Raw genomic sequence first — 57,671 nt, forward strand, 5'->3', positions numbered from 1 at the left:
TGAAGTCATGATGTCCGCCTGTGCTGCAAACGCTGCTGGCAGGTCGTCATCTTCCAAAGCTCACGCTAGAGTCGCTAAGAACCCCCTGAATGTAAGCATAGAATTGAGCAACAGAACGCACATCGAGAATAGCACTGCGCTTCAGGCAGAACGCCCACATTCACCCTGCTATTCTAAGCCAGACTCCTGGTTCAGTCTGCTAACCTTCTTTAAAACTTGCCCAAATTGAACATCGATCGCACCCCTTAACAAAATTAAACCGAGTGTGATAGAACCTGGCAACGGCAGCGCGCTGTCAATGTCAGCCAGCGACAACATACTGAGTTAAGCCCTAAGCAGAGACTTAATCAGAGAGCTAAAGCTGGTTCGATCGCGGCTTCTTACCTGATGCTGATCGCGTCCGCGCTCAGACCACGCTGGCTGAGACACTTCAATCGGTTTGGCATTTGCTGGATTCTAATCTAGCACTGCTGTAAGCAATGACGTAAAGAAATGTAAAGCGATTCGCATGCGTGCGGCGTGGTTGTCAAGCCAGGTTGCTTTTGTACCATTGTGTAGGAAACCTACGCCGCCACGAGAGGCTGCCCTAAACCTTTAAGCGCGATCGTGCAGGAAGAGATTTCAACCACAGAATAAACTGAGAGATTCTATTGATAAACGTGTCAGGGGGAGTATAAAAGTTGTATCAGCCAGCGCATACTGGCACATCAGAAAAGGCTGGCACATCAGAAATTCTTTGCCAAGCAACCACTGCTTTATAGAAGATGCCTGAAGCGAGACGGGTTTTCAAGCGTTTGAGGAGAAGGCTGGAGTTTCATGCAGGGTAAGTTGAATGAAATTGACATTCGCAGCATTCTGCAACTCATTGAGTTGGGGCAGCGGACGGGTGAACTTTTTGTCGAAGCCTACCCGTCGCAGCCGAGTGGAATGGGAAACCCTGGTGTCGTGTATGTGCAGGATGTCCGCACGTCCAAAGCCCTGGCAGAACAATATTGGTTTGTCTTTTTTCTCAATGGGCAGATTGTCTATGCGACCGATCGCTCGACCAGCCTGTCGCGGCTGTCAGATTACCTGCGCCGTTACAAAGCAGAGGCAACGCTCAACAACCTGGTAGTGCCGTCTGCTAATACAAATGCGTTGGAGTATGGCTACTTGTGGGCACTGCTTGAAAAGCATACGCTGACCCCCGCTCAAGGGCGCAACATCATTCAGAACATGGTGCATGAAACGCTGTTTGACCTGCTGAGCTTGCATCAAGGGTCGTTTATTTTTGAACTGGGACCAGCTTTGTCACCGCAGCTAACGACGCTAGAAATCACGCCGCAGTTGGCAAAGATCATGACGCAGGTGCAGGAATGGAAACAGTTTCATCCGCACATTCAGTCCCCTGACCAATGCCCCGCGATCGCAGACGTTAGCACCCTTCAGGAAGCCCTTTCTAAGCGCACTCTGGCAACCTTAGATCGCTATGCAGACGGTAAAACATCCATTCGCCAAATTGCGCGCTATCTCAATCGAGATAGTTTGACTGTCGCACGGGCAATCTATCCTTATGTGCAGAAAGGCGTGATTCAACTGATTTATGCTGCTGCCAACGAAAACGAGGCTAGTGGCTTTAAGCTAGTGCGTTCCAAGGAGTTTAGTGTGCCTGCGTCACCTAGACCGTTGCGGGTGGTTTGCATTGACGATGGTGTGACCGTCCGTGAGACTGTAGAGCACATTCTGCAACATCATGGCTACGAAGCAACGGTGATCGGCAACCCCTTAGATGCTTTGAGTCTCGTCTTCCAACTCAAACCAGACTTGATTCTTTGCGATATTGCCATGCCAGAGCTAGATGGCTATGAGATCTGCGCCATGCTGCGGCAATCGACCGCCTTTCGCCAACTGCCGATCGTCATGTTAACGGGGAAAGATGGATTTATCGATCGTGTCAAAGCCAAAATGGTTGGTGCTACAGACTACTTAACCAAGCCCTTTGGTGAAAGTGAGCTTTTGATGTTAGTCGAAAAATATATTGGTGTTGGTATGCCGCAAGGTGACTCACTCCATCCTCCACAAGCGAGTCGGGCACTGGCGAAGACAGGAGAGGATGGGTTAAAAAATGAGATGACTGATGCCGATTCGACTTCATCCGCATCCATTTAGTGACAGATTGACGATACTTTAGCAGCAGATCGGGGATACTTTATGGATTACACGTTTTAGGGTGAATACTAAAGGTGAGTGGCGTTGGGTCTTCCCGTGAACGGTTCAGTCGGCAAGCAGGGAAAGGAATATGAGTACAGTCTTGGTCGTAGAAGATAGTGTGACTCAACGAGAGATGATTACCGATCTCTTAAAGGGGAGTGGCTTGAGTGTAACCGTCGCGGGTGATGGCGTTGAAGCTCTAGAGCAAATTCAGGGACATCGCCCTGATTTAGTTGTGTTAGACATTGTGATGCCACGAATGAATGGGTATGAAGTGTGCCGCCGTCTCAAAGCCGATCCAAAGACTCAGGATGTACCCGTGGTGATGTGCTCGTCAAAAGGGGAAGAATTTGATCGCTACTGGGGCATGAAACAAGGAGCGGATGCTTACATCGCCAAACCATTTCAGCCAACAGAATTAGTGGGAACGGTCAAGCAATTGTTACGGGGTTGAAGCAAGGGACTATGGTAGGTAATCCAGATTTCTTAACTGGCAGAGGGCAAGATCAAGCGCCCGAATTTCAAGAGCTAGAAAGCCCTGAAGGTGAGCTGCACTTACGGTTCTATATCACCTCAGGCAATGAATTCGCGCTGCCTGCCACGGGAATTCGGGAAGTCCTATCGCCATCGCCCGATCGAATCACACCTGTGCCTAACGTTTCACCGCTGCTTTTGGGTACGCTTAATGTACGAGGGCGTGTGGTTTGGGTCGCGGATTTGGGTCAATTTCTCGGTGATCCAACGCCGTTGAACACTGATAAGCCAGAAGTCCAGGTCATTGCCGTGGAAGATCAGGACATTATGTTAGGGCTGGCGGTCGATCGCATCGTGGGGATGGATTGGCTGGATATTGAGGAGGTGCAGATGTCTACGAATGTTCCTGATAGCGTCGCTCCCTTCCTGCGGGGTGAGTGGGTTCTAGATGCTCAGTCGAATAAATTTCTGCGACTGCTGGATCAGATTGCGATTCTGCGATCCGCTCGATGGGCAGCTTAGGAGAGAAATTGACGTGAAAAAAATGAGAACTCGCAGTAAAACTGAGGAACACGTTACGCGGATTGAATGCGGTGTCGGTTGCAACCGTTCCGAACGTCGCAACCCCTCCGCTCTGCCTAAGCTACAGCACTCAATACGCAACTGGGAGGAGGCAAATGGCATCCGGTACTGAATACGCACAGGAATATCAACAGGCGCAGAAAGCCTACGTGCAGGGCAACTATGAGGAGGCTGCCGAGATTGTCGATCGCCTCGTCAAAGAATTCCCTGAAGACCCCAGCGCCTCCTTGCTGCGCGGTCACGTTTACTGCTATGGGCTACAGCAGTTCGCGGTCGCTAGAGAGCAGTACCAGTCAGTGTTGGGGCTGACTGCCGATCAAGAATTTATCAACTACGCCAACGATGGCTTGGCTTATATCACCAGCCAGTCTGGCAGTGTTGGTGACGGTAGTGGAGAACACTTTGGTGCGGCCAGCGAGCCTGAGGCATTCGCGCCAGCGGACGCTGACTATGCCTCGGCAAACAATTGGCAGAATGGCGATGTGTTGGGATTAGACAACGAATTTGACAATGCCTTCGGCTCTGACCCGCTTGATTTTGACTCCAACTTTGATCCCAACTTCAATGCGGTGGCGAATGAGTACGGAGACCCTAACTTCAGCGCGGTGGCGAATGAGTATGGAACCGCCAGCGAGTTTGACGAAGTGAATGCTTTCGAGCAAAGCTTTACAGCGCCCGACGATTTCGCACCTTCCGGCTCTGAGTCATTTGCTAGCCCGTTTGATCACGGCACTCATCTGCAAGAAGCCTCTGATCTAAACTCCGAGCCTTCAGAGTTGGTAGACAGCCTCGACGCTTTCTCTGACCCCTTCTCAGTGGATGCGGCAGAACTGTCTTCTCTCCCAGAAGACTCCTTTTTACAGGAGCCTCTAGCAGAACCCTTACTGTCTCCGGAAGAAGCTATCCAACCCTTTGACTATGGAACAGTGGAGGCTGGTACGAGCGCGAATCCGAATGATCAGTTTGCCTCGGCCTTGGATGATTTTGACGATGCCTTTGCGCCTCTCGATTTGCCGGAAGTCTCACCTCTGGAGCAAGCACCGTACACCCTGGAAAGCGATAGTCTGATGAGCGATCGCTTCACCGAGCCGCCTTCGGCCCGCCACAGTTCTCCTCGCATTAGTGAAGATGAAACTCTGTTCATGGGTAACACTGGCGTTTATGAGGGTGACCAAACGTTCGGAGCGGCCAATTTCACTCAAGAGCCAGTAGACAGTGCGTATAGCGATCGGGCTTACAGCGAAACTGGAACCCCCGGGCAGGCCAGTGCCGATTTCCTGGATGAGTTTGATGAATTTGACGATCTGGGTAACCTGGCTGATTTTGATCTTTCCGAAAATTCGGCAGGCTTTACCAGTCCTGCGGTGGGCACGGGCTTTGACATGCCTGGTGGAGCCGCTGTGGTGGGAGGTGCGGCCTTAGCTGGTGGAGCCGCTTTCGCCGGGAGGCCAACCACGCGTGACTTCGATTCGATGGATTTCAGCAATGGCGGTACTCATTCCACCATTTCGGATGATGAAGTCTTCAGCATCTCCAGCACGTCAGATCAGGTGCCGACGTTTACTCAGGGGGATCAGCAGACGCTGGAACCCACTCCCAGCGTGGAGCAAGGAGCGCTGGCGTTTCTAGAGAATGCTCCGATCGAGCGAAAGCAATTTTACACGGCGATTACAGCAGGCATCTTCTCAGCGGTCGCTGTCGCGGTCGTCAACCTTATCTCCACCAGCACCCTTCCGGGCACGTCTGCCAATGCGACCCCGCAAGAAAAAGAACTCTCCAGTGCTGTCATCTCGCGGCTACAAGGCACGGGTTGGGCAATGGCGCTAGTTGGGGGCCTGTCTGGCGGTATGGCGGCCTTCGCGGTGGGGCAATTTACCGCTAAGAAAATTCGACAGTCTACGGATGACCTGCAAGCTCAGTTCACGTCGGTTTCGCAAGGTAACCTGAACGCTCGTGCAACGGTCTACACCGAAGATGAATTTGGTCACTTGTCCACTGGCTTCAACCAGATGGCGCGTGTCATTCTCACCACCACCAGCGAAGCACAGCGCAAGGCAGAAGAGCAAGAGCAGGCTAAGGAAGACCTCCAGCGTCAGGTGATCCGTCTGCTAGATGATGTGGAAGGTGCGGCTCGTGGTGACTTGACGGTGCAAGCGGAAGTGACTGCCGACGTGCTGGGCGCGGTTGCTGACTCGTTTAACCTGACCATTCAAAACCTGCGTGAAATTGTGCAGCAGGTAAAAGTCGCTGCACGGCAGGTCAGCAAAGGCTCCACTGACAACGAAATGTTTGCCCGCAGCTTGTCATCGGATGCACTCCGTCAGGCAGAAGAGCTTGCCGTCACGCTGAACTCGGTGCAGGTGATGACCGACTCGATTCAACGGGTGGCAGAAAGTGCGCGTGAAGCAGAGGAAGTGGCACGATCGGCATCGGCAACTGCCCTTAAAGGGGGCGAAGCGGTAGAGCGCACCGTAGCAGGGATTCTCGAAATCCGCGAAACGGTGGCAGAAACCACTCGCAAGGTGAAGCGTCTGGCAGAATCGTCGCAAGAGATTTCCAAGATTGTGGCATTGATTTCGCAGATCGCTTCCCGTACCAACTTGCTGGCACTCAACGCCAGTATTGAGGCGGCACGGGCAGGAGAAGCGGGTCGTGGGTTCGCGATCGTGGCAGACGAGGTGCGACAGTTGGCGGATCGTGCCGCAAAAGCATCGAAGGAAATCGAGCAAATCGTACTGCAAATTCAGGGTGAAACGGGTTCTGTGATGACCGCAATGGAAGAAGGTACCCAGCAGGTCATTGAGGGGACACGACTAGCGGAGCAAGCGAAGCGATCGCTGGAAGACATCATTCAGGTATCCAACCGGATTGATGTGCTGGTGCGATCGATTACGGCAGATACCGTCGAGCAAACCGAAACGTCACGTGCCGTCGCGCAGGTGATGCAATCGGTTGAGTTAACCGCTCAAGAAACCTCCCAGGAAGCGCAACGAGTGTCTGGCTCACTGCAAAATCTGGTGGGTGTTGCCCGTGATCTACTCACCTCTGTAGAACGGTTCCGGGTCGAAACGATCGAACGCAAATAGCCGCGCACAGAGGATGCTGAGCCGTAGGTGTCAAATTTAAGTGTATCAGGTACAGTAGAGCAATCCACAATACTGGTATGCCATCAGGCGGAATCGACCCACGCTGCTTCGCCGCTGATACTTGAATTGAGGGCTTGCAGCGTCCGGTACTGATGCTGCTACTGAAACGTTCTTCTCACCGCCTCTGAGCGATCGACTGGCTAACGCACGATGCGTCTCAGTAGCAATCATACTTTCCAAAGGAATGGGACACTGCCATGCAGCCTGAACAGCAACAGCGAATCATGGGCTACTTCATTGAGGAGGCGAAAGACCACCTCAACACGATCGAGCAAGGGTTGCTCAATCTGCAAAGTACCATTGAAGACCAGGAAATGGTCAACGAACTGTTTCGGGCAGCCCACTCCGTGAAAGGGGGCGCAGCCATGCTGGGGTTAAACAGCATTCAACAAGTCTCGCATCGGCTAGAAGACTATTTTAAGATTCTTAAAGAGTCGCCTGTTAAAGTGGATCAAAAGCTGGAAAGTCTGTTTTTACAGGTTTTTGATGCGCTGCAAGAGCTGGTAGGTCAGCTACAAGGGCCATTTGGGCTGACGGATGAAACTGCAAACACGACGGTTGCTGGTGTAGAACCTGTCTTTGGAGAGCTAGAGAACCATTTGAATGTGCTGGCGAGTGGTGCGGCTCCAGCCTCGTCTCTCGCCGATCGCCCGATCGCGGCTACTCAACTGGCAGCCTCTGCTGCGCAGCAGGACAGTGCTTTTATTTCACTCTTTCAAAACGAGATTCCGCTGCGGCTGCGTGAGATGCTCCAACTGTTTAAGCAGTCTGAGTTGGATGCAGCCAATCGTCAACAGCTTCAAGACCTCTGCCGTCAGTTGATTGGGATTGGCGAGCAGTTCAATCTGTCAAACTGGTGTCAGTTGCTTGAGCAGGCACACGCGGCGATCGGTCATCCCGAAAATGCGTATCGAGCGCTGGCTCCGATTGTGATTCGAGATATTAAGCGTGCTCAAGAACAGGTGCTCTCTGGCCGCGCTGCCGACATTGAACCCTGTCCTCAACTGCAAGCCCTGCAACCACCCGCGCCACCGCTTGAAATGACCGAAGACGCGTTTGCTGATTTGCTGGCGACCGATGACGGCGGCTGGCTCATAGAACCGCAGGCTGCTACCTCTGACGAGGCTTTGTTCGCTGAGTTAGAAACTTCCGAACTCGCGATCGACTTTGGCAGTAGTCTGGATGCCGCATCGGTCGAGGCTGCGATCGACTTTGGCGATGATTTAGAAGCTGCGCCAGTGGCGGCTGAGGCTGATGATCAGCAAGGTCCAGAGGTTGGGATGGCAGAACTCAACAGCCTCGCCGACTTATTTGAGGGCGAAGTGCCCGATTTAGGGTCTACCTGGCAAGAAGAAGAAATTCTGACAGAGACCCCAATACATGCCGCTAGCTCCGTAGAGGCTGGTGGGCGAGACGAATCAGCCGATTTTTCGGATCTTCTCTTTGATGAAACTGAAATGGGGCAGGAGGAAGCATCAACCTCTTCTCAGGATGCACTAACCGATCTCTTCAGCGACGATGTGTTGGCGTCAGAGACCCTTGCCAGCGAAGATAGCTCTGATCTGGACGCTCTCTTTGCAGAGTCTGGCATGGCTGATTTAACTGCTACAACTGCCGCTGGAACAGAGCGCACCTTTTCCATCGAAACGTTTGATGAAGCTGCGTTTGATGACGTGTTTGGCGAGTCGGGTTTGGATACACCTTCCCAGGCTGGATCGACCGCATCGGATTTTGAACTTACCTCAACCTCTGATTCACCCTTAAATAACTTGGGTGAACTCTTTGCAGGAATGGAAGGCGAGCATGATCTGGCCTTTTCATCGCTCCAAGACGGCGCTGAAAGTACGCCTGTTGAACTGAGGCTAGACGACCTGGATGCTTCTTTGCTAGATGATTCTTTGGCCAAGGGGCTAGAGGAGCAAAGCACGATGCCATTTACAGCCCCTGACGCGAGTGCTACACCGATCGCCGATCCGTGGGAAGAGTTGAATCAGCCTTCTAGCGCGGAAACTCCGGTTTCTGCTGATCAGCCCTCTTCCTCCTGGATGGATAAGTCCCTTGCGCCAACGCCAGTCAGCCAGCCTGACTTTGAGGCTGGTGATTTCTTTGGCGATCACTCGTTGCCCGATGCCATTGAGGAGCTGTCTGATCAAGGTGATTTAGACGACCTGGACTTTAGTAGCCTGCTTGACCCTACCTCTGAACAACCGCCGACGGATGCCTTTTCGGAGGCAGACCCGCTACTAGAAGAGCTTTCTGATGACGGTTTTGACCCGTCGATTGCGTCGCTGCTGGCAGATGACGCAATACCAAGCGAGGACGTTGACCTGACAGCGTTCGATCAGCTTGCTGAAGAGAATGAATTTCCTGACGTGTTAGCTACGACCATTCAAAGCGATGTCTCTGATCCCTGGGCAACCTCGGAACCCCCTCAAAGCCAGTCGCTCGATCTAGAGATGCCCAATTTGGAGACACCTGATGCCTCACAGGGGCTAAACCTTGATTTCAATGACTTTGATTTTGGTCAGTCTGAGAACGCAAGCTCGTCAACAGCCGCTTTAGACGATAGTCTAGACATTGAGTTTAACGGCCTGGATACAGACGATGCGCTGGACACCAATCTGTTAGATACCTCTGAAGATTGGTTGGCGTTAGACCCACTAGAGCGATCGCCCGATCTAGCGGCAGCGCTAGAAGAGCCATTGGTGAGTGAATCGGTGCTTAACGAAGCCACTCCGATCGCGGGTACTGACGACCTACTCAGTGAATCTTTGGAAACGTTACCCGACTTTGACGCCTTTGACTTTGATGCGGCTTCCGCGTCTTTGGATGATTTATCAGGGGCCGAGCCTTCCAGCATGACCGATGCCCTGGGCGATTTCTTTGATGAACCCGCTCAATCCGTCGATAGCCTGGAATTACCCGACGACTTGCTGACGATCGGCGTTGAGCCAGACGCACATTTGGGCGACAGGCCTTCAGAAGCATTGAGCGATGATCGACTGGGACTCAGTGCCTTGGACAGCCTGGATGAGTCAGCGAATGCGCTCAATGAATCGTCGGACTTGGAGTTTGGCGGCGACCTGGATCTCGGTGAGATGTTCTCTGCTGACATACCAGCGGCAGAAGCCGTGAGCGATGCGTCTTTAGAGTCTTGGGATCGATCACCTGCTACAGAGAACGCAGCCACTCTATCCAATGTGACAGAAGCCAGCGCAGACGAAGAGAGCTTAAGCTTTGACGATGATCTGCTTGACTTTGGCGGCTTGGCTGAGGTCTCTCCTGCCCTAACCAGTGCTGACACCAACCTTGACTTTGGCAACGCTCTAGAGACTGACAGTAGCCTTGACTTTGATACTGCTTCAGATACGGGAGCCGCGTTAGACTTTGATGACGAACTCTTTGCGCTGCAAACGCCTGAGGGTAACGAATCGAATGCAGCGCTGACAGAGGAAGGCATAGAGTTTGACGACGCTCTCCTCGATTTTGACCCACTCAATGAGCGTAATGGTACGGCGACAGAGAATGTTGAAGGTGATGTCTTCTCATTAGAGTTCGATCGCTCTGCGTTTGATGCGGTAGGGTTCGATGCAATGGCGGAAGAACCATCAACGGCCTCTGCTGACCTGCTCTTTGATGACGCTGGTGGTGATGACGCTTCGTTTCTGTTGGATCAGGCTACACCGGATGCTAATGCTGCGATCGATGCACCGGAGAGCCGTTCGCTTTTAGATGCTGTTTCCGCAACTCCAGAAATGGCTGATTTTGATTGGGAAACAGCTATTGGTGAGCCTCCTTCAGATGAGCGAGTGTCCAGGGATGACCTGCCTGATCTAGATCAATTACTAGATGAATCGGCTACCCCATCGGCTACCGACGCGCTTGGGGAGCTTGATGACTTTCTGGATGAAAGGAACACATCAGAAGACATTGACGACCTCGCGTTTAATGATCTTCTCGGTCAAGAGACGGATGAGCTTGCCGATTTGAATCGCTTGCTGGTCTCTGACAGCGTCACAGACAGCGATGAATTTTCTGGTTTAGAGGCGCTTCTTGATCAAGAGACTCCGAGTGCAGATGCTCTGGCCGATTTGGATAATCTGCTTTCTGACACGCCCGATGCAGATGCCCCTATCTCAGACATCAATGCATTGGGAGGGATGGCTGGTGGCATGATGGCCTTTGGCGCAACCACCTCATCCCAGCTCGACGACTTTTCTGATCTGGAATCGCTCTTGCAGGGCGAATCACTTGAGCCTGCCGACCCATCGGCATCGTCTTTTGATGTTGCCGCGCGCGCCTCTGAGTTTGACGAGCTGGATGATTTGCTGAAGGATGCTGAAGAGAAAATGGGCGGTTCACCAACGGTGAAGATTGCCCGCAGCAGCGTTTCGGCACAAAATCGCCGCCCGACTCGTCCCGGTAGGGTTTTCAGCGAGCAGACGATGCGGGTGCCCGTCAAGCATTTAGACAACCTCAGCAACCTGGTTGGGGAACTGGTGGTTAACCGCAACAGCCTGGAGGAAGACCAGGAGCGTCTCCGTCAGTCGCTCGATAATTTGCTCTACCAGGTGCAACAACTGAGCGATGTGGGTCAACGCATGCAGGACTTGTATGAGCGATCGCTCCTGGAAAGCTCCCTCCTTGCCAGCCGTCAGAGCCACCGCAGCGCCTTCAGTCTACCGAGTTCGTCCCGCGATAGTGGTACTGTTGTCCAGGCAGACACCGGGACAGGCATTGAGTACGATCCGCTGGAAATGGATCGCTTCACCGGGTTCCACAGCCTTTCGCAGGAAATGATTGAGTTGATTGTACGAGTGCGGGAATCTGCGTCTGACATCGAGTTCATCGTGGATGAAACCGATCAGGTCACGCGCATGTTCCGTCAGGTGACGACGCAGTTGCAGGAAGGACTGACCCGATCGCGCATGGTGCCATTTGCCCAAACCGCCGATCGTTTGCCCCGCGCTGTACGCGACATTGCCATGAAAGTTGGCAAGCAGGCAGAACTGAATGTAGAAGGCCGTGAGACGCTCATCGACAAGATGATTCTGGAGCAGTTGTATGACCCCATGACTCATTTGGTGAATAACGCCATCACTCACGGCATTGAGTCGCCGGAGGTCCGGCGTGCGGCAGGCAAATCTCCGGCTGGGCGTATCACGATTCGAGCCTTTCACCAGGGGAACCAAACCATCATCTCGGTATCGGATGACGGTGCAGGTATTGATATCGATCGTGTAAAAACCAAGGCGATCGAGAAGGGATTGATTACGTCTGCCGAAGCCCAAAGTATGTCGCGGCTAGATGTGTATGATTTGCTGTTCCACGCTGGCTTTAGCACCAAAGATCAGGCAGATGACTTTTCCGGTCGAGGGGTTGGCATGGATGTGGTGCGTACCAGCCTGAGCGAAATTCGAGGTGCTATCAATACAGACTCGACCTACGGCAAGGGCACCACGTTCACCATCCGTCTACCGTTAACGCTCAGTATCTCCAAAGCGCTGTGCTGCATCAGCGATCGCGCCCGCATTGCCTTTCCAATGGATGGGGTGGAGGACATGCTGGATGTGCCCAAAGAGCGGATTCAAGTCAACGCTGAAGGGCAAGCGTGCATTCCCTGGCGTGACTCACTCCTGCCGTTACGTCCGCTCAATGACTTGCTGTCTTACAGCCGCCATCTCAGCCGAGGCAACGTTTATGGTGGCAACCAGGAAGACGACATTGTGTCGATCGTCGTGCTGCGCAGTGCGGGTAATTTCCTGGCGCTCCAGGTGGATCAGGTGCTGGGCGAACAGGAGATTGTGATCAAACAGTTGGAAGGACCCATTCCCAAACCTGTTGGCGTTGCAGGCGCTACCGTGCTGGGGGATGGTCGCATCATGCCGATCGCGGATGTGCTGGAACTGATCGATCTCTCAATGGGTCGCATCCGCAAAGATGTGGGTGGTTCTCTGTGGGAGCAGGGCGGCATCAGCATCGTTCAGGAAGCGCCGATTGCCAAGACAGAGCCAACGGTACTCATTGTGGACGACTCCATCACGGTACGCGAACTGCTGTCGATGACCTTCAACAAGGTCGGCTATCGGGTGGAGCAGGCAAGAGACGGGCAAGAAGCCTGGGAAAAACTCCGTGCTGGCTTGCCCTGCGACATTGTGTTCTGCGACATCGAAATGCCCCGTATGGATGGTCTGGAATTGCTCTCCCGCATCCAGAAAGACCCCAACCTCAGCCACCTGCCGATCGCTATGCTGACCTCTCGCGGTGCCGATCGTCACCGTCAAATGGCTGTTTCCCTCGGTGCCAGTGGCTACTTCACCAAGCCCTACCTGGAAGAAGCGCTGTTGGATGCCGCTCAACGGATGCTCAAAGGCGAAGTCCTCATCTCCAACAGCAATGCCTAGCTTAAACAAGTAGAGAGAAATAAGGGGCTTACCTCAAGATTGTTTTGTACAACATTTTTTGGCGCTGGTCTCTTCGCACTCACACTTGTAACAGAATATTACCGGAGAAAATCTTGGCACCGCGCTTTGAAATTAGCTTTCGTCAATGCGTTTGCTGTTATTAAGGTCGGATTTAGGATGGATTTTTGGTTAGCTTCTTAAGGGCTACGACGATTCATGCAGGAAACTTAACGGACGTACAATGAGCAAGCATGACTTTGAAGCTATGAGGCAGAAAGAGCTACATACTTACGTGTTGACGCATCGAGATGATCCAAGTGGCACTCTACGCCTATGTGGATAAGCTACGCGCAGAAGCGACTTGAATAGAGATGCCAGCGTTGGCATCGCCAGATGATTTAGAGCAGCATCCCGAATTTCTTGAGCACGTTCTTAGGCTGTAGTTCTTAGAATGGAGTCAGAGGCAGCGGTCTCATGTCCACTACAAAGTAGCTCATGCTAAATCACCTTCGTTGGATTACGATCGCCCCCCAACCCCTTTCCGAAGCGATTGTGACCTATGCATTGACCCGCGATTTTTACCGTGAAGTGGAATATCGCGCTGAATTCGAGGCACACTGTGATTGGTATCATCGTACTGCTGCCGCCAATCGAGCAGAACTACAGCGAATGCAGGGCGATCTTAATCTCTTGGGCTGGTTTAATCGACGACGCTAGGGGCTTCGCTACTGTCAGCGTTTGAACAAGGCTCGGAGGCCGCTACGCGATCGTTAAACCGACTCCAGCTCGTTTTGGTGAAAGTGCGCACGAAATTTTTTGTCAAACTTGACGAGATACGGCAAGTTGGCACTCACAGGTTTACCGTGTAGTTCCCGAATCACCTGAATGACCTCCCCTTCTTGCCCCTTTAAATCAAAGGCTTGATTGCGGTGTTCTGGGTGATGATAAACAATGACGGATTCTGCCACACGGACACGACTTCCAACCGGGAACGTTTCACCAACTTGCATAACTAGGCTTCCTGGATAACAGCCGCTTCCTGAATAAGTAGATAGACAAAATTATTTGTAGGATGAGTTAGGCATAGCCGTAACGCATCGAACCCTTGACCAGCATGGGTCACGCTGTCGTTAACCCATTCCACCAGTGGTTCCATACTTAACTTGTTCTAGCTACTTAACAGCTATCGCCGCTGTCAGTACGACTCGATATTTGAACAATTCCTTATCTTTGCATAAGACTGTACCCTTCCTACGATCGTGGTAACACTCGCTCACGGAATTGGTGAAAACCCGTTGGGTTCAGTTGTGACCAGACCGCTAACCCAATGCCACTGCCAATGAGCAAGAAGGCAAGTAGCCCTCCCAGTAAGAGGAGTTGGCGCGATCGCGGACTTCTGGCTGAACCGCTTGATGGGGCGGCAACTGGTTCATCTTGTTGCAACGCTCTGGACGCTGCTGACCACTCGGATTCGCCTCTCCGGTTAGTAGGTCTTGGTAGCGAAGGTTCGGGTAAGGCTGAGGAGACATTGCAGCGGAGCAAAACAACCGACGTATTGTCATGACCGTTTTTCTGGTTTGCTAGATCAATCCAGTTTTTGGCGGCTAGTTCCAGAGAATGCTTGCCCTTGAGAATGGCATCTGTATGCTCTGCCCAGGATGCTTCGATCAGACCGCGATCGCTCAACCCATCCGAACACAGCAGCAGCACGCCATCTTCCTCTAAGATAAAGCGCTGAATCGTTGGGTGTAGAAATTCAGCATCGCGAGTGCCGATCGCTTGCGTCAGCGCACCTGCATCGGGTCGTTGTAAGGCTTCTCGATAGAGCGATCGACCGAGCCGTACTTCTCGTGTTGTGACATCATCATCAACGGTCAACAAATGGCAGTAACGGGCGGTCATCCAGTAAGCGCGGCTATCTCCCACGTTGACGAGGTAAAGTTCATGACCGTTTCCCGTCGCTTCGTCTATCGTTGAAAGGCGTTGAGGGACTTGAAGTGCCATGACTAATGTGGTGCCCATACGGCGACGATCTTCCCGTCCCTGGGTGTCATTTTGGCCCGCAATCAGGTTGTTGACCACACGCACCGAGGCTTCTAGCTGTTGCATCAACAGTTCGGGCGAGACTAGCTCGGTTTGTGCTTCTACTTCTGCTAAAAGCGCTTGAGCTTGTAGCGTCAGCGAGCGCACGGCGGTTTGGCTGGCAACTTCGCCCCCTTCATGCCCACCAATGCCATCACACACGATCGCCAACCGAGATGCCAGTGCTTCCGAGTGAGCCTTGTCAGTCGGCGTCACGGGAAAGCAAGCATCCTCGTTGTGTGATCGCTGGGGGCCTGTATCGGTTGCGCCCACAATCTGCACTCGCAGCGGTCGCTGGGCAGCTTGTTGCAAAAGCAATTGATTCAGTTGTGTGGCGATCGTACTCAGTTCGACGCTGGTATCGCGCATCTGATAGCAAAGGGCTTGTAGTGGCTCCGCCATGTCTGACTTGGCTGTGGCGATCCACTCTAACCAGCGATTAGCTAAATCTGCCAGCGTGGGAGCCAATACAGCAGCTTCTGAGGATACCGCGAGTACGTCATTATCGTTAAAGAGTTGGCAGAGCCGCACGCGCCACCCCTCTACTCGAATGTTTTCGGTTGCCAGTAAACTCGACGCAACGCCCTGCTCCAAGAGCGGTGTCCACAGTTGCAGCAGTTGCCACAGCCAGTAGACTTGACGCAGGATGGTTGCTTGCGTCCAAGCGTGGGCGATCGCAGGCAACAGATTTCCCTTGGCATCAAGCGGCACATTCTCCAGCAGAAAAAGCGTTCCTTCTTGAAGGGTGTCTGTCGGCGGACAAAAGCCATACACTTCTGGAAGATGCAGCCGCTGCGGGTAAAGATGTAGATAGGGCAACACGTCATCTGACCACTCAACAGGCACATCAGGCATCAAACCTGGTTGAGTATCCAGCCAAATCTGCGAGGCTGTTACGTAGTATCTGCCTGCAACCTGCGACCCTACAGACGGAAGCTCCAGGCGTTGCCCTACGGCCCACAGGTAGCGGTAGACCAGCGGTGTTTGACATGAGACGCAGGCAAGCGTTCCCAGCGGATTAAGAGGCGCGGCACAGCTTGGATTGGGGCAGCAAAGCTGCGGCTTAGAATCACTCATGCGTTTAAGGGTTTAAATAAAGGCTTTTAACTGACGACTTTCACGGCCCACCCGACGTTACGTTCGTTGTATCGATCGCCCAGACCATACGTGCGGAGATTAGACTGGTGACATCGGTTACAGTGCCAAGCGTTTGCTCGTGTGTGCGATCGTGGATGATCGAAAGAACACTCCAATCAAACGTCAAATGTCTTGAGTTTTCAGGGAACTCTAAGGCATAGCGTGTTTCTTGCTGATTGAGACTAATGCCTATCAACTATAGGAGCGAAAGCTGCAATCAGGCTCAATCATTTTCTTAAGAAATTTATCGCTGTGACTATCCGAAATGCAATTGGTACAGGCTGGATCTACCAGTAGCGATTACATCTGCTTTCATTCACACGTTCAGAGCATAGCTATATATGGCGCTGACCCCTACGATGATCTGGCTCATAGTCGGAACCGTTCTTTGTCTCGTCGAATTTATCGTACCGACGGCCTTTGTTGCCTGTGTTATGGGCATTAGTGCGCTTGTTGTCGCAGCAGTCTCTTCGGTTATTCCCTTGGGCTTACAGGTCGTCTTGTGGATGGCACTGTCGCTGGGACTCGTCTTCTATTCCCGCCGCTTCATACGACAAACGGCAGCTCGCAAGTTTGACGCAACCGAAGCCGAAACCCTGACCGAAATTGCACCCGGAAAGCTTGGGCGTGTCCGGTATGAAGGTAACTCTTGGGCCGCTCGCTGTGAGGATCATGAGGTGACGATCGCCCCCAATCAAAAGGTTTATGTCATCGCGCGCAAAGGCACGACGCTCATCGTCATGCCTTTGCATCTGCTGCATTCCTGAGCAGTTGCTGCGCTTATACGATCGCTATGCTTGCAAAGCAACAACTCACAAAGCAATTATTTACGAAGGGAGATACCCGGCATGTTTGGTTGGTTTTTAGCGCTATTAATTGGTGGTGGTGGTGTAGCTCTTTCGTCTGCCAAGGTGATTCAGCAGGGCAATGAAGCACTGGTAGAACGATTGGGTGTCTACGATCGCAAGTTGGAACCCGGTCTAAAATTTGTTGTACCCGTCTTAGAGCGGGTTGCGTTTCAGGGCACTATTCGGGAGCGCGTGCTGGATATTCCGCCCCAGCCGTCTATTACCCGTGACAACGTCTCGATCACGGTAGATGCGGTGGTGTATTGGCGCATCATAGATATGGCGAAAGCATACTATAAAGTGCAGGATCTTCAGTCCGCTATGGTCAATCTAGTCCTTACTCAAATCCGGGCTGAAATGGGTAAATTGGAGCTGGATGAGACGTTTACCGCTCGATCGCAGATTAACGATCTCCTCTTGCAAGAACTCGACGAAGCCACCGATCCCTGGGGCGTTAAAGTGACGCGGGTGGAACTACGAGACATCATCCCATCGCAGGCTGTGCAAGAATCGATGGAACTGCAAATGTCCGCAGAGCGGCGTAAACGGGCTGCAATCCTCACCTCGGAAGGCGAACGCGAAGCCGCTGTAAACTCGGCTAGAGGTAAAGCAGAGGCGCAAGTGTTGGATGCCGAAGCTCGCCAGAAGTCCGTCATCTTACAAGCTGAAGCCGAGCAAAAGGCGATCGTTCTCCGCGCTCAGGCAGAACGCCAAAACCAGGTCTTGAAAGCACAGGCAACGGCTGAAGCAATCCAGATTGTGAACCAATCCCTCAAAGCTGACCCCAAAGCGCCCGAAGCCGGAAAAATGCTGTTGGCTCTGAACTACCTCGACATGGGTGCCACGATCGGTAAGAGCGACAGCAGCAAAGTGATGTTTATGGACCCCCGTAGCATTCCTGCTACTTTGCAAGGCATGCTGTCGATCGTCGAAAATGGCAAAGAGAGTTAAGGATTGCTGTCGGGGATGGGCGATTGCCAGGAGTGGCGTGCTTCTGGGGATGGTCATGCGCTGTACAACATGCTCTTGAGTCCGCTTTTGCACTCACGCAAGGGTCATCTTTGTATAATGCTTCATCAACGCAAGCATCAAGCGATCGTTCTGAACACTGGAAGCCCAGCAACTTCAGACCTATAATGAGGGATACCCTACATTCCTACAGGCTTGTGACCACTACGCCCATCCCCTCCAGCTTCCTGCAACCCACACGCACGTTGCCGCAGAACCGCCCCGATGCGCTCGGTCGTTTTGGCAAATTTGGCGGTAAGTACGTCCCCGAAACGTTGATGCCTGCCCTGGTTGAGTTAGAGGCCGCATTTCAACAGTATCGCGCTGATCCCGACTTTCAGCAGGAACTCCAGGGTCTTTTGCGGGATTACGTAGGACGGCCTAGTCCGCTATATTTCGCTGAGCGGCTAACTGCTCACTATGCACGGCCAGACGGCACAGGTCCGCAACTTTATTTGAAGCGCGAAGACCTCAATCATACGGGTGCGCACAAGATTAACAATGCTCTGGCGCAGGTATTGCTGGCAAAACGCATGGGCAAGCAGCGCGTCATCGCTGAAACGGGTGCAGGGCAGCATGGTGTAGCAACCGCAACCGTGTGCGCTCGCTTCGGTCTCAAGTGCGTCATCTACATGGGTGTGCATGATATGGAGCGGCAGGCACTGAACGTGTTTCGGATGCGGCTCATGGGTGCTGAGGTTTCGCCCGTTGAAGCAGGCACAGGCACGCTTAAAGATGCGACGTCTGAGGCGATTCGTGACTGGGTGACGAATGTAGAAGATACGCATTACATTCTAGGTTCGGTAGCAGGGCCGCACCCGTACCCCATGATCGTGCGTGATTTTCATACGGTGATTGGTCAAGAAACTCGCGTGCAATGTCAGGAGAAGTGGGGTGGATTGCCCGACATTCTGCTGGCGTGTGTGGGCGGCGGTTCCAACGCGATCGGGTTGTTTCATGAGTTCGTTGATGAAGCCAGCATTCGCTTGATTGGTATTGAGGCAGCAGGTGAAGGCGTTGATACCGAAAAACATGCGGCGACGCTCACCCAGGGACGAGTCGGCGTGCTACACGGTGCCATGAGCTATCTGCTGCAAGACGACGATGGTCAGGTGACAGAAGCGCACTCCATCAGTGCTGGACTGGATTACCCCGGTGTAGGGCCTGAACACAGCTACCTTAAAGACCTGGGTCGAGCAGAGTACTACAGCATCACAGATGCAGAAGCACTTGCCGCGTTCCAGCGCTTGTCACAGCTAGAAGGGATTATTCCAGCGTTGGAAACGGCTCACGCGATCGCTTACCTCGAAGCGCTCTGCCCTCAACTCACTGGTAGTCCTCGCATCGTCATCAACTGCTCTGGTCGAGGCGATAAAGACGTTCAAACCGTTGCAAAGGTCTTAAATTTCACCTGAAGGCAAAGGCAAAGAACAGCAGTGGTTACGAGCGGATTTGTTCAAGACTGATGCGTTTGTAGCCAGTTCATCAAATCGTTTGAATCAGAGAAATCCAGCAGGGCTTCTCCCAGATCTTCTAGAAGTGGTAACGGTAAGGTCGTGATCTGAGATTGAATGGTTTCGTCAACTGTGCCTAACCGTCGCTTGAGTAGCCGCAAAATGAGCGTTACTCCTTCTTCTTGTCGTCCTTCTTGCCGTCCTTCTTGCCGTCCTTCTTGTCGTCCTTCTTGTCGTCCTTCTTGGAGGATCTCTTGATAAATGACCGACTCTCGCATCATGCCCTCCTGAAACAATTGCTGCACTAATGCTTTCTTAAAGCGTAGTCCTGCTAATAGCTGTGCGTAAGCGGAAACTTGCTGTCGCTCCTGCGTTGATTCTATTCTATTTACCTGTTGAGCGACTCGATCGAGAAGTTGCTCAGGAGCGGTTGTCGCCGCTAGTGATGCCAGCGGCAATAAGGCCACGTCATCTAAAAAAATGGCTGGATCTTCTTCCCAAAGGCGAATGACTCTGTACTCATGGCGTGTTGATTCAAGTACAAAGGCTGTTTCAATGATGGTGCTTTTTGATGGAGGGAGAAGCAGGACTAAAACCTGGGTAACAGGCAAGCGGTAAAGGCGGTGTAGTCGTATCCAATAGTCCAGCATCCGCAGCGGCAGTGGGGGATCGGACTCGATCTTTACCTGAAATTCCAGATGGAGGATGCGCTCTTGCGTTTGCAACAGCGTGACAGAATCGGCTCGAATCGGTTCGATACTTAGTTCAGTTTTCAACACCATGATTGGGTTCGGTGTTGTCCCTAAAATCCAGGTCGCAAATCGATCGGGGTACTTCTCTGAGAGAAGCTTGCAAAGATTATCAAACGCCATGACGGGGGCTACTGCAAACGATGTCGCTTGTCCTTACACGACTAAAGGGCACCCCATAACAAATGGATGCCCTTTAGACGATCATGCGCTTCGACAGAATTAGGCTTCCGTTGTGAAGGCTGTTGCTTCATCGGCGGCTTCATCGGCGGCTACTGTACTCGCTGGGGAGAGCACCGTAACTACCACGCGATCGGGTTCACCCAACGCTGCCACCCCATCAGGCAGCACAATCTGATGAACGTGAAGTGCCTCACCGACATCCAGCCCTGTAACGTTGATTTCAATGGTTTCTGGGATGCGATCGGGCGAACAACGCACATGGAGTTCGGTCAGTTCTTGATCGATCGAACCACCCCCATTCTTGACACCGACCGCGTCACCTACTAGATGGATCGGCACATCCACATCCAGTGATTCTTGAGCACCGACCGAGAAAAAGCTCAGGTGATAAAGAAACCCACGCCAGGGATGCGAATGTACCTCGCGCAATAGTGCTTTCCCCTTCCAGGGCAGATCTGGCACATCAATCTGAATCAGCGTGTTGTTGACTGAGGCATCACGCACCAGCAGTTCAGCGGTTTTGGCTTTGACCGTCAGAGAAACGGATTCTGCCCCCTTATGACCGTAGAGCACGGCGGGTATTAAGCCTTCGCGTCGGAGGGCGTTTGCCTTGCTGCCAGCAGGGCGTGTTTGACATTCAAGCGTGAGTTCCATAATGAGTTCGGGGAGTAAGGGAAAGGCTAAAGGCTAAAGGCTGAAGGCTAAGTGACATTTTTATCCTTTAGCCTTCAAACTTTAGCCCTTCAAACTTTAGACTTCTAGTGTGTGCGCTTCAGTTGGCACGATTCCGTTGGTATACAAAAGAGCACGTTTTGGACCATGAATTGGATCTTCGACAATGATGGTCTGATCGCGGCTGGCACCCAGGGAGACGATCGCAATCGGCACTTCCATGAGTTCTGCCAGCACTTTGAGGTAATCGAGAGCCGCTTTGGGCAAATCGCTGAGCGATCGACAATGAGCTGTAGACTGCTGCCAACCCGGAACAGTTTTGTAAATCGGTTCACAACGGGCAAACTTACGCGAGTTGCTAGGAAAGTCGTAACAGGTTGTGCCATCGACTTCATAGGCGACACAAATGTTGATTTCCTCCAACTCATCAAGTACGTCTAGCTTCGTAATGGCTAGACAATCCAGACCATTAATGCGTACCGCGTAGCGACCAATAACGGCATCAAACCAGCCACAGCGACGCTTCCGTCCGGTTGTCGTACCGAATTCTGCGCCCCGATCGCACAGCAACTCCCCCATTGTGCCATGAAGTTCTGTAGGAAAGGGGCCTTCGCCGACGCGAGTGGTGTAGGCTTTGGCAACGCCAATCACTCGATCGATCATGGTGGGGCCCACACCCGTACCGATGCAAGCACCGCCAGCAACCGGGTTAGAAGAGGTCACGTAAGGATACGTCCCATGATCCAGGTCGAGTAGCGTGCCCTGTGCGCCCTCAAATAAAATGTTACGCTTTCGCTGAATGGCATCATAGATGCGAAGTGAACTATCAACCACGTGTGGACGCAAGCGATCAGCGTATGCCAGATACTCGCCAATCACAGCGTCTGCATCCAGAGGCGGCAACTCGTAGAGCTTTTCTAAAATGACATTCTTGTATTCCACCGTCCAACGGAGCTTTTTGCGGAGGGAATCAGTGTCCATCAGGTCAATCACCCGGATGCCTGTCCGCTCAGATTTGTCTGCATAGGTTGGCCCAATGCCGCGCCCCGTTGTCCCAATCTTGTGATCGCCGCGTCGTTCTTCCGAAGCCTGGTCAATCAGACGATGGTACGGCATCGTGACATGTGCCGTTTCGGAAATGAGGAGATTGTGCGTCGATACGTTCAGCGTCTCTAGCTGATCAAGCTCAGCAATCAGCACCTTTGGATCAATCACGGTACCAGAGCCAATGATGCACTCTGTATCGGGATAGAGAATACCAGATGGGATCAGATGCAGCTTAAAGATCTGATCGTCAACCACGACGGTATGCCCCGCGTTGACCCCACCCTGATAGCGGACAACGACATCTGCTGACTTACTGAGCAGATCCGTAATTTTTCCTTTTCCTTCATCGCCCCACTGGGCACCGATGACAACAACGTTAGCCAAGAGTTTTGATCAGCGCTAGAGTTTGCACAAACATTCATTATCGACAGCGGATGACACTCATGTCAATGCTGCTGAATAAATAAAGTAATCCACAGCACTCAGCAATGTAGCTGAATTTAAGGTGGGAGTGTTTTGAGCGTCCTACCAAGATTCGGGAGTTCGCTAGGATATCACAAATGATCTGAATCATCTTGCCATTGAATTCCCATCGCCTTCTCTAAATGCTTGTTTTTGTCGTTCATCAAAGCAGCATTTTTTGAGACTGAATTCCTTATTACCCTGAAGAGGTGCTTGTGGCTTTATATGCTGAACTACACCGTCACCTTGGAGGATCTGTTGTCCCCCGAATTCTGTGGCGGTATTTGCAACGGAATGGCTCTGACTTAGCGCAGCAGTTTCCCGAATACGCGGTGTTTGAGGATTTTTACACGCGCCCTCGTAGCACCTTAGACGAGTACCTTGAACTGCATACGCTGGTGGAATCAGTACAAACGGCGGCAGCGCTACCGTACTTTATTTACCGCTTGATGCGTGGGGCTTATATCTTTGAGAATCTGGCGTATTTGGAGTTGCGCTATACGCCCTTTTTACGGACGCCTGAGCATTTGCCGCAGTCGCAGCGCATTGACCTGATGGCAGAGATTGTGTCGATCGTGGGTCAAGCGAGCCGTCTCAATGAATACCCGATCGTCACAAGCCAAATTTTGTGTATGCACTCGCGCTTACCCTACGGGGTTAATCGGGCGATCGTAGACTTGGCAGCACAATCGCGAGATTACGTCTGCGCGATCGATGTGGCAGGTGGAGACAATCACTACGGCGAGCGGCTCAATGAATTTGTTGAACTGTATGCCTACGCGCGATCGCTGGGGCTAAACACAACCGGACACCTCTACGAAACGAAAGAGGGCTGCCACCCTGATCTCCTACCTTATCTGATGCGAATTGGGCATGGGATTCAGATTCCTTTGCAGCATCCTCATTTGCTTAAAGCAGTGGCAGAGCGTGGTCAGTGTCTGGAAGTTTGCCCAACGACATACCTGCAAACCGGAACGTTAGAAGAGCTTTCTCAACTTAAGGTTGTCTTTGATCGCTGCTTTGACGCTGGGGTAGATATTGCCATCTGTACTGATAATGCCGGACTGCATAACGTGCGCTTACCTTTTGAGTATGAAAGCTTGTTGACGCATGACATCATTGGATTTGAGCAGTTGCAGGCGTGTCAGGATGCGGCGTTTCGTCATGCTTTTGCATGGCCCTATCAGCAACGTCCAGCATCGTTGTTAACTGGCTTGCTTAAAGTTGAGCCCGATCGAGACAGCATTTACGAAACTGCTCAGCGTTAAGCCCCTCTTCTGCTCATCTTGAGCCTACAAAAAGCTGCCTGAGAGAAGTTGTATCAATTTCTCCCAGGCAGCTTTAATCTAGAAAGCAAGGGTTTTACTAGGAACCCCGGCTCAAGGAAAGCTCAATCTGCTTAAACTCTTGCTCCAGTCGATCGCGCAACTTTTGAGGCACAGGACGATTAGGGTAAGAACTGTAGTGTCCTGCCAACGAATTCAACGCTGTCCGCATCGTCGTGTACGAACTCAGCTTGGCAACAGAGCCATCGCGTCGATAGCGCGCAGTAAAGTCATTAATAAGTTGCCGCGCTGCGGCTTGATCGGCACTACGATCAGGAGAATCATCTGGTAATTGGATTGATTCTCGCAGGCTGCTCACGACGGTTGCTGTATCTTGGCGATAGTCACCCGAAAGCGCTACGGTTGCCATTGCTGATGGTACAAAGCTGACCAAACCTACAACGACAGCCAGAACAACTGAAAAAAAGCTAGCGAGATAGCGCTTCATAAGCATGCATGGAAAGGGTTAAGAGCGAGTCAGCCTTCTAGTCGGTTACGAATCGCCCTTTTATCCTACCGCGATTAGGAGACGGGATCATGTGTCCTCCGGTAGGCATTCATTCCCTTTCCTCAATCAGTTCCGCTTAGCCGAAGCGACCGCTGACATACTCCTGCGTTGCTTGATGCTGAGGCGTTTGGAAGATGACTTCTGTGCGATCGTATTCCACGATGTAGCCCGTCCGCTGCCCCTTTGCATTGGCTTCTACATTGTAGAAAGCCGTAAAGTCAGATGCCCGCGATGCCTGCTGCATGTTGTGAGTCACGATGACGATCGTGTAACGCTCTTTCAACTCTTGCAGCAGATCTTCAACTTTCAGTGTCGAAATGGGGTCAAGTGCCGCACAGGGTTCATCCATCAAGATGACATCTGGCTGAACAGCGACTGCGCGTGCAATGCACAACCGTTGCTGCTGGCCGCCGGACAGATCTGTTCCCATTGCATTCAGCTTGTCTTTCACATCATCCCAAAGCGCTGCTTGCTTGAGGGACCGCTCGACCAATTCATCCATATCGCCTTTGTACCCAACCAACCGAGGCCCAAAGGCGATATTTTCGTAAATCGACTTTGGAAACGGGTTGGGCTTCTGAAACACCATCCCAATCTGTCGCCGCACTTCCACTGGATCAATTTCTGGAGCGTAAAGATCTTGATCACGGTAAAAGATTTTGCCATCAATATGAAAGGTTTTAATCAGATCATTCAGTCGGTTAAAACAGCGTAAGACGGTACTTTTGCCACAACCAGAGGGGCCAATAAACGCAGTAATACTGTTCTTTTTGATCTCGATCGAGACATCCTTCACAGCCAGGAAATTGCCGTAATAAATGTTAAGGTCTTGAGTGCGAAAGATGGTTTCAGTCTGACGAGCTGTACTCTGGATGTTCGTTGTCATAGGTCTAAAGGGGTGAGTGATTGCCGTTTCAATAAGACTTAAAGTCACTAAAATTAAAGGCTTGCAGGATAGAAAAAATCAGTTGAGGTTGAGGACAGCTTAACAAGGCAATCATGTCTTCTTACCATGCTAACAACTGCTTAAAGACACCTGCAGAAAGCTGCCAGTGTCCCTTCTGATCCAAACTATTACCTGCGTCGCCGCGTCAGCCATCGAGACAGAATACTTGTCACCAAAACCAGCGCCACCAAAACTAGCGAACCTGCCCAAGCTAACTCTTGCTGGTTTTTGTAAGGAGCTGTCGCAAAGTCAAAGACCAATCTTGACATTGTAGCGGTTGGTTCCCAGATGCCGTAGGTAAAGTAGGTGATAGGATTGACATTTGGCGGATTCAGGGCCAACCCCGAATTCCAGTAGCGGCTGAAAGAGGCCGTAAAAAGCACAGGTGCCGTTTCACCCGCCGCACGCGCGATCGCCAGCATCACTCCGGTCAAAATGGCTGGAATCGCCGCAGGCAAAACAATCTTTAACGTCGTTTGAATGCGCGTAGCACCCAACCCAACAGCGGCCTGTCGGTAATCATTCGGTACAGCCTCCAGAGCTTCTGCTGCGGTGCGGACGATCGTTGGCAACATCAGCACCGATAGCGCAATCCCACCCGCTACGGCTGAAAAGCGACCTGTTGTGAGTACAACCAGCGAATACGCAAACGCCCCCACAACGATCGACGGAACACCACTCAAGACATTGGTGAAAAAATCAATCACATCTGCCAGTTTCGTTCCCTTGGCAAACTCTGAGAGGTAAATGGCTGCCATCACGCCAAATGGAATACTCAGAGCCGCCGAAATCCCTACCGTCGTCAACGTGCCCAGAAAGGCGTTGCCAAAACCACCACCCGCAAGGCCAGGAGCTGGCGGTAGCTGCACGAAGAGCGCTGGCCCTAAACGGGCAAACCCATTGATCAGCACATAAGATAACACCGCCACCAACGGAATGAGCGCAATAGCAGCACAAACATACGCAACGCCAGTCATGATGGACGAGAACAACGTCCGAGGTGACGTTGGGGCGCGCTTCATACTGCGCTCTACAAATGGCGCAGCCGCAAAGTCTTGATTCGTCATCTTAACCCTTTCTTCATTCCAAAGTTCTAAATGGCTGCGGTCAGCCTGTGTGCCCTATGCCAACGCGAATCATACCAACACAGCTCTCAATTGCCTTTTCCAGTTAAAACTAGAGCTTCAAGCTGAAGCGACGAACGATAACCTCAGCCAAAACGTTAACCACCAATGTCAAGGCAAATAGTACGAGTGCGGCATACATCAAGGAAGCGACCTGTAAGCCACCAGCCTCCGCAAACTGATTTGCCAGCAGTGAAGCAACCGTCGAACCTTGAGATAAAATCGATGCTGATTTGATCGTGTCAGAATTACCAATCACCATTGTGACAGCCATTGTCTCACCCATAGCCCGCCCTAGCGCCAACATGATGCCGCCAACAATGCCTGAAAAAGCGGCAGGCAGCATAATTTGAAAAATGGTTTCCCAGCGAGTTGCCCCCAATCCATAGGCTGCCTGCCGAAGTTCCGCAGGCACGGCTGTCAACGCATCGCGTGAAATGGCCGCAATAATCGGCAAAATCATAATCGACAGGATGATACCAGCAACGTAAATGCCTGGGCCAGATGGTGCTGTGCTAAAGATGGGGAGCCATCCCAGAGTACTGTTCAAGAAATCGCCGATCGGCTTCAAAATAGGGATCAGCACAAAAATCGCCCATAGCCCGTAGACCACACTTGGAATCGCCGCCAGCAACTCAACCAAAAAGACGATCGGCTGCTGCACCCGGGGCGGTAAAAAGTCTTCGCTGAGGAAGAGGGCAACTCCAATGCCGATCGGTACCGCAAGCAGCAGCGCAATAAACGAGGTCACCAGCGTTCCATAAATCTGGGTTAGCGCACCGAAAACCTCGTCGTTAACACTCCAGCGGCTCGTCACCAGAAAACCAGCGCCAAACTTCTGGATTGCAGGCAGCGCATCATGTGCAACCTGAACCGCGATGAAGAGAAGCACTGCCGCCACACCAAAGCCAAAGACAGCAGTAAGCCAAACAAAACCTTGATCAACCCAGCGCGATGTTTGGGAACGCTGCCAGGACATGGGCGAAGGCTGATTTGTTGAAGCCATAGGTACTCAATTGCAAAGACGTTAAACTGCAAAAACGCTAAACGGATGTGTAAGAAGGAACCTTAAACCAGTGACTGCGGTATTAAGAGTGCTGATGTCTATGCCCCCAAGATCGCACAACCCAAACATCAGCACTTCTGATTTAGCCCAGTAGACCAGCAACCCGATCGCTATGGTTAACTTAAATCTTGCACCATGCTCAAGAAGAGGTATTTGAGATCTTTCGAGACTTGCGCTACCCCGCCTTGCACTCAAGTGTTTCCTTCGGAAACGCGAGGCGAGCGGGCTGATGGCGGAAAGTCCACTGTAGGCTTTGCCTTCCCAAAGGGCAGTGGACTAGGAGCCAGGGAAGTGGCGCTTCAGTCCGTTAAAACGGACTTCCTTTGATTAGCCCGCAATTTATTGCAGGGCGGGCTGATGCGACTAGTGCAAGACTAAATTAACCCATCTTTGCTTAGTGCAAGATGCGTTGGCTACTTAGCAGAGCTAACTTTGATGGTGTCCACAGCCGTTGAAACCTTGGTAGAAAGATCCTCTGGTAAAGGAATATAGCCAAGCTCAGTAGCATACTGCTTGCCATCTTTCAGCGACCACTTCAAGAACTCATTAAAGGCTTTTGCCTTTGCCGGATCTTTGGGATTTTCATATAAGAGTACCCAGGTCAAGCTGACGATCGGATAGGCTTCTTTTTGCTCTGGATCGGGTACCTTCAGCGCAAAATCTTCAGGGATTTTTGCTCCTTCTAGGGCTTTAGCCGCTGCTTCTGGGGTGGGTGCCACGAACGTACCCGCCTTGTTTTGTACCGATGCCATCGCCAATTTGTTTTCTTTAGCGTAGGAATACTCGGTATACCCAATCGCGCCTTTCGTTTGTTGAATCTGAGCGGTTACACCCTCATTTCCCTTAGCACCTGTTCCTACAGGCCACTCAACCGTTTTGCCTGAACCAGCTTTCCACTCTGGACAAGCTTTTGCAATATGGCTGGTGAAAATAGACGTTGTGCCACTGCCATCCGAACGATGGACAAACGTTACGGGAGTAGCAGGCAGTTGAGCGCCCGCATTGTCTTTCGCAATTTTGGGATCGTTCCAGGTCTTAATCGAACCATCGACAATGCCGCAGAAGGTTGGGCGAGATAGCTTCAGGTTTTCAACCCCATCAAGGTTGTAAGCAAACACCACAAATAGACCTGTCGTTGGCACCTGAACTGGCTTGCCTCGATCGGCCGCAAGCTTGCTCTTCTCATCGGCTTTCAGCGCCGAATCCGTTGCACCAAAATCAACGGTTTGGTCAAGATAGCGCTTAACACCCGCACCACTACCTACGGAGTCGTAGCTGATCTGAACGTTAGGATTCGTCTTGTTGTATTCCTGGAACCAGCGCTGGTAGAGAGGGTTAGGGGCTGTTGCACCAGCACCACTAATCGAAACAGTACCACCCGCAGCAGCAGTAGAAGCAGCAGGGCTAGCGCCGCCTCCGACAGGACTGCTGCTCGTTTGAGGAGGGGGTGCACAGGCTGACAAACCTGCTACCAAGGCAATTGCCGAAGCCGAGAATGCCCAACGGGTTGCTCTTAAGGTGGAAATCATAAATCCTGCAACTTAACACATCTGCACTAACGCTACCGCGCGTCAGTAAAGAAAAGGTTAAGTAATTAAAATTACATTTTCCCCTTCTCGCTTGGAAACTGTGTGCTTCAGTAAACTTCAGGCGCACTGGTATTACGGGTACCGTTTTCATGCATCACTCGATCGCTTAGCAGGCACGACAAAGCACTTGACGCATGGTGCGCAGGTTGTCTGGTAGGTCCATCTGAATTGCCTGCTGAATTAACACCGAAGGTACGGGAATTGTAGGTGTTGCCTGCACAGAATAGGTCAGAAGCGTGCCATCGCCATAGTCTTGCAGCGTCAGATCAGCGGCAAAATCATGGAAGCTTCCGGACTCCAACCGAAATTGGATTTGCTGATGAGTCGTTTCAATCACCTTTAAATAGATGTCAACCTGTGCGGTGAGAAACAAGAATGCTTTGCTTGCCACCTGATATAACCGCTTATAGCCGTCTACAGAGCTTCGATGGCTTAGCTCGGAATTGTTGCGGTGAAGGATTTCGCTTCGGGTCAGTGCTGGAAAGTATTGAACCCACCGTGAATAGTCGGTCAACTGCCTCCACGCAGTTGTACGTGAGATGGGCAGATACATCTGGGCCGTAACTGCACCACCCCAGGCGGAGTGAGGTCGAGTTTTCAACAAGATCTCACCGTCTAAAAGTGGCTTGGCATACAGGTCGCCGTGCTGCTGAGGGATAAGGTGAGGCAGGCTAGTTGTAGCGCGAGTAAGGGCGGGTGCAGTAGAGATGGTCATTCCAGTCCAGCAACTCCTAGTTGATAGAGTGTGTACGGAATGATGGCTCCTTCAGCACCGATCAAGCAGAGCGGAAGAAGGGATGTGCTCCGTACTACCCGTCAGCATAACGCCATAACTGCAAAGAAAGATTACGGAGATGCATAAAGATTCGGCTAAGCTGCGGCTAGATGCATTGGGTCAGTCGTTTGCATAAAAAAGCTGGCATTAAAGTCCTGTTTGACTCAATGTCCAGCTTTTGGGGATTAGGTTGGCTAGATGGGTAAGGCTTACATCTTTGTGCCCAAGCTTGCTAAATGGTACGTGCTAGCAAAACGGGACAGTTAGCGTGAACCCGCACGTAGTCAGAGAGCGAGGAGCCTAATAAGCGATCGAGGTCGGGCAAGCCTTTGGCAATGGAGGGACGGCGATCGGGTGACCCCAGCAGCAACAGACCTACATTCAACTCATCAGCTAATCGACAGAGTTCTTCAGCAGGCTTACCTGCACACGACAAACATCGGTAGGCAATGCCTAGCTTTTTCGCTTCTGATACAGCCGTTGTAAAGACTGGGTCATGCTCAGACACTTCGCCACTGGCACAATAAGACTTACCAGTGAGGTCAGGGTCAATGTGTGTCAGGATGAGTTCTCCCCCTTTCAGGTCGCGGAGTAGAAACAGCGCCAGCTTGAGGCTTTGGCTGGCGGCTTCCGATCGATCTAACGCGACCATGATGCGGTTGATCCTTTTAATATAGATGTCGTCCCGCACCAATAGCATTGGGTGAGATGAGAGTTGAAACACGTACTGACTGACCGAATTCTCCAGAATGGAGACGAGACGCTTCAACCCTCTAGAACCCATGATGATCAAGTCGGCATCCATCTCGTCCGCGACTTTGCACACCACATCCTTGGGATCGCCTTCGCGCAACATACCAGAAACGCGCTTGGGATCAAGATTTAGCGCTTGAATGGCGTTGGCTAAGATTTTGCCCCCTTTTTCACGCTGCTCGAACATTTCGGCGGCGGTAATCTGGGGGGGAATGACATGCAGAACTGTCACTAGAGCTCTTTGCATTGAAGGAATGTCTGCCAGAGCTTTGAACATTTCCTCAGACTGTCCAGTGCCAGAGTCAGCCAGAAGAATCTTTTCGATCATGGATTTGCCTCACGATTTCTGTTAAACATGATTTGCGATTAAGCCATTGCAGCGTTTCTAACCCTTAGATTTGGGGGGGACGCCTTCAAAGCCAGACATCATTCTCTTGTCGCTTGCTTTCTAAAAGACCTTTGGTTCTATTGCTATTCCGAGAGCTTTTGCTATCGGTTATGCCGCTTAGTATGACGAGCTAAGATGTCTCAAACAATCTCCAAACATCTATACGGAGTGCAATACTACAGAGCGCAGTGCTGCCACCGATGCATAAAGGTTAGACGATCGAAGAACCTAATCAAAGTGCTGATTAAGTGCTCCTTTATGCCAAAATTCTACCTTTAACATTCGATCAATTGCTGCGCTTCGTTACTCATTGTTGCGTTTACATGTATGAAGAGCGCTCACACAAAGTTGGAACATTTCGCAGCTTTTTATCGATCGCTTTGAGGACACATTTTGTAATACTCAACTAGGTGTGAGGGACAGGAGTTCTAGGAAGCAAATTTCAAAACTACGGGTCTTTTATCTCGTAAAACAGCTAGTGGAGAACGATTGCTAAGGCTTAAAGGTACAAAGAAAGACTGCGTTAACCAACGTAAACAGGTGACAGAACGATTGAGATAAAATCATACAAAAGCCTCGATCGCTATAGTGCCTGACGTTATGACGCATGACCAACCAGATCAACGTAAATTGCCGCCTACTGAGGCGATTCAAAATTCACTGCAACCGCCTGGTAATTGGTTTGAGTATCTGGTCAAGGCTCAGCCTCACCACACTGACTATGCGGGTATTGTCTGGCATGGCTCTTACCTAACCTGGATGGAAGAAGCCAGGGTGGAGTGCTTACGTTCGATCGGCATTGAGTTTGCTGATCTAGTGGCAATGGGTTGCGATCTGCCTGTAGTGGAGTTGTCCATCCGCTACCATCAGCCCATCCAAATGGGAATGTCTGCCGTTGTGCGAACACGCATGGCAGATATGGAGGGGGTTCGGGTCAATTGGGACTATCAAATTCAATCGACTGATGGGCAGGATCTTTTTGTGACGGCTCGTGTGGCGCTGGTAGCAGTCGATCGTGACAAGGGAAAAATCATGCGCCAACTACCGCCTGCTGTGAAAGAAGCACTCGTGAAGCTGTCAGGCTTTTGAACTGGGCCGCTAACGACTGGAAATCATAAGCGTTGGTGCTTGACTTGCTGCCAGCACTTCTTGTCGTGCCCAATGGTCAGCGGCAATGATGTCGTCCAAGCTGGGATCGAGACGGTTATGGCTCTGGTAGCGATCACACACCCGTTCAATCAAGCGTGGCAGATCGAGAAAATGAATTTTTTCGTCTAGAAACAGTGCCACGGCCTGTTCGTTTGCGGCATTCAGCACCGCAGGCATACAGCCACCGACACGACCAGCCTCATACGCTAACTGCATGCAAGGGTATTTTTGATGATCAGGTTCCCGGAAGGTCAGCGTTCCGGCTTTCACCAAATCAAGCGGTTCCCAACTAGTTGCAATGCGCTCTGGATAGGACAGTGCGTAGAGCAATGGTAACCGCATGTCGGCCCAGCCCAGTTGTGCCAGTACTGAGGTATCTTGCAGTTCGATGAGTGAATGGATAATGCTTTGGGGATGGATGACGATCTCAATCTGATCGTAATCGACTCCAAACAAGTAATGGGCTTCGATGACTTCCAGTCCTTTGTTCATCAAGGTGGCGGAGTCGATCGTGATCTTGCGGCCCATAGACCAGTTGGGGTGTTTTAACGCGTCGGCGATCGTGACATGGGCTAGTTGTTCGACCGGGAGATCGCGGAATGCACCACCAGAAGCCGTAAGCAGAATACGACGCAAGCCGCCGTCGGGTACACCTTGGAGACACTGAAAGATTGCCGAGTGCTCTGAATCCGCAGGCAGTAGTTTGACACCATGCTTTTGCACAAGCGGTAACACGACAGGCGCACCCGCAATCAGCGTTTCTTTGTTTGCCAGTGCAATATCTTTCCCTGCTTCGATCGCTGCGATGGTGGGTAATAGCCCTGCACAGCCGACAATACCTGTTACAACGACATCGGCTGCATCCCAGCGGGCCACCTCAATGACTCCCGCTTCGCCTACCACCAAGGTCGGCTGCGGGTCAAGATCGGCGATCGCGGCTTTAAGTTCGGGCAGTAAATCTGCTTCACAGAGCGCGACGATCGCGGGACGAAACTGGCGAATTTGCTGTGCTAGAAGGGTAACGTTGCGTCCTGCTGCCAACCCAACAATGCGAAATTCGTCTGGCTGCTGGGCAACAATGTCGAGCGTTTGAGTGCCAATAGAACCAGTGGAGCCAAGAAGGGAAATTGCTTTCACGATCGCCGAAGTCCAGTCACGCCTCCACTATTTTACGCTTGCCACGTGTCCAACTTTGAAGAAATTCTTAAGCAACAATTGTGAAGATGGGAGCAGGAGTTGAATTTTGATGCGACTTGAATAGAAAAAGCGATCGCCTTTATCAAGCACGATCGCCTTTTAATGCTTTATGAAGCAATGCTATTCGTTGAAAACATACAGCATCAGGCTGCACCACCTGCGGCTTGGAGTCTTGTACGGGCACGCTTGTATGCCTGAGTTGCCTGAATACGGGCAGAACGATCGTCGCTTTGCAGTGACTGATTGTATTTTATCTCTGCTTCACTGAAGGCCGTTTGAGCGGTTGCTTTGTCGATCGTGTCGCCACGTTCAGCGGCGTTTACCAGAACGATAACTTCGTTATTTTCGACTTCTGCGAACCCACCCAGCAGGGCGATTGGCACCCAGTTTTTGTCGGCGCGAACTCTCATTACACCAATATCCAATGCTGTGAGCAGAGGTGCATGCCCTGTCAAAATCCCCAGTTGCCCGGTGGTACTGGGAAGAATGACTTCTTCTGCCTCAGCATCCCAGATGGTTTTGTCTGGTGCCACTACCCGAACGGTCAATGCCATAAAATGCTCCGTTAGTTTTGAGTTCTAAGTTTTGAGTTTTGAGTTTTGAGCGGTTCGTAACTTAAAACTCAAAACTCAAAACTCATCACTCTCTACTTACCTTCTGATTTCAGCTTCTCGCCTTTTGCGATCGCTTCGTCAATATCGCCAACCAGATAAAACGCCTGCTCAGGTAGATCATCCAATTCGCCTGCGAGGATCTTCTTGAACCCGCCGATCGTCTTTTCGAGGGTGACGTATTTGCCAGGAGAGCCTGTAAACACTTCAGCAACAAAGAAGGGCTGGGAGAGGAAGCGCTCAATCTTGCGTGCACGTGCCACCACCAGGCGATCGTCTTCAGACAATTCATCTAGACCCAAGATGGCAATGATGTCTTGCAGTTCTTTGTAGCGCTGCAAGGTGGATTGCACAGCACGTGCGGTGTCGTAGTGGTCGCTACCGACGATCGCAGGCTGAAGCATTGTTGAGGTCGAATCCAACGGGTCAACTGCTGGATAGATGCCCTTCGAGGCCAAACCACGAGACAGCACGGTCGTACCATCCAGATGAGCAAAGGTGGTTGCAGGTGCCGGATCGGTCAAGTCATCCGCAGGCACGTAAACCGCTTGCACTGACGTGATTGATCCTTCGGTGGTGGAGGTAATGCGCTCTTGCAGATCGCCTACGTCTGTACCCAGAGTGGGCTGATACCCCACCGCAGAAGGCATCCGACCCAGTAGAGCTGATACTTCAGAACCAGCCTGGACGAACCGGAAGATGTTGTCGATAAACAGCAGCACGTCTTGCTTGTTCACATCCCGGAAGTACTCTGCCATCGTGAGAGCAGACAAACCGACCCGCATTCTGGCTCCGGGTGGCTCGTTCATCTGACCGTAAACCAGGGCAATCTTTGAATCGCTCAGATTGTCCTTATTAATGACGCCCGATTCCATCATTTCGTTGTAAAGGTCATTGCCTTCACGGGTGCGCTCACCCACGCCACCAAACACCGACACACCACCGTGATTGGTGGCAATGTTGTTGATCAACTCCATCATGATGACGGTTTTGCCCACGCCAGCACCACCAAACAGTCCAATCTTGCCACCACGACGGTAGGGGGTCAGCAGGTCAATCACCTTAATGCCTGTCTCAAACACGGAAGGGGTCGTCTCCAAATCGGTCAGCTTTGGTGCCGATCGATGAATCGGTGATGTTTCCTTAGAGTCTACAGGCCCCTTATTGTCTACAGGTTCGCCTAAGACATTAAAGATGCGACCCAGAGTGGCTGCACCCACAGGTACGCTAATGGGTGCACCTGTATCAATCACTTCCATGCCACGAACGAGTCCGTCAGTGGAACTCATCGCCACTGCACGCACTTGACCATCGCCAAGTAGCTGCTGCACTTCGCCTGTCACAGCGACTTCCTGCCCAGCGGCGTTGGTGCCTTTGATGGTTAAGGCGTTATAAATAGCTGGCAGTTTGCCACTCGGAAATTTAACGTCCAGAACGGGACCAATGATCTGCGTAATGTAGCCAGTGTTTGTCTTCTCTTTCGTGGTGACCATGCTCGCGCCCTACTCTGTAATTTAGCCTCAGTAACTGAGAAATCTGCTTCAGCGATCGCACCCCGGGAACGATTTCATACCGAAATGCAGTCTTGAACTTAAATTGCCACTATTAAATTGCCACTGCTTAGCTTATCACTGAATGGTTACGGATAATGAAGACAGCATTGAAGTTGATGTCGGAGCGAAATGAGAATAAAGTTAAGCTTAAGTTAAGTTCACTCCACTCTCTGCTTCCTGCTCTCGTTCTTTCACAGGTTGCCTTCTCATGTCATCTGGCTAACAATTGACCGTTAGCAACTAATCTTAGGATTGAAGAATAATCGCAGGTAGAAGTCTGTAGCCATGCAGGTATTTGTTTTACTCTTTAACGCGGGCACGGAAAACGAAGGCATTCATACGATTCAAATTGGCGATCGCAACCTGGTGCTGCTTTTTGAGCAGGAAGACGATGCGACTCGCTACTCACTGTTATTGGAGGCGCAGGATTTTCCAGTGCCGACGGTGGAAGCGATGGACAAGGCTGAGGTTGAAGAGTTTTGTGAGAGTGCTGGCTATGAAGGACAGTTTGTGCCTGCTGGCTTTGTACCTAAGACGGACACCGAGCGTCTCTTGTTAGCACCCCCTGAAGCGAATCTGGAAGAAACCGACTGGCGAATCGACTCTACATCTGAGGCGCAGACAGAAGCAGATTCAGAGGCTTCAAGCGTAAGGGCAGAGGAGGAATTGGAACGCATTCGTCGCAAGCTTGAAGGTCTCTTATAAAAGCATGAAGGATCAATCGGATGTTCTTTGATCCTTATATTCTTGTATCTTACATAGTTTCTAAGTGCTCATGCCCAACGTAGACGAGCGTGGACATCTGCTGACGGAGCAGGCTAATCCCAACAGTCAGAAGCTTGACCAGCTCACAACGCTGGAATTGGTTGATCTGTTTAACCAGGAAGATGCTCGAACGATCGCGGCAATCGCCCAGGCACGGCAGCCTTTAGCGAGGGCGATTGATCTTACGGCGACTGCCCTACAGCAGGGTGGTCGGTTGTTTTACATTGGGGCTGGGACGAGTGGACGATTGGGCGTGCTGGATGCAGCGGAATGTCCGCCTACCTTTTGTTCTGATCCAGAGCAAGTGCAGGGCATTCTGGCTGGCGGTGCCGCAGCGCTAGTCCGCAGTTCGGAAGGGCTGGAGGATCGGTCGGGTGATGGGGCTGCGGCGATCGATGACCATCACATCACCAGTCTGGATGTTGTGGTTGGCATCACCGCAGGCGGTACCACCCCCTATGTGCACGGTGCTTTGGAGGCAGCGCGGCAACGAGGAGCTACTACCATTTTCATCGCGTGCGTCCCTGCCGAGCAGGTGGGTGCAGTGGTTGATGTTGATCTTCGCCTGTTAGTTGGCCCCGAAGTTTTGGCAGGCTCAACACGGCTCAAGGCAGGCACCGTAACGAAGCTTGCCCTCAACATTCTGTCTACCGGCGTCATGGTGCAGTTGGGTAAGGTGTACGGCAATCGCATGGTGGATGTGGCTGTAACCAACCAGAAGCTACACGATCGTGCCCTCCGCATTCTGCAAGACCTGACTGATTTGAGCCGGGAAGATGCAGGATATCTCCTGGAGCAAAGTGGACGCAACGTGAAGCTAGCGCTGTTCATGCACTGGACGGGGTTGGGGAAAGAGGAGGGGAGTCAGCTTTTAAGCCAGCATCAGGGGCAGTTGAGAAAGGCTGTGGGTGACTGGACGGGTGAGGGGTAAGGGGTGAAGGCAAAAGGTAGCAGGAGAAAGGGAACTGGGAGTTGAGAGTCGGGAGTCGGAGGGAGCAAGGGAAGCGGAGGAAGCAAGGGAGCAAGCTTCTGAACTCTCTAGCACAGCGGCGCAAAGCGCTACTCAAAACTTCTTATCCTTCATCCTGATATACTCCTTCCAACTCAAAGCTCAAAACTTCTACACTGACGGCTGACCGCTGATAGCTGATGGTAAAAGGCAGAAGTGAAATGATTGAGATGAGGTTCTGTCATCGGCACATGGCGCGATCGAGGTTGCTAACATTTGGATTGGTGGTGAGGTAGTTGTGTAGCCAGGTGCAGCCGCGTTTCATCAGGTCGTCAAGGTTGAGGTTCCACAGAATGATGGTACCGTCCTGGCTAGCGGAGGCAAGCGTTTTACCATCGGGGCTAAAGCTAACGCTTCTGACCCAGTTAGTGTGATCAGTAAAGGCGTCTAGCTGCTGTCCGTTGAGGCTCCATAGCCGAACCGTTTTGTCGGCACTAGCGGTGGCGATCGTGGAACCTTCGGGGCTAAACGCCACGCTCATCACAAACCCGCCATGACCTCTGAGGGTAAACAGTCGATCGCCTCCGCGATTCCAGAGTTTCACGGTGCCATCATCGCTACCTGTTGCCAGAATTTGACTATCGGGGCTAAAGGCTACAGTGCCAATAGGCCCACCCTGCCCTTGCAGGGTTCTGAGCAAGTCTCCATTGACCTGCCAGAGTTGGGCTGTAGCATCGTCGTTGCCCGTCAGCACAAAGCGACCATCTGGACTAAAAGTGACGCTCAGTATTGCTCCACTATGCCCTTGTAGCGTTTTAAGGAGTTGACCGTCCTGATTCCAAAATTTAATCGTGCCATCCTGGCTAGCAGAGGCCAGGGTTTGACCATTCGGACTAAAGGCAACGCTCCAGACGGTTCCTTGATGGCCTTGTAAGGTTCTCAGGAGTTGCCCTGTTTGGCTGCTCCAGAGTTTCACGGTGCGATCTTCGCTGGCAGAGGCGATGGTTTGGCTCGTAGGACTGAAGGCCACGCTCAAAATCCTTTGCTGATGACCCTTTAAGGTGAGGCGTTCGGTACCATTGCGGTTCCAAAGCTTGATGGTGTTATCACTGCCTCCAGTTGCCAGCGTTTTGCCATCGGGGCTGAATCGAACGCTGTTTACCATGTCCTGATGTGCGTTTAGCACAACGAGCGGCGGCGGTGCGATCGCCCAGAGCTTGATGGTGCGATCGCCACTAGCAGAAATCAGCGTTTTGCCATCGGGGCTAAAGCTTACACTGTTGACCCAGTTGCTGTGTCCTCGAAAGGTATTGGTCGTGTCGCCGTTAAGGTGCCATAGATTAATGGTGCTATCTAGGCTGGCAGACGCAAGCAGTGTGCCATCGGGGCTAAAACTCAGGCTTTTAACCGCATCACTATGACCTGTTAGCGTTCTGAGTTCCTGCCCAAGTCGCTGTGGTGCTGCACGATCAACTGACCACAACTTCACCGTCTCGTCCTCGCTGGCAGAGGCAAGGGTTTTACCATCGGGGCTAAAACGGACGCTGATCACTGGCGCATGATGTCCAGTTAGGGTTTTAAGCGGTTGTCCGTTGAGGCTCCAGAGGCGCACTGTGAAATCACCATCGGCTGTGGCGATCGTTTGACCATCTGGACTGAATTGAACACTCACAACAGCAAACCCTTCCGTGCTGAAGGTTGTCTTAAGCTTGCCACTCATGTCCCACAATTTGATGATGCCGTCCTGGTCAGACGAGGCGATGAGCTTACCATTGGGGCTGAAGCTGGCACTTAGCACCCTGGCACTATGCCCTTTGAAGGTTTGCCATAACGTTCCATCCCGGTTCCATATTTTGACGGTTTGGTCATCGCTGGCAGAGACCAGGGTTTGACCATTGGGACTAAAGCTGACGCTATTGACGGGATCACGGTGCCCCGTTAAGGTTTTCAGCAGCTTGCCGTCTTGACTCCATAGCTTGATCGTTTTGTCAGCACTGGCAGAGGCGATCGTTTGACCGTCAGGGCTGAACGTGGCACTCATGACGTACCCCTGGTGCCCCTGTAAGGTGTTTTGAGCCTTAATGCCGTAAACAACTTGCCGTAAAGCGGCAATGGCGCGTAGTTGAGTACTCGGTTCAAGAAACCAGCCCGTTTGCTTGAGTTGCCGTCCTGTCTGCAACCCTTCAACGAGTGCCTCTAGCTCCAGTCCTGAAGCCATGAGCTTTTGAGCACCGGAACTTTGGGCCACGACTTCTGCTTTGATCTTCTGCTTAAACGCAAAGCCAGCCATGCTCAGCGCCACGATCGAAAAGGCACTCACAGCGGCGGTCAAAAACTGCTGACGGTGTATCTCCGCTTTTTGCCGCATGGTTTCTGCTTTGCGGCTGGTGTTGATGAATGCCCCTTGCAGTTCAGATGGTTCAGGTTTTTTGCCTGTAACTTGCGCGAGCCACAGTTCGGCTTCTTCCAGGTCACTGCCCCGCAGCAAGAGGCTGTCGTCGCGGGTGCGTTGCTCCCATTCGATCGCCCGTGTCTGCAAACGAGCGTGGGCGCGAACATACTTCAAATCGGTATCGATCGCTGTGGTCAGAATTTTGAGCGCGCGATCGTGATCGTCTGTTTCACGAAAGAAGAGCCAATTGTGTGTTGCCAGCATGGGATGCACCACTGCAACGTCAAAGCCTTCCCGTCGTACAATTGGGACGAGCCGCTTATGGTTAGCAATAGCGTGTTCTAGCTCTTGCCCACATACTTTAGAGGCGATCGAATCAGGGCTGAGCACAAAGATGAAGTTGCTAGCGGCCTCGATCCCGGCCTGGATAGCAGCCCACCAGTCTTCGGTTGGCTGAATATCTTCCCAGTCAACCCAGAGGTTATAACCAAGCTGTTTAAGCGAGCCGCTGAGCGTTTGGACAAATTCCTTGTCTTTACGGGAATAGGAAATAAAAATCTCGTTCTGGCGCTCGATCGCGTCGCTTTGTCCCGCATTCATACCTGTAAAAGCATCTGTGTGCTTGCATGGCAATCTTCCACCACAGTATCAAATTTAGGTGGCTTCCCAGTGAGAGACGGCTGGGCAAAGAAACACTTTACTCGTCGTGGCCCTCTGGTTTAAGCCCCTTGCTAAACACACCTTGAAAGGCTGTTTCTTCAGCAACGCTTTTGCCCTCATTGAGCAGGTAATCATGAAAGGTGCGGGCAATGACCGAGAGCTGTTTGCCAGAGGGATAGATCACATACCAGTAGCGCTGAATGGGAAAGCCTACGACATCCAGAATGGTCAATTGGCTGCTAGACCCTTCGAGCGCTAGCGTATGCAGCGATAGCACCGAGATGCCAAGTCCGCCCGCGATCGCCTGCTTAATAGCCTCGTTGCTGCCCAAGTCAAGCTTTACTTTGAGCTCCAGCGCGTGCTCATCAAACAGTGTTTGTACCGCCTTTCGCGTGCCTGATCCCGGTTCCCTCATGATGAAGGGTTCTTCTGCCAGTCGCTTCAGTGGAATATCGCGCTCATGAGCTAACGGATGATTGCGTTGCGCTAAGACCACAAGCGGATTTTCTAAGAAGGGATGCACTTTAACATCCAGGTCTTCGGGTAACTGGCTCAGGATGTAGAGGTCATCGCGGTTATCGGCTAAGCTACCCAACACCCACTCGTGGTTATTCACCGTAAGCGATACATCTACACCGGGGTACCGCTGGCAGAATGGCCCTAATAAGCGCGGCACGACATATTTTGCAGTGGTGACAACGGCTAACCGGAGCGCACCTTGCTTGAGACCTTTCAGGTCGGAGATCGCAATATCAAACTGTGACAAGCGAGAGAAAATGTCCCGACAGGTGATGTAAAGTTCTTTCCCAGCGGCGGTCAGGTAGAGCCGCTTGCCAACTTGCTCAAACAGCGGCAAGCCAACCGCTTTCGACAGTTGTTTCACCTGCATCGAAACGGTTGGCTGGGTCAGGAAAAGCTCCTCAGCCGCACGCGTAAAGCTGCTGTGGCGCGCAACGGCCTCGAATACCTTCAACTGATGGAGTGTTGCATTTTTCAAGCCGGGTGCCTCGCAAACTAGCTCATAGATCTAAGTCTATCACCTGAAGAGGAAACCATGATTTTCACCTATGGACTTCAATAGTATCATCATTTGTATGAGTCTAAACTCCCTTCCAACAGCGTTGCATATAGGCGTCACGGCTAGCCCGACTCAGGTTGCTGCTGTCATGGTCGGCAAGCCGCAATTGGCTAAGTTCGATCGCACAGTCATATGACTGTGCGCTACCCGCCTGTATGCACGCCTTTCTCGCTTGCCTACTAAACCACTACAATGCGGCTAAAGATTGGTGGAGAGAGGGCATTGGCGTATGGTCATCTGTTGTGCCTCTAGACAGCGCCAAAATCGCAGTAGTTGCTCTGCAACCAACTGAGGCTGAAAGTAATGGAAAAAGTGATGACCATCCGGGCATTGCCAAAGCGTGTCGTCTGCCTTGAAATACGACAACCATTCTTGGAGCATGGGTGGATGAACCACCGGATCATTCTTACTACCGCAAACTAGCAGTGGCATGGGCACGCCACCCTTGGGCAGAGTCGCCAGCTTAAACAAGGAGTGGGGCGAAGGAGCCTCTTCTAAATCGCGGCGCAACGATGCCACTAATGGCTTGATGGCGTAGGGGAGCTGACGACCAAAAAGGCTGCGGGCGGTACACGCAAGCAATTGTTGACGGCTGCATGCAATGAGTTGGCGCTGGACATAGTAATGCGTTTGCCATGTAATGGCGGGTTGAGCTGCAACGGCTAAGAGTGTGAGTGATCGTACCCGGTTAGGGTAGCGTCGTGCGTACATTAACCCCAGTACTCCACTGATCCCATGACCTGCTAGATGAATGGGATGTGGCAGGTGTTTCAAATAATCGTGCAGCAACACAACGGCTTGATCGAGAGAACTGGCTTCATCGAGAGATTGCTTATATTCCCACTGCGCCACCGTCAGATGAGGTGTTAGAGCCTGGAGCAATGGTTGGTCAAAATGTTTCAGGCTAGGGCTGGCATTTAGCCACAGGACATCAAAGGAGGGTGACATGAGGATCTGAATCTCTTCTTCAGTGAAAACTGGGCTTATCCTATCACAGCTATTGACATAGTTTATCAATAAACTTTGAAGGCTGTACGATCGCTGCAACGACAGTTTTTAAGACAGTCTAGTGTGAGATGGAGTGGCTAGAGCCTTCTTAGCAGAGTAGGGACGTTTTATGATCTAGGCTGCTCCAGAAAAGCACAGATTGCTTTGAGAAGCTTGCTCTACTTAAGCCGTGCGTGAATCCTACCGCTGCTTGTGAAACTGGGTTGTTAGTTTTAGCGCTGCCTCGGTGGTAAAATTGCTAAAGCTATTGCTACTTAATTTCAATAGCTAACCACGGAGCTGAGACCGTTAAGCTGATTGATTGAGCGGTCTGATCCTGTAAGGTGCTGCCAAGGAGGCGATGGTGAAACCTCTGAATTAGCAAATGCTATGAAAACGTCTTCAGCGGGAATCTTGGCAGTGGTAGCAAAATAGGCTAGGGTTGCCTGAGCAGTTCAGGCTGCGATCGCGCTGTTGGGGGTTGGAACCTTCTTTAGACTCTTGGGCATGGGTGTATCGAGCGGGGCTTGTCAATGGAGTTGGGTCTTCACTCTGTTAGATGATCCTCACTTTCAGTGAACTATTAATCAAAGAATGGTTGGAGGAGAAAGCGTTGTTGCGTTGTGCTTCTGTTTCATTTTCAGTTGCTGTGGCGATCCTGTCGGGTAGTGTCATTGCCCGTGCAGTACCTCTGCCTCAACCATCTCCACCTGCTGTGACGACGGTGTTGCCAGCCAATACTCCCGGTGTAGTGCTGGTGAATGTTACGCCTACTGCCTGGGCAGAGGTCGATCGCTTTAACCCGTTGCCAGATTCCCTGCGAGTACCATTTAAGGTGCCATTCCTGCCAGACGAAATCGAGTTTGCGCAAGATATTCAGCCGTGGCTTGGCGATCAGGTGGCGATCGCCCTGGTGCCTACAGCGGGATCGATCGCCAGTTCAGTCCTGCAAACATTTGACAGCAGCGCGATTTTGCTCGTACCCATCACAAAGCCCGATCGGTTCGATGCTTTCTTGCACAAGCTGAAAGCCACACGCGGGAAGCCTAACATTGAGCGTGAATACAAAGGCGTGATGCTCCTGGAATGGTCTGCACCGCCTGAGTCAACCCCTCCAGTGGTCAAACCGGATGCAACGACGCAACGCACGTTACCGCCTTCTACCGTCTTCGGTCAGCGTCAGTCTCCGTGGAGCGCCATCAGCCGTTTTGCAGATGGGACGGCGAACAAGGCCGTGACGCCTAACGTGCCGCCAGTGCCCCCTCTTGCGCCGGATGAGTCCCCTACACCTACGCCATCTCCCAGTCCAACAGAGGCAAAAGGATTGGCGATCGCGCTTTTACCTGGCAATGTGGCTGTTGCCGCACAGGTGCAAACGCTGGAAGACTTGATTGATGCCCGTTCTGAACGAGAGCCACTGGCGCAAAGTCGGTTGTTTCAGCGGACGTTGCAGCATCCTCAAACTGGACGATCGCTCGTGACTAGCTACGGTGAGGTGAGCGCGATCGCCAAGTTCTTGTGGACGATCGCCAAAAATTCGCCTTCGACAGCCGATTTTGGCCTACCATCCCTGAGCGAAAGCCAACTAACTGCACTGACCAAACTCTATAGCACGGTAGATAGTCACATCTGGCTTCAACCTGAAGGTATCCACAGTCAGGTCAATTTCTACTACACAACGCCTCAGCCCAAGATGGCGACTCGTGCGGTGCCTGATGCAAACCAGATCTTAAGCCGCTTACCATCGGCAACCTACCTCTCTGCCAACAGCCGGAACTTTAAGCAGCAGTGGCAAGACTCACTCGACTCTGCCCAGGATGACCTGGCTAGCCAGATTGCGATCGCCAGTCTGCGTAACGGCTTTCGCACGGCAACGGGTCTCGATCCAGAAAAGGATGTCATTCCCTGGATGGACGGTGAATATGCCTTCTTTTTCTTTCCAACGACCGGAGGGTTCTTTAACTATCTCTACCCCAAACTTAATCTTGGGTTGGGTTTGATTGTGCAAACCAGCGATCGCCAAGCCGCAGAAGCCGCCCTGAAAAAACTGGATCAATTTATCAAAAAAGAGGCAAAGGGTGAAGTGGCGATCGTGCCACAACAGTTTAAGGGACAGCCGATCGTTAGTTGGGAAACCAAAGAAAAGGGTAAGACGATCAGCTTTCTATCTTACGGTTGGGTTGATGCAAAAACATTGGTGATTACAACCGGGTCGAAACCAATGGCAGATCTAGCTCCCAAGCCTTATTTGCCGCTGCACCTTAACCATACGTTTCAAACGGCGACAGCCAGCTTTCCCCTGCCGAACGATGGCTACTTCTATGTCAACATGGGCGCAACGCTTTCCTTTTTCTACAGCCTGATTTTGCCGTCTGCTCCTACAGAAGACTCAGTGTTTGTGCAGGAATTTCAACGAATTGCTGGCTCTGTCCGCAGTGTCAGCACCTCCAATTCCGCTACGGCTGAGGTGCAGCGAGTCGATTCTCTATGGGTGCTGGCTCCAGTGAAGCAGTCGAAGTAGAGATGGGTGTAAGCTACGATTGCCCACCTGTAAGGGTGCGGCATCGTAAGGTCTACTGTCTGCCAAAAGCGTTGCGGAGCCTGATCTTACAGGTAACGTAGACGGGTACTTGGTAATGTTCGGCGAGCAACCAGGCCACAAAAGCAAAGTGCGTCAAAAACGTCAGACTGATCCAAACGGTGGGGAACCACGCCCAGGTGCTACCCCTCATCGGTGGAAAGGTGTGGGAAGACAGCCAGATCAGCGCTGGCGGCAGCAACACCAGGGCTAAACCTACCAGCCAGACGACAATGGTGAGATCCATATCTAGTTGGTTGGCGGCTTTCCAGTTAACCCCGTTCCAGCGCCACGTCATAGGTTGGGAGCTATCTTCTACATGAATAGACTGTTCCGGTAAGTTGGCCGTAAAAATATGCCGACAGAAATCGCAGGCAAAGGCATCCATCAGCGTCAGGGCTGCAATCTGACCATGACGGCACACGGGACAAATGTACGTTTCTTGATACGTGAGGCTGCGTCGATCGCCACCCCGTTGCGGGTCTCGCTGAGAAGGGGTCGCTAGTTTACGATCGCCTTCAAAATCACGTTGACGGCTTAATCCTGTCATCGGACTGCTCCACGAAAGGACGATGAGATAACCGTGAGACCCGAACGCGTTAGCGGTGATGACTGCGGTGAAACCGTTCTGTTGCGTTAACCAAAACCGAACTACTTGCTGGCAAGACGGGCGCTACCGCCGATCGTTCGCGTAATCTCTACTCCATTCTGCTGCAAAATCACAATCGGGTCAGAACCAGCGCTTGCCACGATGCGCTTGACCAGCACCTGCCCATTCGACAAATAAGCCCCAGCATGCACGTAGCGGCTGGTTTGAGCTTCTGGCTCTTTCACAATCACGCTCCACCGACCACCTACTTTGATGACACCGCTAATTTCGATCGCATCTGCGAGGGCCGTGCGAGAAACGGGCAACTGGGGCAACGCTGGCGGCAAAGGGGGAAGATTCGCCGGAGCGGGTGTCACGGGCAGCGGGTTGAAAGCTGGCAACTGCCCCTGCCTCGGCGCTGGTAGAGGGCTGGGCAGGGTGACTGCTGGCTTGTTCGTTGCGGCTGCTAGTCTAATGGGTGCCGTTGAAACTGCCGCAAAGGGATCGGTTCGTCCCGTCACGATCGTGGGGATTCGCATGCGGGCATTGGTTGGCGTAATCAACCCCGGTACCGTAGGCACTGGCAGGACTGCTGCCGGACTCACAACGGGCTTCGGAAAGTTTTGGGCGACTGCTACAGGTGCCGCTGCTCCACCGTTAGAGGGGGATGGCACAGCCGTCTGCTCATTCTGCGGGGCTTGAGAGCAAGCCGTTAACACGAGTAGGCTTCCGAGACTGATGAGCGATCGTGGGTACATGCCTGATTCTTCCTGTCGCCGAGACTAGCCTCAGGATAACGCCAGTCAGCGAGAATGACTCACCTTGCCGGAAAATTAATTCATCTCATACCGATTAAAAGAATGACGGCTACAGATCAATCGCTGGGTAGGGGCAAGGCATTGCCTTGCCCCTACAGGATGTGTCGCATTTTCAATTCAAATTGGTATCACTTCAGACTATCTCTCGTTTAGCGGTCAGAATTGATTAATCGCAGCTTGGGTAGGGGCACAGCCATGCACTCCTACTCTCTATCCTCGCTGGCTCTTGCTCACGTTGGCTACGGTTGCCGATGGTAATCCTTAAATGACATGTAGCAGTCTTCAGAATGATAAAGGTGACACTGATCGGTGATTTCTTTCATCAGTGACCAGGAAAAACGGCATTCATAGAGGTAATCCCCCCAATGCTCTCGTAAGCTTTCGTGTGCCATCCGCAGGTTGTACGACGGAATGGCAGTAGAAAGATGATGGGGGACATGGACATTAATGTGATGACACAACTGCTCGACCCACATGGGGTAGTCGCAGTGAACGGTACCAGCCAGTTGTGCTTTTGCAGCGTGCCATTGGTCGGGTTCCTGAAAATCAATATCTGGAGCGGTGTGATGTACCAACGTAAAGGTACTCATCCAGAAGTGATAGACCAGCCAGGGCAACAACCAGAATTTAACAAAGCCGCCTATACCTAGCGTGGCAATCAACAGAGGAAAGGCGATCGCGGCGAAGCCAATGACTACTGCAACCGACAGTCTGACTTTGTGCCGATCTTTCGTCTCTACTCGTGATGGGTCAAAGTGCATAATTGCCCAGTGAATAATTGAAGCGAACCACCAAAGCCGTCCCCGCATTCCTTGATAGGCACCCTGAATGAATTTGGGCATTCCAGCATAAAGTTCGGGGCGGAAGGGCTGCCAGGCGTTATCCACATCCATCTTGTTGGTATGGTTATGGTGTTTGTCATGCAGAAGCCGCCAGCTATGAAAGGGATAGACCAACGGCAACATAAACAGATGCCCCACCAGATCATTCACCCAACGCCGCTTTGCAAACGATCGATGTCCACAGTCATGGCTAATGACAAAAAAGCCTGTCAGCGCTGTGCCAGTGAAAATCCAGGCGAATGGCAGCAGAAACCAGGGGGCGATCGCAATGCTAGCGTACCCTAAGCCAACCATTAAAACGTTGATGAAAACAGCTGTCCAGGCTTTTTTCATATCCTTCTGAAAGCATTCTTTCGGCAGAGTTCTCAGAATGTCTTTTAAGCGCAGATTGGCATTCAAGGGTGTGAATGTCAGGTTAGTGGGGCGTACTGTCGCAGTCATGAATTAATTGTTCTCTCTCGATATAGATTCAGTTGAGTTTGCTGAGTTGCTTAACCCCAGCAAATGCCCATGAAAAAACCTGCTACTGAAGAGCAGTAAGCAGGTGCTAGTTCCTCATCAAAGGAATCATGAGCAGTCAGGTTGAGCAAACAAAGGGGCGCTCTCAGAGTGCATCTATCTAAATGATGATTTAGCAACAAGCTAAACATTTATATCACACCCGCTGATTCAGTATGCCCACTCGTCTAAAGAACTAAACGTCAGTGATCCCCAGCACTTCACCATTGGCTAACCGTGTACCATTGGCAAAATCCCAGCCAGATTGGGGCCGTTTGCCAGGGAGTTGAACGCTGCGCAACAGTAACACCCCTTCGCCCGTTTGTACAATCGCGCCTTCCCCTTTCGCTATACCAAGCACTTCACCAGGCTGTGCGGTTAAGGCTGTGGTTGACCAGTGTGGCACAAGTACACTTAACGTTGACGGCAACTGCGATTGATAGGCTGGCATGAGCGGTACCGTTGCCATAATTTTGAGAGCATCGCCCCGAAAAGTGGTGCTACAGGTTGGGAAAAAGCCACGCACCTGATTGTGAAGGGCGATCGCGCTACGTGACCAATCAAGCCGATAGTCTTCTTTTTTAATCAATGGAGCATAAGTCGCTTGGGTCTCATCCTGCGGTGCTGGCTGCAAGGTTTGCTGGTTAAGCTGTAGCAGGGTCTCAATGAGTAAGTCGGCTCCGATGGGGGCTAAACGTGCTGCCAGGTCGTCAAAATTGTTCAGCAGCGCGATCGGCATACGTGCTGTGAGCAGCATTGGTCCTGTATCCATCCCTGCATCCATGAGCATAGTAGTGATGCCCGTTTCCACCTCTCCGTGATACAGACTCCACTGAATTGGGGCAGCACCGCGATATTTTGGCAAAAGCGAACCATGCGCATTGACGCAGCCCAACCGAGGCATATCGAGCATTGCCTGCGAGAGAATTTGCCCATAGGCAACAACCACAAACGCATCTGCTTGAGCGGTATGGAGGAACGCCAGGGTTTCCTCATCCTTTTTGACGCTTCTGGGCTGATACAGCGGCAGTTGGTGTGCCTGGGCGATCGCTTTAACGGGTGACGGTATGAGTTCATTGCCTCGTCCGCGCCGCTTATCTGGTTGTGTGACGACTGCCAGTACGTTGAAATTTGGGTGAGCTAGCAAACGCTTTAGACTGGGCACAGCAAAATCAGGCGTGCCGAAGAAGATGATGTTCATGTCAATGAGCGTACATGCAAAAGACAACCAGATCGAGCCGCATTCGATCGCGGGAACCTACTGCAATAGTCGAGCCGATTGGCGACCGAACCGCTACGAGTTTAGCTACCTCAGCACACCGTTGTCATTTCAATTCGACAGTTTGACTATGAAGGGCAGTGGCCGACGCTAGAAGCCAGTCCTAACCCCTTTGCCACGACTGTGATGGCTCATCTTAAGGCTCAGGAAACGCAACGCCATCCGAACCGCCGCAAGGAGTGGAAGCTGAGCTTAATTCGGCGTTTGTATGAATCTGGCTACAGTCGCCGAGACGTGCTGCATCTGTTTAAGTTCATCGATTGGGCTATGATCTTGCCAGAGGGCTTGAAGCAAGCATTTTGGCTGGATTTGAAGGCTTACGAGGATTGGAAAACCACTAAACGCGAGGTTCGCTCGGCGATCGCCCTGGGTCAGCGATCAGACAAACCACACGCAAGAGGTTCCTACCAAAGAAACCTCTGTACTTGCTAATTTTTCTGACCACGCCAGGGACTAATTTCAAGCTTACCGTCTGGTTTGAAGACCGCTTTGAACAGAGCGAGGGGTTCTGACATCGCTTCCGTATCGCCATCGGCTGCAAGTTTGCCAAGCTTAGCCAAGGGAACTTCTTTCTCGTAATTAGCGGCGCTTTGGTCATCTGGCTTGTAGTCCACGATCGTGCCGTCTTGCTTCACCCGGACTCGAAACACCAGGTCTTTCTTAAAGGTCGGCTTGTCTTTCCAGGCTTTGTCAATCTGGTCATACAGCGTGGGCTGAAGCACTTTAATCTGCGCCGGATCGGTAATTTCTGCAATACCTGTGATGGGGCTTGCCACTGCCTCGCTCCAGGGGGTTACATCCACTACCCCAGTGGGAGTAAAGACGACTTTGTACTGAGCGATTGGCTCCGTTGTAGGCTGCGATCCATTGGTTGGAATGTACAGCAAGCTCGGTAAGGGCGTTTGATTGACATTAGTGAGTGCAGCCGGGTTGATTGGCTTGTAGCCCACTAGCGCACCATCTTTCACCACACCCACGCGGTAAACCAGATCTTGCTTGACGGTTGTGCGGTTTTTCCACGCCTGATCAAGCTGGCTTGAAAGCTGCTTTTGCAGGGTTTGAATCTGGGTAGGATCCGTAATGTCAGGAGCCGCCGTCAACGTTGATTCTAACTTTGTCAAATCGGGCTGCGCTGCTGATGGTGATGAGCTGGGAGCTGTTGCTGCGCTAGCGCTAGGGCTGGGTGGCGTACCACTAGCGATCGGTGTGGGAGGGCTGGCAGAGGGTGAGGGCGAACCTGTAGTACTGGAGGTTGAGCTAGCTTTGGGCACCAAATCGCTAGGTTGGCGCACTTGGGGCGTCGGTATGAAGAAGAAGGCGATCGCAGCCAGTGCCAAACCAGAGGCTCCAATAGCTGCAGGCACCGCTTGCTTGGTAACAGGCTCGCTACTGCGAACATAGCGCTTAGCGAGGGGAGTAACCTTGAGGGCTAAATCTGGCAAGGTTTGAGTGTCTGCAAAGAACTGATCCACAGCCTCTACAAGGTCAAATAACTGGACAGTGGTTAGATCAATCTGGCGGGTCAAATGAGTGGCAATGCCCGAACCAGGATCGGCATCAGGGGGGAGTACGCTCAAGCGATGATGGGTCTCATCGAGCCGTTCTAGCTGCACAAGCTTTAATGAGGCATGAGGCGCTTTGAAGGCACGAATGCCGCTTAACAATTCTTGAGCATAAAGGCTTACAGCAGCCGTCAAGCTTTCCAGGAACTCGCGACCACCTGTTAACGGTTTTTCCTCACCCACAAGATGACATTCAGCACTCATGAGCTGCGACATGAGGGGTCGCGCTTCAGATTGACTGGTCACGATCGAATCGCCCCAGCCTTCCAGAACAATGGTGCAGTTCGGTAAATTATATTGACGTTGAATACTCATGCGACCTCTCCGTCAAACAGGCTTGCCCAAAACCGCTGCATCCCATAGGTACCTGTACAGAACAGCAGTTGAGTCAGCAGCTTTAAGGCCAGTTCATCCAACTTTTCATCTGAATTGTAAGCAGCCACGATCGCCCGCTTCGGGTTCATCCGCGATCGAAAATGGGCACGAAACCGCTCCAGATAATCACTCAACCGAAAGTGATGTTCCATTGATAACTGCTTATCGTTCAACTGCTGGTAGGCCAACAACAACTGCCGGATGAGTACTGTCAGCCGACGCGCCAGATAGCACCCAACCAGCACCAATGCCTTTGCTTCTGTCACGGTTAAAGGACGACGCTGACTGTAGCGCCGCAGTGGGTTGGTGCTACGTAACCGCCAGAGCGAAACCCGATTTTTGATCATGCTCTGAAGCTCTAACTCATTCGCCATGACCAGAATGGCTTCTGACCCGCTTAAGTCCAGCGCCTCGATCGCCAGCAGCATCAAATCGATTTCGAGTCGGGCACGGCGAGGGCAAACCTCATCGGGCAACGACGGATTCGGCAGACTATCAAGAATCAAGGGTGTGGACTGAACGGGTGGACTATTTAACTGCATTACACTCACGGGAACATCCATTCCAACTGGCTTAGGTCTTGGACTGAGCTTCGTCATTTAAGCGTCATTGCCAGGGTTAGCAATACTCATTGCAACAACTCTGGCTCCTACTCTTCGGTGCTGGCTGATCGGCGCTTTCGACGACGCGCTTCCGTAGCTAGGCTACTGGCTTAGTATCCAGCCGCATTCTAGCGAAATCAGGATCGTCAAAGCCAATCGTTCAGCGCAGACAAGGTTTTGTCTTACGGAGATCGAAGGTGAAAGATCGCGATCGCGCCAAAACCGTGCAGCCTTATAGTGTACGCTTTTGGGTTGTTTTATGACACAACGCGCAAAATTGGTCGAAAGTTCCCTACAGGTAGAGGGGGAGAATGTCGTGTAACAAAGCGTCATAGGAATGAGAGAATGAGGCAGGATCGGCACAGGACGATCGCAAGGTGCTGCTTGCAAAGATGGCTAGGAAAATTGGATCAATGCTTAAACGATTACTGGCAGTAGTTTTAGTGGTAATAAGCCTGAGCCTGCAAGGATGCGTCACCCCCACGGGCGGCTTAAAGCCTTATATCGACAGCTTCGACGGTTATAAGTTTCTTTACCCCAATGGTTGGTTGCCTGTCAGCGTGACGGATGGCCCGGATGTTGTCTTTCACGACATTATTGAACAAACCGAAAATGTCAGTGTTGTTATTAACCCCGTGACAGGCAACAAGACACTGGCTGATTTGGGCAGCCCTGGTGAAGTGGGTTATCAGCTAGGCAAGAGCGCGATCGCGCCTCCCGATTCTGGACGCAAAGCCGAGTTGGTGAATGCAGAAGCTCGTACCGTCGGCGATAAGCTGTATTATCTGCTGGAATATGCGGTTAAAGTGGGCGATCGCGAACGCCACAACCTTGCTAGCGTTGCCGTAAGCCGTGGCAAACTCTACACCTTTAATGCCTCTACTCCAGAAGACCGTTGGGCAAAAGTGCAGCCCTTGCTAGAAAAGAGCGTTAAGTCGTTCTTGGTTGATTAATTAGGAGCACGGGAGCCGAGCGTTGTATGAACATTAGAGCAATGATTCATCCAGCAGAAGAAGGCGGCTACTGGGCAGAGATTCCTGCTCTCCCTGGTTGTATTACGGAGGGAGATACAATGGATGAAGTCATAGCGAATTTGAAAGATGCCATTGAAGGTTGGCTCAGTGTTGCTAATGATTAAGCAAGGTACAACGTCTCTGGCAAACAAGAGCACGAAATGACGCTCCGAGAGTTCGTTCACCCTGGTTCTCGTTGCTTTCTCTCTTTTTCTACTCCCTTATGGGCTTCCCACAGTTCATCCTTGCATCTGCGTCACCTGCGCGGTTACGGTTGCTGCGAAGCGTTGGTCTTGAACCGATCGTCCATCCGAGTGATTTTGACGAATCCCAAGTGCAACTGGATGATCCAGCCGCACTGGTACAAACGTTGGCCCTCAGTAAAGCAACCACTGTCGCAGCCCAACTCGAACACAACGCCTCTGGTGTAAGGCTTATTTTGGGATGCGATTCCGTTTTAGCGGTGAATGGAGAAATTCACGGCAAACCAGCTAGCCCAGAGGACGCGATCGCACGCTGGCAAACCATGCGTGGTCAAGTCGGGCACCTCTACACCGGACATGCACTACTCGTCATTCGCCCCACACCCTACTCCCCATACCCCACACCCTACTCCCCACACCCTGCCCCGCCGCCGCTCGTCCGTTGCCAAGTGACTCATGTCCACTTTGCCGCTGTGAGCGATCGCCAGATTGCGGCTTATGTTGCGACGGGTGAACCTATGTCCTGTGCTGGCAGCTTTGCGTTAGAAGGGAAGGGCGGCTCGTTTATTGACAAGCTAGAAGGTTGTCACAGCAACGTGATTGGTCTGAGCCTTCCCCTGCTCCGCCAAATGCTGAGCGATCGCGGCTTTGACATCACCGATTTTTGGGCAACGGCTAGGATGCAGTAATGGAGGATAAGACGGGTGAATATCCTCTTATCGCTCTAGCCAGTTTTGTGATAGTCGCTATGATCTTTCCAAGACAGCGGCTCAGCTACAAAGGGACGGTTCACCGCTACGATCGTGCTGATTCAGCAACCCTTAATGGTTGGATTTAAAGATTTCACCGATCCGGTCTGGTTTGTTCTTACACTAAAAGCAGATGGTGTTGAACCTCAGTACTGGTATCATCGATCGGCTAGATTGATTACCCAAACGCTAGGGTAGCTTGAGGTTTCGTCTAGCTGGTACTGCATCTATCGTTGTCGGCTCAAAGGTAAGTTCCTCGCTTCGATCGCACTCTTCGCAATTACCTGGCTCTTTGATGAATCGTTCGGTGACTGATCTCTCCAATTTTCGTGCTGATGTGCGCGATCAGACCTATTTGGGGCAGCTCTGCGGGTCTGGGCAACGCTTTCGCGATCGCTACGAAATTCTCAAAATCCTTGGGCGGGGTGGCTTTGGCATTACCTTTTTAGCACGGGACGCCTCTCTTCCCGGTCAACCGCTCTGCGTGATTAAGCAGCTTTGTCCCAAAGTCAACGATGCTGCGGCGTTACAGCAAGCGCGTAAGCGTTTTGAACAGGAAGCTGCAACCTTAAGCAAGCTGGGTAGCCATGCTCAAATTCCCCAACTGCTGAACTACTTTGAGTCAGCGGGCGAGTTTTATCTGGTGCAAGAATATGTCCGAGGCCATACCCTGACTAAGGTGATTAAACGGTGTGGCCCTTTTGCTGAGTCTGGGGTGAAGCAGTTTCTGAAAGAGTTTCTGCCCCTGCTTCAGTATGTGCATCGTCATCGCGTGATTCATCGTGATATCAAACCCCCAAACTTGATTCGTTGCCGTGATGATGGCCGACTCGTGCTCATTGACTTTGGTGCTGTGAAGGAGCAGATCACTCAAGTGAGCGATTCGAGCGGTAAAGCCACTTCTACTCAATTTGTCGGCACCGTTGGCTTTGCGCCACCGGAACAACTGGCTTCTCGCCCCATTTATGCCAGCGACATTTATGCGTTGGGGATTACCTGCCTGTATCTTTTGTCGGGTAAACCACCGTTAGAGTTTGACTACGAGTTTCTGACTGGGGATGTGCGTTGGAGTGAGTATGTATCGGTGAGCGAGCATTTTGGCACGGTCTTAAGCAAGATGCTGAAAGTGTCGCCGCAGGATCGGTTTCAGTCGGTCGATGAGGTGATACGGGCACTGGAGCTAGAACCATACTTTGACAATCTTGTGCATTGTATGAATATCAAGCCCAAGCCCTTTCCTGCTGCTGCGTCAGACGAGAAGGATACGGACAGCTACGTGCCGCCAATGGTGCGATCGGCGATGGCAATCCGCGATTGGCAAGCCAAACTCAAGGCTAGACGAGCGCGAGATCGGGTGTATCAGCCCAGAATTACCCATAGTGGTTCCAGCTATTTTCGTTAGGCAAGTCTGACGTGTATTTTGCTGACTGTGGTTAAATGGCATCATGCTTGCCTGACGTAAAGCGGAAGCCCCGGCTGAATCTGCAAGCGCTGTATGCTGTCATACCTCTGAATGGCGACCGAATCCCCCTCCCATGAAGCCGCTCTCCTGTCGCGTGTTGCCCAGCACGATCAGGCAGCGCTAGCAGAACTGTACGATCGCTATGCGCGAGTGCTTTACTCCGTCGCGTTCAAAAGTCTGCGATCAGCTGAAGAAAGCGAAGAAGTTGTGTTAGATGTCTTCGCTCAAGTATGGCGCACGGCAGGTCGTTATGACGGTGCAAAAGGACGGGTCGACAGCTGGCTGTTTATGATGACCCGTAGCCGTGTTCTCGATCGATTGCGAAGCTTACAGCGAACGACTAAGGTTACCCTTGCGTCAGAGAATTTAGCAGAGATCCAAACCACGACTACGGGCGTAGATCCAATTGAAAACGTCCTGATCTCAGAGCGCCGCGATCGAGTGTTAGCCGCCCTCAGCCAACTGCCCGAAGAGCAACGCCAGGTTATCGAGTTGGCATACTACAAAGGACTTACCCAATCAGAAATTGCTGCGCAGGCTAACCTCTCGTTAGGCACCGTTAAAACGCGCATTCGGCTGGGCTTGAGTAAGCTGCGAGTTGCCCTTGGTAACTGGGAGCAAAGCTAGGATAGGAATCTAGACCCTTAGAATGTGATGAACGCTGAAGACCGCTGTTTTTGTGAACTTGCTCCGCTCTATGCACTCAACCTGCTCGACGATGAGGACCGTCGCTGGGTTGAGGCGCAAGTGCTTGAAAATCCAGAACTAGCGGCTGAATTGGCAGAATATCAGGTGACCGTAAATACGCTTCCTTATGGAACGCCTGTGGTGCCGATGGCAGAGAGCTTGAAAGGGCGTCTGTTCCAACGGTTAGCAGCCGAGCCAGCCGAGGTACCCCTGCTGACAACTGAACCAGCACAGGAAGCAACTCCTCCTGCTCTTTCACAGACATACAGCCGCTCGGAAGCCTCTGCGCGATCGCGGGTTGTACCATTTCACCGCAGTCGGTGGCCACAGGCAGCGGGAGCCATTGCCGCCCTAACCGCGATCGTCCTCCTGGTAGACAACTACCGTCTTCGTGAGCGCGTTCAGGCAGATCAGGCGATCGTGGCGACGCTCCAGCAACCCGACAGCATCGTTTACCTGCTAAGAGGCACGGACAAAGCCGCAAACGCCTCTGGTAGTCTGGTTGTGAACTCTAGCCACAAAACTGCTGTTGTCCTGGTGCAAAACTTGCCTGCTTTGCCTGACGGTCAAGCCTATCGTCTGTGGGCCGTTCCTAAAGGAGCCACCAAACCCGTCTACTGCGGTCAGTTCAATCACGATCGAACTGGCACCGTTCACTGGTCGTTACCAGAAGCTGCTTGTAGTGCCAGCGTACCGCAAATGCTAGTGACCGCTGAATCAACATCCGATCCGCCGATTCCGACAGGGCCGCTGGTGATGAAGAGTACGCTGTAGGCGTGGGGCATGGGAAGCAGGGGAAGCAGGGGCGGCAGGGAGAAGTTCTGAGTTTTGAGCTAGGACAGCAATCAGTGGTCATTCCTCTAACAACTAACAACCAACAACTAACAACGCCTTCTCAGTGGCTCTCTACTGCAACGCCCACGCCAGAAAGCGTTCTGTGTAGTAAAGGGCTAGCTGGTTGCTGACTCCGTTAAACACTTTGTCGAAGACGTGTTCTGCCCAGGGGATTTCAATCCAGACGGCGCGGTTGTCTGTTGCCTGAAGTTGATCGTAGAGCGATCGACCAAACTTTGCCTGCACGAGATGGTCGCGTCCACCATAAATGAGTAGGGAAGGCGGTAGTGCTGGCCGAACGTAGCTGTAAGGAGAAGCCTGTCTGTACAGCGCCGGAAATTCTTCTGGCGTGCCGCCTAGCAGTGCTTTGAGTACAGCGCGACTGTTGATTGGGTCTGGATGAGGCAAATCATAGTAGCCCTTTGTCAAGTCAACAGGGCCATAGTAGTTCACCACTGCCCGGATCGGGATGTTGCCAGGCTGATAGGCTGCCAGCATGGCTAGATGGGCACCCGCCGATCGCCCCATCAACGCCACCCGATTCAAATCCACTTCTAACTCCACCGCGTGCTGTTGAATATACGCCAGCGCCGTTTTCACATCGTCAAACTGTGCCGGAAAGCGATATTGGGGGGCATGACGGTAATCGATCGCCACCACGGTATAGCCGCGTGCTGCCATGTAACGACTGAAGGGTGCATCGTCGTTCGGGCTACCGTTTTGCCACGCGCCACCGTAGATAACCACGATCGTTGGGTGTTGCCCCTTCAGCGGAGGATGATAGACCGTCAGCGTTAAGGGCACACCATCAGGTGTCGCAAACGGTATGCCTGCTGTTGTGCGCACAGGTTGCTCTGGAATGCCCCGAAAAACATCGATTAGAACGAACGGTTGAGACCGCGTGGGTGGTTCAGCCACATTAACGACATCGACACCGACAGTGCTTCCTGTTGCCTCCACCATTGCTCTTTGCAGCCGCATCAGTGCAGTTGACCGAGAGACGGATGCATAATCTGCTCCTAACGCTGTCTCCATTGATTTGGCTGCTTCCTGATTGGCAGTGGGAAACTGCCGCAGCGGTAGCGTACTGATGGTCAGGCTCACGAGACTACAGATAAGCACGAGGCGAAAGAGCCAGCTTTTACGCACGTACCACAACGTGAGTAACGCCGCGATCGTATTTGCTCCGATCAACCAGGGGCTAATTTCTGGTGCACCCACCCCTAAGGGCAGCAGGGCAAACGTTGGTGCAGGGATAACAATCCAGACGGTGAGAAAGAACGCCACTCCAAAGATAAATAGCGATAGCCCTCGCAGCAACGCCTTT

General features: G+C 52.0%; 51 protein-coding genes (1 of these 51 only partly in view). 23 read left to right on the forward strand and 28 right to left on the reverse strand.

The annotated features are described in order from the left end of the window. The first annotated feature begins 816 nt into the window (after positions 1-816). From AC5JLP_RS16390 to AC5JLP_RS16405, 4 genes are all read left to right on the forward strand, one after another. Entirely contained in the window at positions 817-2,148 is a 1,332-nt protein-coding gene (locus tag AC5JLP_RS16390; RefSeq protein WP_496068998.1) for a response regulator, read from the forward strand. A 130-nt stretch (positions 2,149-2,278) separates the two neighbouring features. After that, the gene (locus AC5JLP_RS16395; protein WP_106258744.1) at positions 2,279-2,644 is read left to right on the forward strand and encodes a response regulator transcription factor; all 366 of its coding nucleotides are present in this window, start codon (positions 2,279-2,281) and stop codon (positions 2,642-2,644) included. Positions 2,645-2,655: 11 nt separating this feature from the next. Further along, a complete protein-coding gene (locus AC5JLP_RS16400) occupies positions 2,656-3,186 on the forward strand; it encodes a chemotaxis protein CheW (protein WP_496068999.1) in 531 nt (176 codons plus the stop codon). Positions 3,187-3,341: 155 nt separating this feature from the next. Next, the gene (locus AC5JLP_RS16405; protein ID WP_496069000.1) at positions 3,342-6,332 is read left to right on the forward strand and encodes a methyl-accepting chemotaxis protein; all 2,991 of its coding nucleotides are present in this window, start codon (positions 3,342-3,344) and stop codon (positions 6,330-6,332) included. Between the two features lie 45 nt (positions 6,333-6,377). On the opposite strand, the gene AC5JLP_RS16410 is transcribed toward AC5JLP_RS16405, so the two are convergent. Continuing rightward, positions 6,378-6,563 (reverse strand): hypothetical protein, encoded by a 186-nt coding sequence (locus tag AC5JLP_RS16410; protein ID WP_496069001.1) that lies wholly within the window; start codon positions 6,561-6,563, stop codon positions 6,378-6,380. A 26-nt stretch (positions 6,564-6,589) separates the two neighbouring features. Between AC5JLP_RS16410 and AC5JLP_RS16415 the strand changes: the two genes are divergently transcribed. The 3 genes from AC5JLP_RS16415 to AC5JLP_RS16425 all read left to right on the forward strand — a co-directional run bounded on the left by AC5JLP_RS16415 (position 6,590) and on the right by AC5JLP_RS16425 (position 13,513). Beyond that, entirely contained in the window at positions 6,590-12,796 is a 6,207-nt protein-coding gene (locus AC5JLP_RS16415; protein ID WP_496069002.1) for a hybrid sensor histidine kinase/response regulator, read from the forward strand. Positions 12,797-13,037: 241 nt separating this feature from the next. Then, positions 13,038-13,139 carry a DUF6887 family protein gene (locus AC5JLP_RS16420; RefSeq protein ID WP_496069003.1) on the forward strand — a complete coding sequence of 34 codons (102 nt, stop codon included), beginning with the start codon at positions 13,038-13,040 and terminating at the stop codon, positions 13,137-13,139. 152 nt (positions 13,140-13,291) lie between these two features. Then, entirely contained in the window at positions 13,292-13,513 is a 222-nt protein-coding gene (locus AC5JLP_RS16425) for a hypothetical protein (protein WP_496069004.1), read from the forward strand. A 53-nt stretch (positions 13,514-13,566) separates the two neighbouring features. On the opposite strand, the gene AC5JLP_RS16430 is transcribed toward AC5JLP_RS16425, so the two are convergent. The 4 genes from AC5JLP_RS16430 to AC5JLP_RS16445 all read right to left on the reverse strand — a co-directional run bounded on the left by AC5JLP_RS16430 (position 13,567) and on the right by AC5JLP_RS16445 (position 16,211). Continuing rightward, the gene (locus AC5JLP_RS16430) at positions 13,567-13,806 is read right to left on the reverse strand and encodes a ferredoxin-thioredoxin reductase variable chain (protein ID WP_496069005.1); all 240 of its coding nucleotides are present in this window, start codon (positions 13,804-13,806) and stop codon (positions 13,567-13,569) included. A 2-nt stretch (positions 13,807-13,808) separates the two neighbouring features. Next, on the reverse strand, positions 13,809-13,952 hold the full coding sequence (locus tag AC5JLP_RS16435; RefSeq protein WP_496069006.1) for a hypothetical protein: 144 nt from the start codon (positions 13,950-13,952) through the stop codon (positions 13,809-13,811). A 95-nt stretch (positions 13,953-14,047) separates the two neighbouring features. Then, positions 14,048-15,955 (reverse strand): PP2C family protein-serine/threonine phosphatase, encoded by a 1,908-nt coding sequence (locus tag AC5JLP_RS16440; protein WP_496069007.1) that lies wholly within the window; start codon positions 15,953-15,955, stop codon positions 14,048-14,050. A 40-nt stretch (positions 15,956-15,995) separates the two neighbouring features. Then, positions 15,996-16,211, reverse strand: a complete 216-nt coding sequence (locus AC5JLP_RS16445; RefSeq protein WP_496069008.1) for a hypothetical protein — start codon at positions 16,209-16,211, stop codon at positions 15,996-15,998. A 145-nt stretch (positions 16,212-16,356) separates the two neighbouring features. Here AC5JLP_RS16445 and AC5JLP_RS16450 point away from each other — a divergent pair, with 145 nt between their 5' ends. From AC5JLP_RS16450 to trpB, 3 genes are all read left to right on the forward strand, one after another. Beyond that, positions 16,357-16,782, forward strand: coding sequence for an NfeD family protein (locus AC5JLP_RS16450; protein ID WP_496069009.1), 426 nt, complete (start codon positions 16,357-16,359; stop codon positions 16,780-16,782). Between the two features lie 81 nt (positions 16,783-16,863). Then, positions 16,864-17,814 (forward strand): SPFH domain-containing protein, encoded by a 951-nt coding sequence (locus AC5JLP_RS16455; protein ID WP_496069010.1) that lies wholly within the window; start codon positions 16,864-16,866, stop codon positions 17,812-17,814. Positions 17,815-18,029: 215 nt separating this feature from the next. After that, entirely contained in the window at positions 18,030-19,286 is a 1,257-nt protein-coding gene (trpB, locus tag AC5JLP_RS16460; protein ID WP_496069011.1) for a tryptophan synthase subunit beta, read from the forward strand. Positions 19,287-19,327: 41 nt separating this feature from the next. Here the strand turns inward: trpB and AC5JLP_RS16465 are convergent, their stop codons facing one another. The 3 genes from AC5JLP_RS16465 to AC5JLP_RS16475 form a co-directional block, all read right to left on the reverse strand. Then, the gene (locus AC5JLP_RS16465; protein ID WP_496069012.1) at positions 19,328-20,197 is read right to left on the reverse strand and encodes an Rpn family recombination-promoting nuclease/putative transposase; all 870 of its coding nucleotides are present in this window, start codon (positions 20,195-20,197) and stop codon (positions 19,328-19,330) included. Positions 20,198-20,296: 99 nt separating this feature from the next. Beyond that, positions 20,297-20,911, reverse strand: coding sequence for a 50S ribosomal protein L25/general stress protein Ctc (locus AC5JLP_RS16470; RefSeq protein ID WP_496069013.1), 615 nt, complete (start codon positions 20,909-20,911; stop codon positions 20,297-20,299). A 96-nt stretch (positions 20,912-21,007) separates the two neighbouring features. After that, entirely contained in the window at positions 21,008-22,360 is a 1,353-nt protein-coding gene (locus AC5JLP_RS16475; RefSeq protein ID WP_496069014.1) for an adenylosuccinate synthase, read from the reverse strand. Positions 22,361-22,653: 293 nt separating this feature from the next. Here AC5JLP_RS16475 and AC5JLP_RS16480 point away from each other — a divergent pair, with 293 nt between their 5' ends. Next, positions 22,654-23,706, forward strand: coding sequence for an adenosine deaminase (locus AC5JLP_RS16480; RefSeq protein WP_496069015.1), 1,053 nt, complete (start codon positions 22,654-22,656; stop codon positions 23,704-23,706). A gap of 97 nt (positions 23,707-23,803) precedes the next feature. Here the strand turns inward: AC5JLP_RS16480 and psb27 are convergent, their stop codons facing one another. The 7 genes from psb27 to AC5JLP_RS16515 all read right to left on the reverse strand — a co-directional run bounded on the left by psb27 (position 23,804) and on the right by AC5JLP_RS16515 (position 30,852). Further along, positions 23,804-24,211 (reverse strand): photosystem II protein Psb27, encoded by a 408-nt coding sequence (gene psb27 / locus AC5JLP_RS16485; RefSeq protein ID WP_496069016.1) that lies wholly within the window; start codon positions 24,209-24,211, stop codon positions 23,804-23,806. Between the two features lie 136 nt (positions 24,212-24,347). Continuing rightward, positions 24,348-25,157 carry a phosphate ABC transporter ATP-binding protein PstB gene (pstB, locus tag AC5JLP_RS16490; RefSeq protein WP_496069017.1) on the reverse strand — a complete coding sequence of 270 codons (810 nt, stop codon included), beginning with the start codon at positions 25,155-25,157 and terminating at the stop codon, positions 24,348-24,350. A 188-nt stretch (positions 25,158-25,345) separates the two neighbouring features. Further along, the gene (gene pstA, locus AC5JLP_RS16495) at positions 25,346-26,284 is read right to left on the reverse strand and encodes a phosphate ABC transporter permease PstA (protein ID WP_496069018.1); all 939 of its coding nucleotides are present in this window, start codon (positions 26,282-26,284) and stop codon (positions 25,346-25,348) included. Between the two features lie 109 nt (positions 26,285-26,393). Next, entirely contained in the window at positions 26,394-27,347 is a 954-nt protein-coding gene (gene pstC / locus AC5JLP_RS16500; RefSeq protein WP_496069019.1) for a phosphate ABC transporter permease subunit PstC, read from the reverse strand. Between the two features lie 473 nt (positions 27,348-27,820). Continuing rightward, on the reverse strand, positions 27,821-28,936 hold the full coding sequence (gene pstS, locus AC5JLP_RS16505) for a phosphate ABC transporter substrate-binding protein PstS (RefSeq protein WP_496069020.1): 1,116 nt from the start codon (positions 28,934-28,936) through the stop codon (positions 27,821-27,823). A gap of 166 nt (positions 28,937-29,102) precedes the next feature. Continuing rightward, entirely contained in the window at positions 29,103-29,711 is a 609-nt protein-coding gene (locus AC5JLP_RS16510; RefSeq protein ID WP_496069021.1) for an SRPBCC family protein, read from the reverse strand. Positions 29,712-30,003: 292 nt separating this feature from the next. After that, on the reverse strand, positions 30,004-30,852 hold the full coding sequence (locus tag AC5JLP_RS16515; protein WP_496069022.1) for a universal stress protein: 849 nt from the start codon (positions 30,850-30,852) through the stop codon (positions 30,004-30,006). A 660-nt stretch (positions 30,853-31,512) separates the two neighbouring features. Between AC5JLP_RS16515 and AC5JLP_RS16520 the strand changes: the two genes are divergently transcribed. After that, positions 31,513-32,001, forward strand: a complete 489-nt coding sequence (locus AC5JLP_RS16520; protein ID WP_496069023.1) for an acyl-CoA thioesterase — start codon at positions 31,513-31,515, stop codon at positions 31,999-32,001. A 9-nt stretch (positions 32,002-32,010) separates the two neighbouring features. Here the strand turns inward: AC5JLP_RS16520 and dxr are convergent, their stop codons facing one another. The 3 genes from dxr to atpD form a co-directional block, all read right to left on the reverse strand. Then, positions 32,011-33,198, reverse strand: a complete 1,188-nt coding sequence (dxr, locus tag AC5JLP_RS16525) for a 1-deoxy-D-xylulose-5-phosphate reductoisomerase (RefSeq protein WP_496069024.1) — start codon at positions 33,196-33,198, stop codon at positions 32,011-32,013. A gap of 203 nt (positions 33,199-33,401) precedes the next feature. After that, complete coding sequence (gene atpC / locus AC5JLP_RS16530) at positions 33,402-33,812, reverse strand: ATP synthase F1 subunit epsilon (protein WP_496069025.1); 411 nt, start codon at positions 33,810-33,812, stop codon at positions 33,402-33,404. A 92-nt stretch (positions 33,813-33,904) separates the two neighbouring features. Next, entirely contained in the window at positions 33,905-35,362 is a 1,458-nt protein-coding gene (gene atpD / locus AC5JLP_RS16535; protein ID WP_496069026.1) for a F0F1 ATP synthase subunit beta, read from the reverse strand. 345 nt (positions 35,363-35,707) lie between these two features. Here atpD and AC5JLP_RS16540 point away from each other — a divergent pair, with 345 nt between their 5' ends. Together AC5JLP_RS16540 and murQ are read left to right on the forward strand one after the other, a co-directional pair. Then, positions 35,708-36,127, forward strand: coding sequence for a DUF3110 domain-containing protein (locus tag AC5JLP_RS16540; RefSeq protein WP_496069027.1), 420 nt, complete (start codon positions 35,708-35,710; stop codon positions 36,125-36,127). Between the two features lie 70 nt (positions 36,128-36,197). Beyond that, the gene (gene murQ, locus AC5JLP_RS16545; RefSeq protein WP_496069028.1) at positions 36,198-37,118 is read left to right on the forward strand and encodes an N-acetylmuramic acid 6-phosphate etherase; all 921 of its coding nucleotides are present in this window, start codon (positions 36,198-36,200) and stop codon (positions 37,116-37,118) included. Between the two features lie 259 nt (positions 37,119-37,377). Here the strand turns inward: murQ and AC5JLP_RS16550 are convergent, their stop codons facing one another. From AC5JLP_RS16550 to AC5JLP_RS16560, 3 genes are all read right to left on the reverse strand, one after another. Then, on the reverse strand, positions 37,378-40,128 hold the full coding sequence (locus tag AC5JLP_RS16550; protein ID WP_496069029.1) for a toll/interleukin-1 receptor domain-containing protein: 2,751 nt from the start codon (positions 40,126-40,128) through the stop codon (positions 37,378-37,380). Between the two features lie 97 nt (positions 40,129-40,225). Next, positions 40,226-41,185: a LysR family transcriptional regulator gene (locus tag AC5JLP_RS16555; RefSeq protein WP_496069030.1), complete on the reverse strand. Its 960-nt coding sequence runs from the start codon at positions 41,183-41,185 to the stop codon at positions 40,226-40,228. Positions 41,186-41,464: 279 nt separating this feature from the next. Beyond that, positions 41,465-42,214 (reverse strand): alpha/beta fold hydrolase, encoded by a 750-nt coding sequence (locus tag AC5JLP_RS16560; RefSeq protein ID WP_496069031.1) that lies wholly within the window; start codon positions 42,212-42,214, stop codon positions 41,465-41,467. Positions 42,215-42,866: 652 nt separating this feature from the next. On the opposite strand from AC5JLP_RS16560, the gene AC5JLP_RS16565 reads away from it, so the two are divergent. Beyond that, positions 42,867-44,774: a DUF3352 domain-containing protein gene (locus AC5JLP_RS16565; protein WP_496069032.1), complete on the forward strand. Its 1,908-nt coding sequence runs from the start codon at positions 42,867-42,869 to the stop codon at positions 44,772-44,774. 52 nt (positions 44,775-44,826) lie between these two features. On the opposite strand, the gene AC5JLP_RS16570 is transcribed toward AC5JLP_RS16565, so the two are convergent. The 4 genes from AC5JLP_RS16570 to fmt all read right to left on the reverse strand — a co-directional run bounded on the left by AC5JLP_RS16570 (position 44,827) and on the right by fmt (position 48,779). After that, complete coding sequence (locus AC5JLP_RS16570) at positions 44,827-45,381, reverse strand: hypothetical protein (RefSeq protein ID WP_496069033.1); 555 nt, start codon at positions 45,379-45,381, stop codon at positions 44,827-44,829. Positions 45,382-45,482: 101 nt separating this feature from the next. Then, entirely contained in the window at positions 45,483-46,178 is a 696-nt protein-coding gene (locus AC5JLP_RS16575; protein WP_496069034.1) for a hypothetical protein, read from the reverse strand. A gap of 299 nt (positions 46,179-46,477) precedes the next feature. Further along, positions 46,478-47,521, reverse strand: a complete 1,044-nt coding sequence (locus AC5JLP_RS16580) for a fatty acid desaturase (protein ID WP_496069035.1) — start codon at positions 47,519-47,521, stop codon at positions 46,478-46,480. Between the two features lie 253 nt (positions 47,522-47,774). Beyond that, complete coding sequence (gene fmt, locus AC5JLP_RS16585) at positions 47,775-48,779, reverse strand: methionyl-tRNA formyltransferase (protein ID WP_496069036.1); 1,005 nt, start codon at positions 48,777-48,779, stop codon at positions 47,775-47,777. Here fmt and AC5JLP_RS16590 point away from each other — a divergent pair. Together AC5JLP_RS16590 and AC5JLP_RS16595 are read left to right on the forward strand one after the other, a co-directional pair. Beyond that, positions 48,778-48,951, forward strand: a complete 174-nt coding sequence (locus tag AC5JLP_RS16590) for a hypothetical protein (RefSeq protein WP_496069037.1) — start codon at positions 48,778-48,780, stop codon at positions 48,949-48,951. The genes fmt and AC5JLP_RS16590 overlap by 2 nt on opposite strands. A 32-nt stretch (positions 48,952-48,983) precedes the next feature. Beyond that, the gene (locus AC5JLP_RS16595; RefSeq protein WP_496069038.1) at positions 48,984-49,289 is read left to right on the forward strand and encodes a hypothetical protein; all 306 of its coding nucleotides are present in this window, start codon (positions 48,984-48,986) and stop codon (positions 49,287-49,289) included. Here the strand turns inward: AC5JLP_RS16595 and AC5JLP_RS16600 are convergent. Both AC5JLP_RS16600 and AC5JLP_RS16605 read right to left on the reverse strand, forming a co-directional pair. Continuing rightward, positions 49,286-50,734, reverse strand: a complete 1,449-nt coding sequence (locus AC5JLP_RS16600) for a DUF4335 domain-containing protein (protein ID WP_496069039.1) — start codon at positions 50,732-50,734, stop codon at positions 49,286-49,288. The two genes, AC5JLP_RS16595 and AC5JLP_RS16600, sit on opposite strands and share 4 nt — an antisense overlap. Then, a complete protein-coding gene (locus AC5JLP_RS16605) occupies positions 50,731-51,357 on the reverse strand; it encodes a DUF3038 domain-containing protein (RefSeq protein ID WP_496069040.1) in 627 nt (208 codons plus the stop codon). The genes AC5JLP_RS16600 and AC5JLP_RS16605 overlap by 4 nt, the downstream gene beginning before the upstream one ends. Before the next feature lie 452 nt (positions 51,358-51,809). Here AC5JLP_RS16605 and psbP point away from each other — a divergent pair, with 452 nt between their 5' ends. From psbP to AC5JLP_RS16635, 6 genes are all read left to right on the forward strand, one after another. Next, the gene (psbP, locus tag AC5JLP_RS16610; RefSeq protein WP_496069041.1) at positions 51,810-52,349 is read left to right on the forward strand and encodes a photosystem II reaction center PsbP; all 540 of its coding nucleotides are present in this window, start codon (positions 51,810-51,812) and stop codon (positions 52,347-52,349) included. A gap of 26 nt (positions 52,350-52,375) precedes the next feature. Beyond that, entirely contained in the window at positions 52,376-52,534 is a 159-nt protein-coding gene (locus AC5JLP_RS16615; RefSeq protein WP_496069042.1) for a type II toxin-antitoxin system HicB family antitoxin, read from the forward strand. Positions 52,535-52,632: 98 nt separating this feature from the next. Continuing rightward, positions 52,633-53,301 (forward strand): Maf family protein, encoded by a 669-nt coding sequence (locus tag AC5JLP_RS16620; RefSeq protein WP_496069043.1) that lies wholly within the window; start codon positions 52,633-52,635, stop codon positions 53,299-53,301. A gap of 355 nt (positions 53,302-53,656) precedes the next feature. Beyond that, positions 53,657-54,763 (forward strand): protein kinase domain-containing protein, encoded by a 1,107-nt coding sequence (locus AC5JLP_RS16625; protein ID WP_496069044.1) that lies wholly within the window; start codon positions 53,657-53,659, stop codon positions 54,761-54,763. A 111-nt stretch (positions 54,764-54,874) separates the two neighbouring features. Continuing rightward, positions 54,875-55,450, forward strand: coding sequence for a sigma-70 family RNA polymerase sigma factor (locus tag AC5JLP_RS16630; RefSeq protein WP_496069045.1), 576 nt, complete (start codon positions 54,875-54,877; stop codon positions 55,448-55,450). Positions 55,451-55,477: 27 nt separating this feature from the next. Further along, positions 55,478-56,284, forward strand: a complete 807-nt coding sequence (locus AC5JLP_RS16635; protein WP_496069046.1) for an anti-sigma factor domain-containing protein — start codon at positions 55,478-55,480, stop codon at positions 56,282-56,284. A gap of 132 nt (positions 56,285-56,416) precedes the next feature. Here AC5JLP_RS16635 and AC5JLP_RS16640 read toward each other — a convergent pair whose 3' ends face one another. Next, positions 56,417-57,671: the 3' portion of an alpha/beta hydrolase fold domain-containing protein gene (locus tag AC5JLP_RS16640; protein ID WP_496069047.1), read on the reverse strand. The gene runs 14 nt beyond the window's last position; only the last 1,255 of its 1,269 coding nucleotides appear in the window; the start codon falls outside the window, past its right edge — the gene reads right to left on this strand; its stop codon occupies positions 56,417-56,419.

The organism is Stenomitos rutilans (genome assembly GCF_059505485.1).

Excerpts from the sequence above, each read along its gene's own strand:
- AC5JLP_RS16600 (WP_496069039.1), bottom strand. The coding sequence starts at position 50,734 with ATGAGTATTCAACGTCAATATAATTTACCGAACTGCACCATTGTTCTG.
- AC5JLP_RS16410 (WP_496069001.1), bottom strand. The coding sequence starts at position 6,563 with ATGATTGCTACTGAGACGCATCGTGCGTTAGCCAGTCGATCGCTCAGA.
- psbP (WP_496069041.1), top strand. The coding sequence starts at position 51,810 with ATGCTTAAACGATTACTGGCAGTAGTTTTAGTGGTAATAAGCCTGAGC.
- AC5JLP_RS16395 (WP_106258744.1), top strand. The coding sequence starts at position 2,279 with ATGAGTACAGTCTTGGTCGTAGAAGATAGTGTGACTCAACGAGAGATG.
- psb27 (WP_496069016.1), bottom strand. The coding sequence starts at position 24,211 with ATGAAGCGCTATCTCGCTAGCTTTTTTTCAGTTGTTCTGGCTGTCGTT.
- AC5JLP_RS16560 (WP_496069031.1), bottom strand. The coding sequence starts at position 42,214 with ATGTCACCCTCCTTTGATGTCCTGTGGCTAAATGCCAGCCCTAGCCTG.
- AC5JLP_RS16630 (WP_496069045.1), top strand. The coding sequence starts at position 54,875 with ATGGCGACCGAATCCCCCTCCCATGAAGCCGCTCTCCTGTCGCGTGTT.
- pstA (WP_496069018.1), bottom strand. The coding sequence starts at position 26,284 with ATGACGAATCAAGACTTTGCGGCTGCGCCATTTGTAGAGCGCAGTATG.
- AC5JLP_RS16570 (WP_496069033.1), bottom strand. The coding sequence starts at position 45,381 with ATGACAGGATTAAGCCGTCAACGTGATTTTGAAGGCGATCGTAAACTA.
- AC5JLP_RS16580 (WP_496069035.1), bottom strand. The coding sequence starts at position 47,521 with ATGACTGCGACAGTACGCCCCACTAACCTGACATTCACACCCTTGAAT.
- AC5JLP_RS16425 (WP_496069004.1), top strand. The coding sequence starts at position 13,292 with ATGCTAAATCACCTTCGTTGGATTACGATCGCCCCCCAACCCCTTTCC.
- AC5JLP_RS16455 (WP_496069010.1), top strand. The coding sequence starts at position 16,864 with ATGTTTGGTTGGTTTTTAGCGCTATTAATTGGTGGTGGTGGTGTAGCT.
- AC5JLP_RS16595 (WP_496069038.1), top strand. The coding sequence starts at position 48,984 with ATGGCTCATCTTAAGGCTCAGGAAACGCAACGCCATCCGAACCGCCGC.
- AC5JLP_RS16550 (WP_496069029.1), bottom strand. The coding sequence starts at position 40,128 with ATGAATGCGGGACAAAGCGACGCGATCGAGCGCCAGAACGAGATTTTT.
- AC5JLP_RS16635 (WP_496069046.1), top strand. The coding sequence starts at position 55,478 with ATGAACGCTGAAGACCGCTGTTTTTGTGAACTTGCTCCGCTCTATGCA.
- atpD (WP_496069026.1), bottom strand. The coding sequence starts at position 35,362 with ATGGTCACCACGAAAGAGAAGACAAACACTGGCTACATTACGCAGATC.
- AC5JLP_RS16620 (WP_496069043.1), top strand. The coding sequence starts at position 52,633 with ATGGGCTTCCCACAGTTCATCCTTGCATCTGCGTCACCTGCGCGGTTA.
- AC5JLP_RS16405 (WP_496069000.1), top strand. The coding sequence starts at position 3,342 with ATGGCATCCGGTACTGAATACGCACAGGAATATCAACAGGCGCAGAAA.
- AC5JLP_RS16390 (WP_496068998.1), top strand. The coding sequence starts at position 817 with ATGCAGGGTAAGTTGAATGAAATTGACATTCGCAGCATTCTGCAACTC.
- AC5JLP_RS16575 (WP_496069034.1), bottom strand. The coding sequence starts at position 46,178 with ATGTACCCACGATCGCTCATCAGTCTCGGAAGCCTACTCGTGTTAACG.
- atpC (WP_496069025.1), bottom strand. The coding sequence starts at position 33,812 with ATGGCATTGACCGTTCGGGTAGTGGCACCAGACAAAACCATCTGGGAT.
- AC5JLP_RS16625 (WP_496069044.1), top strand. The coding sequence starts at position 53,657 with ATGAATCGTTCGGTGACTGATCTCTCCAATTTTCGTGCTGATGTGCGC.
- AC5JLP_RS16440 (WP_496069007.1), bottom strand. The coding sequence starts at position 15,955 with ATGAGTGATTCTAAGCCGCAGCTTTGCTGCCCCAATCCAAGCTGTGCC.
- AC5JLP_RS16450 (WP_496069009.1), top strand. The coding sequence starts at position 16,357 with ATGGCGCTGACCCCTACGATGATCTGGCTCATAGTCGGAACCGTTCTT.
- AC5JLP_RS16465 (WP_496069012.1), bottom strand. The coding sequence starts at position 20,197 with ATGGCGTTTGATAATCTTTGCAAGCTTCTCTCAGAGAAGTACCCCGAT.
- AC5JLP_RS16615 (WP_496069042.1), top strand. The coding sequence starts at position 52,376 with ATGAACATTAGAGCAATGATTCATCCAGCAGAAGAAGGCGGCTACTGG.
- AC5JLP_RS16415 (WP_496069002.1), top strand. The coding sequence starts at position 6,590 with ATGCAGCCTGAACAGCAACAGCGAATCATGGGCTACTTCATTGAGGAG.
- pstC (WP_496069019.1), bottom strand. The coding sequence starts at position 27,347 with ATGGCTTCAACAAATCAGCCTTCGCCCATGTCCTGGCAGCGTTCCCAA.
- AC5JLP_RS16435 (WP_496069006.1), bottom strand. The coding sequence starts at position 13,952 with ATGGAACCACTGGTGGAATGGGTTAACGACAGCGTGACCCATGCTGGT.
- AC5JLP_RS16520 (WP_496069023.1), top strand. The coding sequence starts at position 31,513 with ATGACGCATGACCAACCAGATCAACGTAAATTGCCGCCTACTGAGGCG.
- AC5JLP_RS16470 (WP_496069013.1), bottom strand. The coding sequence starts at position 20,911 with ATGGAACTCACGCTTGAATGTCAAACACGCCCTGCTGGCAGCAAGGCA.
- murQ (WP_496069028.1), top strand. The coding sequence starts at position 36,198 with ATGCCCAACGTAGACGAGCGTGGACATCTGCTGACGGAGCAGGCTAAT.
- AC5JLP_RS16430 (WP_496069005.1), bottom strand. The coding sequence starts at position 13,806 with ATGCAAGTTGGTGAAACGTTCCCGGTTGGAAGTCGTGTCCGTGTGGCA.
- AC5JLP_RS16515 (WP_496069022.1), bottom strand. The coding sequence starts at position 30,852 with ATGATCGAAAAGATTCTTCTGGCTGACTCTGGCACTGGACAGTCTGAG.
- pstS (WP_496069020.1), bottom strand. The coding sequence starts at position 28,936 with ATGATTTCCACCTTAAGAGCAACCCGTTGGGCATTCTCGGCTTCGGCA.
- AC5JLP_RS16590 (WP_496069037.1), top strand. The coding sequence starts at position 48,778 with ATGTCAATGAGCGTACATGCAAAAGACAACCAGATCGAGCCGCATTCG.
- AC5JLP_RS16420 (WP_496069003.1), top strand. The coding sequence starts at position 13,038 with ATGAGCAAGCATGACTTTGAAGCTATGAGGCAGAAAGAGCTACATACT.
- AC5JLP_RS16400 (WP_496068999.1), top strand. The coding sequence starts at position 2,656 with ATGGTAGGTAATCCAGATTTCTTAACTGGCAGAGGGCAAGATCAAGCG.
- fmt (WP_496069036.1), bottom strand. The coding sequence starts at position 48,779 with ATGAACATCATCTTCTTCGGCACGCCTGATTTTGCTGTGCCCAGTCTA.
- AC5JLP_RS16510 (WP_496069021.1), bottom strand. The coding sequence starts at position 29,711 with ATGACCATCTCTACTGCACCCGCCCTTACTCGCGCTACAACTAGCCTG.
- pstB (WP_496069017.1), bottom strand. The coding sequence starts at position 25,157 with ATGACAACGAACATCCAGAGTACAGCTCGTCAGACTGAAACCATCTTT.
- AC5JLP_RS16605 (WP_496069040.1), bottom strand. The coding sequence starts at position 51,357 with ATGGATGTTCCCGTGAGTGTAATGCAGTTAAATAGTCCACCCGTTCAG.
- AC5JLP_RS16540 (WP_496069027.1), top strand. The coding sequence starts at position 35,708 with ATGCAGGTATTTGTTTTACTCTTTAACGCGGGCACGGAAAACGAAGGC.